51 protein-coding genes (1 of these 51 running past the window's edge) are annotated in these 57,671 nt (G+C 58.2%); 38 read left to right on the top strand and 13 right to left on the bottom strand.

The genetic code is table 11. The features are described from left to right. The 3 genes in view from yfcF to yfcD are tightly spaced (at most 57 nt apart) and all read left to right on the top strand, a layout consistent with a single transcriptional unit that may run on beyond the window. Positions 1-132: the end of a glutathione transferase gene (yfcF, locus tag CWM53_RS16150; protein WP_061153784.1), read on the top strand. It extends 513 nt beyond the left edge of the window; only the last 132 of its 645 coding nucleotides appear in the window; the start codon falls outside the window, past its left edge; its stop codon occupies positions 130-132. A 56-nt stretch (positions 133-188) separates the two neighbouring features. After that, positions 189-740 (top strand): phosphodiesterase, encoded by a 552-nt coding sequence (gene yfcE, locus CWM53_RS16145; RefSeq protein ID WP_074387939.1) that lies wholly within the window; start codon positions 189-191, stop codon positions 738-740. A 57-nt stretch (positions 741-797) separates the two neighbouring features. Continuing rightward, on the top strand, positions 798-1,343 hold the full coding sequence (gene yfcD / locus CWM53_RS16140; protein ID WP_012540981.1) for an NUDIX hydrolase YfcD: 546 nt from the start codon (positions 798-800) through the stop codon (positions 1,341-1,343). Positions 1,344-1,433: 90 nt separating this feature from the next. Here the strand turns inward: yfcD and pta are convergent, their stop codons facing one another. Together pta and ackA are read right to left on the bottom strand one after the other, a co-directional pair. Then, positions 1,434-3,581, bottom strand: coding sequence for a phosphate acetyltransferase (gene pta, locus CWM53_RS16135; protein WP_074387940.1), 2,148 nt, complete (start codon positions 3,579-3,581; stop codon positions 1,434-1,436). A 200-nt stretch (positions 3,582-3,781) separates the two neighbouring features. Further along, complete coding sequence (gene ackA / locus CWM53_RS16130; RefSeq protein ID WP_061153787.1) at positions 3,782-4,984, bottom strand: acetate kinase; 1,203 nt, start codon at positions 4,982-4,984, stop codon at positions 3,782-3,784. Between the two features lie 338 nt (positions 4,985-5,322). Between ackA and yfbV the strand changes: the two genes are divergently transcribed. The 4 genes from yfbV (at position 5,323) to CWM53_RS16110 (ending at position 8,940) form a co-directional block, all read left to right on the top strand. Beyond that, positions 5,323-5,778 carry a terminus macrodomain insulation protein YfbV gene (gene yfbV / locus CWM53_RS16125; protein ID WP_002913194.1) on the top strand — a complete coding sequence of 152 codons (456 nt, stop codon included), beginning with the start codon at positions 5,323-5,325 and terminating at the stop codon, positions 5,776-5,778. 87 nt (positions 5,779-5,865) lie between these two features. Beyond that, positions 5,866-6,360, top strand: a complete 495-nt coding sequence (locus CWM53_RS16120) for a YfbU family protein (RefSeq protein ID WP_012540982.1) — start codon at positions 5,866-5,868, stop codon at positions 6,358-6,360. 11 nt (positions 6,361-6,371) lie between these two features. Next, the gene (locus CWM53_RS16115) at positions 6,372-7,031 is read left to right on the top strand and encodes a sugar phosphatase (protein WP_064160840.1); all 660 of its coding nucleotides are present in this window, start codon (positions 6,372-6,374) and stop codon (positions 7,029-7,031) included. Positions 7,032-7,107: 76 nt separating this feature from the next. Then, positions 7,108-8,940 carry an SLC13 family permease gene (locus tag CWM53_RS16110; protein ID WP_008803943.1) on the top strand — a complete coding sequence of 611 codons (1,833 nt, stop codon included), beginning with the start codon at positions 7,108-7,110 and terminating at the stop codon, positions 8,938-8,940. 45 nt (positions 8,941-8,985) lie between these two features. Here CWM53_RS16110 and yfbR read toward each other — a convergent pair whose 3' ends face one another. Both yfbR and alaA read right to left on the bottom strand, forming a co-directional pair. After that, complete coding sequence (gene yfbR, locus CWM53_RS16105) at positions 8,986-9,585, bottom strand: 5'-deoxynucleotidase (RefSeq protein ID WP_002913188.1); 600 nt, start codon at positions 9,583-9,585, stop codon at positions 8,986-8,988. Positions 9,586-9,666: 81 nt separating this feature from the next. Beyond that, a complete protein-coding gene (gene alaA, locus CWM53_RS16100; RefSeq protein WP_008803944.1) occupies positions 9,667-10,884 on the bottom strand; it encodes an alanine transaminase AlaA in 1,218 nt (405 codons plus the stop codon). A gap of 875 nt (positions 10,885-11,759) precedes the next feature. Here alaA and CWM53_RS16095 point away from each other — a divergent pair. The 14 genes from CWM53_RS16095 (at position 11,760) to nuoN (ending at position 28,360) form a co-directional block, all read left to right on the top strand. Continuing rightward, complete coding sequence (locus CWM53_RS16095; RefSeq protein WP_074387941.1) at positions 11,760-12,686, top strand: LysR family transcriptional regulator; 927 nt, start codon at positions 11,760-11,762, stop codon at positions 12,684-12,686. A gap of 649 nt (positions 12,687-13,335) precedes the next feature. Next, the gene (gene nuoA / locus CWM53_RS16080; protein WP_002913181.1) at positions 13,336-13,782 is read left to right on the top strand and encodes an NADH-quinone oxidoreductase subunit NuoA; all 447 of its coding nucleotides are present in this window, start codon (positions 13,336-13,338) and stop codon (positions 13,780-13,782) included. Positions 13,783-13,797: 15 nt separating this feature from the next. After that, positions 13,798-14,472: an NADH-quinone oxidoreductase subunit NuoB gene (nuoB, locus tag CWM53_RS16075; RefSeq protein WP_002913178.1), complete on the top strand. Its 675-nt coding sequence runs from the start codon at positions 13,798-13,800 to the stop codon at positions 14,470-14,472. Positions 14,473-14,559: 87 nt separating this feature from the next. After that, complete coding sequence (nuoC, locus tag CWM53_RS16070; protein ID WP_074387942.1) at positions 14,560-16,368, top strand: NADH-quinone oxidoreductase subunit C/D; 1,809 nt, start codon at positions 14,560-14,562, stop codon at positions 16,366-16,368. A 2-nt stretch (positions 16,369-16,370) separates the two neighbouring features. Beyond that, the gene (gene nuoE / locus CWM53_RS16065; protein WP_002913160.1) at positions 16,371-16,871 is read left to right on the top strand and encodes an NADH-quinone oxidoreductase subunit NuoE; all 501 of its coding nucleotides are present in this window, start codon (positions 16,371-16,373) and stop codon (positions 16,869-16,871) included. After that, positions 16,868-18,205 (top strand): NADH-quinone oxidoreductase subunit NuoF, encoded by a 1,338-nt coding sequence (nuoF, locus tag CWM53_RS16060; protein WP_061153791.1) that lies wholly within the window; start codon positions 16,868-16,870, stop codon positions 18,203-18,205. The genes nuoE and nuoF overlap by 4 nt, the downstream gene beginning before the upstream one ends. Positions 18,206-18,237: 32 nt before the next feature. Continuing rightward, positions 18,238-20,964, top strand: a complete 2,727-nt coding sequence (nuoG, locus tag CWM53_RS16055) for an NADH-quinone oxidoreductase subunit NuoG (protein ID WP_100631075.1) — start codon at positions 18,238-18,240, stop codon at positions 20,962-20,964. Next, positions 20,961-21,938, top strand: a complete 978-nt coding sequence (nuoH, locus tag CWM53_RS16050) for an NADH-quinone oxidoreductase subunit NuoH (protein WP_002913156.1) — start codon at positions 20,961-20,963, stop codon at positions 21,936-21,938. Before nuoG ends, nuoH begins: the two co-directional genes overlap by 4 nt. Before the next feature lie 14 nt (positions 21,939-21,952). Next, positions 21,953-22,495, top strand: coding sequence for an NADH-quinone oxidoreductase subunit NuoI (nuoI, locus tag CWM53_RS16045; protein ID WP_008803948.1), 543 nt, complete (start codon positions 21,953-21,955; stop codon positions 22,493-22,495). Positions 22,496-22,505: 10 nt separating this feature from the next. Then, positions 22,506-23,060: an NADH-quinone oxidoreductase subunit J gene (gene nuoJ / locus CWM53_RS16040; protein ID WP_004201743.1), complete on the top strand. Its 555-nt coding sequence runs from the start codon at positions 22,506-22,508 to the stop codon at positions 23,058-23,060. After that, positions 23,057-23,359: an NADH-quinone oxidoreductase subunit NuoK gene (gene nuoK / locus CWM53_RS16035; protein WP_002913148.1), complete on the top strand. Its 303-nt coding sequence runs from the start codon at positions 23,057-23,059 to the stop codon at positions 23,357-23,359. The genes nuoJ and nuoK overlap by 4 nt, the downstream gene beginning before the upstream one ends. Continuing rightward, complete coding sequence (gene nuoL, locus CWM53_RS16030; protein WP_074387944.1) at positions 23,356-25,197, top strand: NADH-quinone oxidoreductase subunit L; 1,842 nt, start codon at positions 23,356-23,358, stop codon at positions 25,195-25,197. Before nuoK ends, nuoL begins: the two co-directional genes overlap by 4 nt. 169 nt (positions 25,198-25,366) lie before the next feature. After that, on the top strand, positions 25,367-26,896 hold the full coding sequence (gene nuoM, locus CWM53_RS16025) for an NADH-quinone oxidoreductase subunit M (RefSeq protein ID WP_061153795.1): 1,530 nt from the start codon (positions 25,367-25,369) through the stop codon (positions 26,894-26,896). Positions 26,897-26,902: 6 nt separating this feature from the next. Further along, positions 26,903-28,360, top strand: a complete 1,458-nt coding sequence (gene nuoN, locus CWM53_RS16020) for an NADH-quinone oxidoreductase subunit NuoN (RefSeq protein ID WP_100730104.1) — start codon at positions 26,903-26,905, stop codon at positions 28,358-28,360. A gap of 54 nt (positions 28,361-28,414) precedes the next feature. Here nuoN and rnz read toward each other — a convergent pair whose 3' ends face one another. Then, positions 28,415-29,335: a ribonuclease Z gene (gene rnz, locus CWM53_RS16015; RefSeq protein WP_100730105.1), complete on the bottom strand. Its 921-nt coding sequence runs from the start codon at positions 29,333-29,335 to the stop codon at positions 28,415-28,417. Between the two features lie 57 nt (positions 29,336-29,392). Between rnz and CWM53_RS16010 the strand changes: the two genes are divergently transcribed. The 7 genes from CWM53_RS16010 (at position 29,393) to menE (ending at position 36,997) form a co-directional block, all read left to right on the top strand. Next, on the top strand, positions 29,393-29,854 hold the full coding sequence (locus CWM53_RS16010) for a GNAT family N-acetyltransferase (RefSeq protein WP_074387946.1): 462 nt from the start codon (positions 29,393-29,395) through the stop codon (positions 29,852-29,854). 135 nt (positions 29,855-29,989) lie between these two features. Next, complete coding sequence (gene menF, locus CWM53_RS16005; RefSeq protein ID WP_100730106.1) at positions 29,990-31,279, top strand: isochorismate synthase MenF; 1,290 nt, start codon at positions 29,990-29,992, stop codon at positions 31,277-31,279. An 82-nt stretch (positions 31,280-31,361) separates the two neighbouring features. Next, the gene (menD, locus tag CWM53_RS16000) at positions 31,362-33,032 is read left to right on the top strand and encodes a 2-succinyl-5-enolpyruvyl-6-hydroxy-3-cyclohexene-1-carboxylic-acid synthase (protein WP_100730107.1); all 1,671 of its coding nucleotides are present in this window, start codon (positions 31,362-31,364) and stop codon (positions 33,030-33,032) included. Next, positions 33,029-33,787 carry a 2-succinyl-6-hydroxy-2,4-cyclohexadiene-1-carboxylate synthase gene (gene menH, locus CWM53_RS15995; protein ID WP_074387949.1) on the top strand — a complete coding sequence of 253 codons (759 nt, stop codon included), beginning with the start codon at positions 33,029-33,031 and terminating at the stop codon, positions 33,785-33,787. Before menD ends, menH begins: the two co-directional genes overlap by 4 nt. Before the next feature lie 14 nt (positions 33,788-33,801). Next, positions 33,802-34,659 carry a 1,4-dihydroxy-2-naphthoyl-CoA synthase gene (gene menB, locus CWM53_RS15990; protein WP_022066040.1) on the top strand — a complete coding sequence of 286 codons (858 nt, stop codon included), beginning with the start codon at positions 33,802-33,804 and terminating at the stop codon, positions 34,657-34,659. Further along, the gene (menC, locus tag CWM53_RS15985) at positions 34,659-35,624 is read left to right on the top strand and encodes an o-succinylbenzoate synthase (RefSeq protein WP_100730108.1); all 966 of its coding nucleotides are present in this window, start codon (positions 34,659-34,661) and stop codon (positions 35,622-35,624) included. Before menB ends, menC begins: the two co-directional genes overlap by 1 nt. After that, positions 35,621-36,997 (top strand): o-succinylbenzoate--CoA ligase, encoded by a 1,377-nt coding sequence (gene menE / locus CWM53_RS15980; protein WP_074387951.1) that lies wholly within the window; start codon positions 35,621-35,623, stop codon positions 36,995-36,997. Before menC ends, menE begins: the two co-directional genes overlap by 4 nt. Positions 36,998-37,056: 59 nt before the next feature. On the opposite strand, the gene nudI is transcribed toward menE, so the two are convergent. Continuing rightward, on the bottom strand, positions 37,057-37,482 hold the full coding sequence (gene nudI / locus CWM53_RS15975) for a nucleoside triphosphatase NudI (RefSeq protein ID WP_074387952.1): 426 nt from the start codon (positions 37,480-37,482) through the stop codon (positions 37,057-37,059). A gap of 137 nt (positions 37,483-37,619) precedes the next feature. On the opposite strand from nudI, the gene CWM53_RS15970 reads away from it, so the two are divergent. The 7 genes from CWM53_RS15970 (at position 37,620) to yfaU (ending at position 45,037) form a co-directional block, all read left to right on the top strand. Further along, positions 37,620-38,561 (top strand): Rpn family recombination-promoting nuclease/putative transposase, encoded by a 942-nt coding sequence (locus CWM53_RS15970; RefSeq protein WP_074387953.1) that lies wholly within the window; start codon positions 37,620-37,622, stop codon positions 38,559-38,561. Positions 38,562-38,838: 277 nt separating this feature from the next. Beyond that, positions 38,839-39,381 carry a YfaZ family outer membrane protein gene (locus CWM53_RS15965; RefSeq protein ID WP_061153806.1) on the top strand — a complete coding sequence of 181 codons (543 nt, stop codon included), beginning with the start codon at positions 38,839-38,841 and terminating at the stop codon, positions 39,379-39,381. Between the two features lie 102 nt (positions 39,382-39,483). Beyond that, positions 39,484-40,680, top strand: a complete 1,197-nt coding sequence (locus CWM53_RS15960; RefSeq protein ID WP_100730109.1) for a nicotinamide mononucleotide deamidase-related protein YfaY — start codon at positions 39,484-39,486, stop codon at positions 40,678-40,680. A 205-nt stretch (positions 40,681-40,885) separates the two neighbouring features. Further along, positions 40,886-41,671, top strand: coding sequence for an IclR family transcriptional regulator (locus tag CWM53_RS15955; RefSeq protein WP_008803963.1), 786 nt, complete (start codon positions 40,886-40,888; stop codon positions 41,669-41,671). 10 nt (positions 41,672-41,681) lie between these two features. Continuing rightward, on the top strand, positions 41,682-42,887 hold the full coding sequence (gene rhmD / locus CWM53_RS15950; protein WP_074387957.1) for an L-rhamnonate dehydratase: 1,206 nt from the start codon (positions 41,682-41,684) through the stop codon (positions 42,885-42,887). 42 nt (positions 42,888-42,929) lie between these two features. Next, the gene (locus tag CWM53_RS15945) at positions 42,930-44,219 is read left to right on the top strand and encodes an MFS transporter (protein ID WP_100730110.1); all 1,290 of its coding nucleotides are present in this window, start codon (positions 42,930-42,932) and stop codon (positions 44,217-44,219) included. Between the two features lie 14 nt (positions 44,220-44,233). Further along, positions 44,234-45,037 carry a 2-keto-3-deoxy-L-rhamnonate aldolase gene (yfaU, locus tag CWM53_RS15940; protein WP_074387959.1) on the top strand — a complete coding sequence of 268 codons (804 nt, stop codon included), beginning with the start codon at positions 44,234-44,236 and terminating at the stop codon, positions 45,035-45,037. 28 nt (positions 45,038-45,065) lie between these two features. On the opposite strand, the gene glpC is transcribed toward yfaU, so the two are convergent. Genes glpC through glpA form a run of 3 tightly spaced genes read right to left on the bottom strand, consistent with a single transcriptional unit; the run spans position 45,066 to position 49,112 of the window. Then, positions 45,066-46,244: an anaerobic glycerol-3-phosphate dehydrogenase subunit GlpC gene (glpC, locus tag CWM53_RS15935; protein WP_100750812.1), complete on the bottom strand. Its 1,179-nt coding sequence runs from the start codon at positions 46,242-46,244 to the stop codon at positions 45,066-45,068. After that, positions 46,241-47,500: a glycerol-3-phosphate dehydrogenase subunit GlpB gene (gene glpB, locus CWM53_RS15930; RefSeq protein WP_100730111.1), complete on the bottom strand. Its 1,260-nt coding sequence runs from the start codon at positions 47,498-47,500 to the stop codon at positions 46,241-46,243. Before glpB ends, glpC begins: the two co-directional genes overlap by 4 nt. Continuing rightward, positions 47,490-49,112 carry an anaerobic glycerol-3-phosphate dehydrogenase subunit A gene (gene glpA / locus CWM53_RS15925; protein WP_100730112.1) on the bottom strand — a complete coding sequence of 541 codons (1,623 nt, stop codon included), beginning with the start codon at positions 49,110-49,112 and terminating at the stop codon, positions 47,490-47,492. The genes glpB and glpA overlap by 11 nt, the downstream gene beginning before the upstream one ends. Positions 49,113-49,383: 271 nt before the next feature. Between glpA and glpT the strand changes: the two genes are divergently transcribed. Both glpT and glpQ read left to right on the top strand, forming a co-directional pair. Next, positions 49,384-50,730 (top strand): glycerol-3-phosphate transporter, encoded by a 1,347-nt coding sequence (glpT, locus tag CWM53_RS15920; RefSeq protein ID WP_100631088.1) that lies wholly within the window; start codon positions 49,384-49,386, stop codon positions 50,728-50,730. A 9-nt stretch (positions 50,731-50,739) separates the two neighbouring features. Further along, on the top strand, positions 50,740-51,807 hold the full coding sequence (glpQ, locus tag CWM53_RS15915; protein ID WP_100730113.1) for a glycerophosphodiester phosphodiesterase: 1,068 nt from the start codon (positions 50,740-50,742) through the stop codon (positions 51,805-51,807). Between the two features lie 95 nt (positions 51,808-51,902). Here glpQ and yfaE read toward each other — a convergent pair whose 3' ends face one another. From yfaE to ubiG, 4 genes are all read right to left on the bottom strand, one after another. Continuing rightward, entirely contained in the window at positions 51,903-52,157 is a 255-nt protein-coding gene (gene yfaE / locus CWM53_RS15910) for a class I ribonucleotide reductase maintenance protein YfaE (RefSeq protein WP_002913017.1), read from the bottom strand. Then, the gene (nrdB, locus tag CWM53_RS15905; RefSeq protein ID WP_061153817.1) at positions 52,157-53,287 is read right to left on the bottom strand and encodes a class Ia ribonucleoside-diphosphate reductase subunit beta; all 1,131 of its coding nucleotides are present in this window, start codon (positions 53,285-53,287) and stop codon (positions 52,157-52,159) included. The genes yfaE and nrdB overlap by 1 nt, the downstream gene beginning before the upstream one ends. A 101-nt stretch (positions 53,288-53,388) precedes the next feature. Continuing rightward, complete coding sequence (nrdA, locus tag CWM53_RS15900; RefSeq protein ID WP_061153818.1) at positions 53,389-55,674, bottom strand: class 1a ribonucleoside-diphosphate reductase subunit alpha; 2,286 nt, start codon at positions 55,672-55,674, stop codon at positions 53,389-53,391. A 345-nt stretch (positions 55,675-56,019) separates the two neighbouring features. Continuing rightward, positions 56,020-56,748, bottom strand: coding sequence for a bifunctional 2-polyprenyl-6-hydroxyphenol methylase/3-demethylubiquinol 3-O-methyltransferase UbiG (gene ubiG / locus CWM53_RS15890; protein ID WP_008803973.1), 729 nt, complete (start codon positions 56,746-56,748; stop codon positions 56,020-56,022). Positions 56,749-56,894: 146 nt separating this feature from the next. Here ubiG and CWM53_RS15885 point away from each other — a divergent pair. Beyond that, on the top strand, positions 56,895-57,671 hold a 777-nt coding region (locus CWM53_RS15885; RefSeq protein ID WP_319829941.1), incomplete at its 3' end, for a DNA gyrase subunit A.

The raw sequence follows: 57,671 nt of genomic DNA, 5'->3' as shown, positions 1-57,671 counted from the left end.
GCGCTGATGCTCAATCGTCTGGTTCTCAATGGCGATGAGGTGCCGGAGGCGCTGGCCGATTATGCGACTTTCCAGTGGCAGCGGGCTTCAATCCAGCGTTACGTGGCGCTTTCCGCCAAACGCGCAGGCTGATCGCCCGCCGCGCTTCCGCTATCATAGTGGCATCGTAACCAGTGGAGATGGAATCTATGAAACTGATGTTTGCCTCCGATATTCATGGTTCGCTGCCCGCTACGGAACGCGTGCTTGAACGGTTCGCGCAAAGCGGCGCCAGGTGGCTTATTATTCTCGGCGATGTGCTCAATCACGGGCCACGCAATGCGCTGCCGGAAGGGTATGCGCCGGCGGAGGTGGCCGAGCGGCTTAACAGCGTGGCGGAGCGCATTATTGCCGTTCGCGGCAATTGCGACAGCGAAGTGGATCAGATGCTGCTTCGTTTTCCTATGACCGCGCCCTGGCAACAGGTGCTCAGCGAACGCTACCGCCTGTTTCTGACCCATGGCCATCTGTATAGCCCGGAAAATTTGCCGCCGCTGGACGCTGGTGATGTTCTGGCTTATGGCCATACTCATATTCCGGTCGCGGAAAAACGCGGTGCGATCTACCTGTTTAATCCAGGCTCAGTGAGTATCCCGAAAGGGGGATATTCCGCCAGCTATGGGCTGCTGGATGAGGGGCGTCTGCAGGTTTTAGCACTCAATGATAATCAGGTTATTGCAGAGGTCGCAATTTACCCGTAATTTAGCCCTCAATCATAAAGACGCGCCGTGAGAGCGCTTTCAAAGTAAGGTTTCCTGATGGCGGAACAGAATCATTTGGCAAGCACAGAATGGGTCGATATTGTTAATGAAAACAATGAGGTGATAGCACAATCCAGCCGCGAGCAGATGCGCGCGCAGTGCCTGCGTCACCGGGCGACCTATATCGTCGTTCACGACGGAATGGGAAAAATTCTGGTGCAGCGACGCACCGAGACAAAAGACTTTCATCCGGGCATGCTGGATGCGACCGCCGGCGGCGTCGTTCAGGCCGATGAGCAACTGCTGGAGTCTGCCCGTCGCGAAGCCGAAGAAGAGTTGGGCATCGCGGGAGTACCGTTTGCCGATCACGGTCAGTTTTATTACGAAGATAAGTTCTGTCGCGTCTGGGGAAGCCTGTTCAGCTGCGTCTCGCATGGGCCATTTGCGCTGCAGGAAGAAGAGGTAAGCGAGGTGTGTTGGTTAACGCCGGAAGAGATCACTGCCCGCTGTGATGAGTTCACGCCGGACTCACTGAAAGCGCTGGCGCTGTGGATGACCCGTAACGCGGGTAATGAGTATGATGACGCGGAAGAGGGCGAGTAATATCGCCATCGCGCAGCAGCAACAGCTGCTCGCCTCCTGATGAAAAAAGGCAGCCATCTGGCTGCCTTTTGCTTTTATCTCAGCGGGGAATTAATTCTGCTGCTGAGCTGACTGGATCGCGGTCAGAGCGATGGTATAGACGATATCGTCAACCAGCGCGCCACGAGACAGGTCGTTGACCGGCTTGCGCATACCCTGCAGCATCGGCCCGATGGAGATCAGGTCGGCAGAGCGCTGTACCGCTTTGTACGTGGTGTTACCGGTGTTCAGATCCGGGAAGATGAACACGGTCGCGCGGCCAGCAACCGGCGAATTCGGCGCTTTGGATTTCGCCACGTCAGCCATGACGGCGGCGTCGTACTGCAGCGGGCCATCGATCATCAGGTCAGGACGTTTTTCCTGCGCCAGACGGGTCGCTTCGCGGACTTTCTCAACATCACTACCCGCGCCGGAGGTACCGGTGGAGTAGGAGAGCATCGCTACGCGCGGTTCGATACCGAAGGCAATCGCGGAGTCAGCGGACTGAATGGCGATTTCCGCCAGCTGTTCTGCCGTCGGATCCGGGTTGATCGCGCAGTCGCCGTAGACATAAACCTGTTCCGGCAGCAGCATGAAGAATACGGAAGAGACCAGCGAGCTGCCCGGTGCGGTTTTGATCAGCTGCAGCGGCGGACGAATGGTGTTGGCGGTGGTGTGAACCGCGCCGGACACCAGGCCGTCGACTTCGTCTTGTTCCAGCATCAGGGTGCCGAGAACCACGTTGTCTTCCAGCTGCTCGCGAGCGACTGCTTCGGTCATGCCCTTGCTCTTACGCAGTTCGACCAGGCGAGCCACGTAGCTTTCGCGAACCACTTCCGGGTCGACGATTTCGATACCCGCGCCCAGCTCAACGCCCTGCGCTGCGGCAACGCGGTTGATCTCATCCGGGTTACCCAGCAGCACACAGGTGGCGATGCCGCGTTCCGCACAGATAGCGGCGGCTTTCACCGTACGCGGTTCGTCGCCTTCCGGCAGGACAACGCGTTTGCCGGCTTTGCGCGCCAGCTCGGTCAGCTGGTAGCGGAAGGCTGGCGGGGAGAGACGACGGCTGCGTTCGGAGGTCGCGGTCAGCGATTCGATCCAGTCGGCGTTGATGTAGTTGGCCACGTATTCCTGAACTTTCTCGATGCGCTCGTGATCGTCAACCGGTACTTCGAGGTTGAAGCTCTGCAGGCTCAGGGAGGTCTGCCAGGTATTGGTATTGACCATAAACACCGGCAGGCCGGTGGCGAAGGCACGTTCGCACAGCTTGCTGATGCGCGAGTCCATTTCATAGCCGCCGGTCAGCAGAATGGCGCCGATTTCCACGCCGTTCATCGCGGCCAGGCAGGCCGCGACCAGCACGTCAGGACGGTCTGCCGAGGTGACCAGCAGCGAGCCTGCGCGGAAGTGCTCCAGCATGTGCGGGATGCTGCGCGCACAGAAGGTCACGGATTTCACGCGACGGGTGTTGATGTCGCCTTCGTTGATGATGGTGGCATTCAGGTGATGCGCCATGTCGATCGCGCGGGTGGCGATCAGATCGAAGCTCCACGGCACCGCGCCCAGCACCGGCAGGGAGCTGCCTTTCTGCAGCTGAGCCGGATCGATCTTCACGACTTTCGCTTTCGACGAGTCGTCGAAGATTTCGGACAGGTCAGGACGGGTACGGCCCTGCTCGTCGACCGGTGCATTCAGTTTGTTGACGATAACGCCGGTAATGCTGGTGTTTTTCGCGCCGCCAAAGCTGTTGCGGGTCAGTTCAATACGCTCATTCAGCTGTTCTGGCGTATCGGTGCCCTGCGACATCACGAAGACGATCTCCGCGTTCAGCGTTTTGGCGATTTCAAAGTTCAGCGCCTGGGCGAACTGATGCTTACGGGTCGGCACCAGACCTTCCACCAGTACCACTTCCGCGTCCTGGGTGTTCGCGTGATAGTTGGCGATGATCTCTTCCATCAGCACATCTTTCTGATTGCTGGAGAGCAGAGATTCAACGTGGCTCATCTTCAGCGGTTCAGCGGCGGTGGTGGTGGAGGAGCTGGCACGAACGATGGTGGTGGTCTGGTCTGGCGCATCGCCACCGGAACGCGGCTGAGCGATAGGTTTAAAGACGCTCAGACGAACGCCTTTGCGTTCCATAGCACGGATCACACCGAGGCTGACGCTGGTCAGGCCTACGCTGGTACCGGTAGGAATTAACATGATAGTACGGGACACGGTATATCCTCTTTCGTTACCGCCAGTATCAGGCGGGATACAAAACAGCACCACCAGCTACCCGTCATACTTCAAGTTGCATGCGCGTTGGCTCTACTTGCTCACCCCGGTCGCGTACGCTGTGTACGTGACCGGGGATTTGCTGCGTCGCCGCCTTCCTGCAGCTCGAATTATTGAAGGTTATGGCTGGCGGTGTGGAATTAAGCGGTCAGACGGCTGGCGTCTTGCGCGATGACCAGTTCTTCGTTGGTCGGGATAACTACGGCAGGACGGGTGCCTTCTTTGTTGATGAAACCAGACTTGCCGAAACGGGCAGCCAGGTTACGTTCGTGGTCAACTTCGAAGCCCAGTACGCCCAGTTTGCCCAGCGACAGTTCACGCACCATCGCGGCGTTTTCACCGATACCACCGGTGAAGATAACGGCGTCGAGACGGCCGTCCATCAGCGCGGTGTAGGAGCCGATGTATTTCGCCAGACGGTGGCAGTAAACGTCCATTGCACGCTTAGCATCCGCTTTTTCCTGGTAGTTGTCTTCCACGTAGCGGCAGTCGCTGGTGACTTCGGTCAGGCCCAGCAGGCCGGACTCTTTGGTCAGCATTTTGTTGATCGCGTCAACGCTCATGCCCAGGGTGTCGTGCAGATGGAAGATGATAGCCGGGTCGATGTCGCCTGAGCGAGTACCCATCACCAGACCTTCCAGCGGCGTCAGACCCATGGAGGTATCAACGCATTTACCGTTACGGATAGCGGAAACAGAACCACCGTTGCCGAGGTGGCAGGTGATGATGTTCAGTTCTTCCACTGGCTTGTTCAGGATCTTAGCGGCTTCCTGAGTGACATAGAAATGGCTGGTGCCGTGCGCGCCGTAACGACGAACGCCGTGATCTTTATACAGGCTGTACGGCAGGGCGTAGAGGTAGGATTCTTCCGGCATGGTCTGGTGGAATGCCGTATCGAATACTGCCACGTTTTTGTCTTTCAGGTGCGGGAAGGATTTCAGCGCTTCAGCGATGCCGATCAGGTGTGCCGGGTTATGCAGCGGTGCGAAGGACGCAGCGTCTTTAATACCCTGAATCACAGACTCGTCGATCACCACGGAGCTGGTGTATTTTTCACCGCCGTGTACGATACGGTGGCCGATTGCGGTCAGCTGAGCAGACAGTTCTGGTTTTTGTGCCAGAATAGTGTTAACGATAAAGTTCAGTGCTTCACTGTGCGCGGCACCGGCGCCTAATTCAGCTTCTTGCTTGCCGCCGTCAATTTTCCATTTGATACGGGCTTCCGGCAGGTGGAAGCATTCCGCTAAACCGGACAGATATTCGTCGCCGTTAACGGCATCAAGGATAGCAAATTTCAGAGAGGAGCTACCGCAGTTCAGAACCAGTACTAACTTACTCGACATGGAAGTACCTTTTTATGATACGTGGCTAAAAAAACGTCAGTGTGTCATTAGCGTAGCGCAGGATGACCTCGACATTTATGATTAACATCATGCCTTGTTCTGTTTTCGGGCACGATGAGAGAAGTACATTTGATTTTATGCCATTTTGCATAATTTTCAGCCAATGGCAGAATATGCGATAATTTGACTAGCCTGGCAAAAGAGTCTATCCGCCCTTTCAGGCGGGCACAGGATACCTGATTGCGGCATCCTTTGCCAAAATCTTTTGAACGATGTCATGCATAGTTGGTGTTTTGCACGAATTTTTTAAGTTTTATATGTAAAGTTGAGGTAAAGCCATGTCGACCCCTGAGAAACGCCCCGTTAGCTTCTTTAGCTTGTTCAACCGCGGGCAGCATTACGCAAAGACCTGGCCTCTCGACAAGCGCCTCGCGCCGGTGTTTATCGAAAACCGCATTATTCGTGCCACCCGCTATGCTATCCGTATCATGCCGCCGATCGCCATTTTTACGCTGTGCTGGCAGATAGCCCTGGGCGGCCAGCTGGGTCCCGCTGTCGCCACCGCGCTGTTTGCCCTGAGCCTGCCGATGCAGGGATTATGGTGGTTGGGTAAGCGTTCGGTGACGCCGCTGCCGCCCTCCATTCTTAACTGGTTTTACGAAGTGCGCGGCAAACTGCAGGAGGCGGGGCAGGCGCTGGCGCCGGTCGAAGGCAAGCCCGATTATCAGGCGCTGGCTGACACGCTTAAGCGCGCCTTCAAACAACTGGATAAAACTTTCCTTGATGATTTGTAATTCACTACGGAAAACGCATATAAAAGAAGGCGCATGATTTATGCGCCTTCTTTATTTCACGCCCTACCGTGCTACAGGAGTCACAACATGGAAATGACCAATGCGCAGCGTCTGATTTTATCCAATCAGTACAAAATGATGACGATGCTCGACCCGGACAATGCGGAACGCTACCGTCGTCTGCAGACCATCATTGAGCGTGGGTATGGGCTGCAGATGCGCGAACTGGACCGCGAGTTTGGCCAGCTGACGGAAGAAACCTGCCGTACCGTTATCGATATCATGGAGATGTACCACGCGCTACATGTCTCCTGGACCAACCTGAAAGACGCGGCGGGTATCGACGAGCGTCGGGTTACCTTCCTCGGATTTGATGCCGCCACCGAAGCGCGTTTTCTCGGCTATGTACGCTTTATGGTCAATATTGAAGGCCGCTACAGCCATTTTGACGCCGGCACTCATGGCTTTAACTCGCAGACCCCGATGTGGGAGAAATATCAGCGGATGCTGAGCGTCTGGCACGCCTGTCCGCGCCAGTATCACCTGAGCAGTAATGAAATTAACCAAATTATCAATGCCTGAGGGAGGTGCCCGTGCAGTGTAAAGGTTTCCTGTTCGATTTAGACGGGACGCTGGTGGATTCCTTGCCGGTGGTGGAGCGTTCATGGTGTAAGTGGGGCGATCGTTTCGCCATTGACCATGATGAAATTCTCAGTTTTATTCACGGCAAGCAGGCCATTACCTCTATTCGCCATTTTATGCCGGGTCGTAGCGAGGAGGATATCCAGGCCGAATTCCGCTTCCTCGAGCAGATTGAAGCCACTGATATCGAGGGCATTGTCGCGCTGCCGGGGGCGTTAACCCTGCTGAGTACCCTCAATGAGGCTGGGATCCCATGGGCGATTGTCACTTCCGGGTCGGTGCCGGTTGCCCACGCGCGTCATCGCGCGGCAGGCCTGCCAATGCCGGAGGTCTTCATCACCGCTGAGCAGGTAAAACACGGAAAACCGGCGCCGGACGCCTATCTGCTGGGCGCCGAGCGGCTGGGACTACCGGCCGATCAGTGCGCGGTGGTAGAAGATGCGCCGGCGGGGCTGCTCTCCGGCCTGGCGGCGGGGTGTCGCACCATCGCGGTCAACGTGCCTGTCGATGCCCCTCGACTGGATGAAGCCGACCTCGTGCTGAGCAGCCTGGACGATCTGGTGGTCGAACGTCAGACGGACGGCTATGTTAATGTGCGTCTTAAAGCGTAAACGTATGATTTCGCCCCGCGTTGCCGGGGCTTTTTTATGCCACTATGTCGACTCCCACTTGTGACAAGGAAACGTTGTGAACGGTGAATTGATTTGGGTTTTATCCCTTCTGGCTATCGCGGTTGTGCTGTTTGCTACCGGCAAGGTGCGCATGGATGCTATCGCCCTGATGGTCATTGTTGCCTTCGTCCTCAGCGGCACGCTGACGCTGAATGAAGCCTTTTCCGGGTTCAGCGATCCTAACGTGATCCTGATTGCCGCCCTGTTTATTATCGGTGATGGCCTGGTGCGTACCGGGGTGGCCACCAAGATGGGGGCGTGGCTGGTGAGTGTGGCGGGCAACAGCGAAACCAAGATGCTGGTTTACCTGATGCTCACCGTCGCCGGGCTGGGTGCGTTTATGAGTTCAACCGGGGTGGTCGCCATTTTCATTCCGGTAGTGCTCAGCGTGTCGGCGCGGATGAATACCTCTCCCTCGCGGCTGATGATGCCGCTGAGCTTTGCCGGACTTATCAGCGGGATGATGACCCTGGTCGCAACGCCCCCCAACCTGGTCGTCAACAGTGAACTACTGCGCGAAGGGCTGCACGGCTTCAGTTTTTTCAGCGTCACGCCGATTGGCCTGGTGGTGCTGATCCTTGGCATCGTCTATATGCTGGCGGTGCGCTTTATGCTGAAGACAGAGAATGGCGAATCCGCGCGCGATGGCCGTAAAAGAAGCACCTTCCGCGATCTGATCCGCGAATATCACCTCACTGGCCGCGCCCGCCGGCTGGCGATCCGTCCCGGTTCGCCGATGATCGGCCAGCGTCTTGATGATTTAAAACTGCGTGAGCGGTACTGTGCCAACGTCATCGGCGTCGAACGCTGGCGGCGATTCCGTAGGGTGATTGTTAACGTCAACGGGGTATCGGAATTCCGCGCCCGCGACGTCCTGCTGATCGATATGTCCGCCTCCGATGTCGACTTACGCCAGTTCTGTGGTGAGCAGATGCTCGAGCCGATGGTGCTGCGCGGCGAGTATTTTGCCGATCAGGCGCTGGATGTGGGCATGGCGGAGGTGTCGCTGATCCCGGATTCGGAGATGATTGGGAAAACGGTGCGTGAGATAGCGTTCCGCACCCGGTTTGGTCTCAATATCGTCGGCATGAAGCGCGATGGCGAGGCGATGGATGGTTCCGTGGTCGATGAGCCGCTGCAGCTCGGCGATATCCTGCTGGTGGTCGGCAACTGGCGGCAAATTGCCCTGCTGGCGAAGCGTGGGCGGGATTTCGTGGTGCTCAATATGCCGGTTGAAGTGGATGACGCTTCGCCGGCGCACAGCCAGGCTCCGCACGCGATTTTCTGTCTGGTGCTGATGGTAGCCCTGATGCTCACCGATGAAATTCCCAATCCGATTGCCGCGATCATCGCCTGCCTGCTGATGGGCAAATTCCGCTGCATCAACGCCGAAAGCGCCTATAAGGCGATCCACTGGCCGAGCATTATTTTGATTGTCGGGATGATGCCGTTTGCCCTGGCGCTGCAGAAAACCGGTGGGGTAGATCTGGTAGTCAAGGGACTGATGGACGTCGCCGGAAGCGAGGGGCCTTATCTGATGCTCGGCTGCCTGTTTGTAATGTGCGCGGCGATAGGTCTGTTCATCTCTAATACCGCGACCGCGGTCCTGATGGCGCCCATAGCCCTGGCAGCGGCGAAGTCGATGGGGGTGTCGCCCTATCCTTTTGCCATGGTGGTGGCGATGGCGGCTTCGGCAGCGTTTATGACTCCGGTTTCCTCGCCGGTCAACACCCTGGTGCTTGGCCCGGGTAAGTATTCCTTCAGCGACTTTGTGAAGATTGGCGTGCCCTTCACCGTACTGGTGATGGTGGTCTGCGTACTGCTGATCCCGGTATTGTTTCCGTTTTAAGGGTGTCAGGCCGGGTAGGGCGCAACCGCTGCCCGGCCTGAAAAATTACAGTGGCGAATCCTGACTTATTTCATCCAGCGACAGCTGGAAGCTCGGGACAAACACCTGCATAAAGTAATCCATCTCTGCGCTTCGCCGCGACGCCAGCGTCTTTTCCAGACGGCCTTTGGCCAGCAGAAATTCGTTGTTACCCGCAGACAGCTCTTCGAGGCACTTCAGGTAAGCACAGAGGGCGTCAGCCTGTTTAACGATCGACTGCTCTTCCTCACTGTAGTGATGCTCATCAATCAGCGGCTCGAAAATATCGCGCAGCTCGTCAGGGACCATATCCACCAGCTTTTGCTGAGCAATTTTCTCAATCGCCTTATATTCCTGGGCAATCTGGGAATTGAAATATTTCACCGGGGTAGGGAGGTCGCCAGTTAATACTTCGGAGGCGTCATGGTACATCGCCAGCAGGGCGATACGTTCGGCGTTGACCTGGCCGCCAAATTTGCGGTTTTTAATTGCCGCCAGCGCATGGGCGACCATCGCCACCTGCAGACTGTGTTCGGAGACATTTTCGGTGCGCACGTTGCGCATCAGTGGCCAGCGGTTGATCAGTTTCAGGCGGGAGAGGTGGGCAAAGAAATGACTCTGACTCATAGGAACCCTTAATCAGTGACAACATCGGGTTCCATTGTGCGCAGGGATCGCCGCCGGATGCAAATGCCGGCGGCGGAGCGATTAAAGCTGGTGGTAGCCGGAGAGGAAGCGGCCAAAGCGGGAGATCGCCATCTCCAGGTCGTCTTCGCGAGGCAGCGTCACAATGCGCACATGATCCGGCCACGGCCAGTTGAACGCGGTGCCCTGTACCAGCAGTACTTTCTCCTGTAGCAGGAAGTCGAGCACCATTTTCTGGTCGTCGTGAATATTGAAGCGTTTGGCGTCAATTTTCGGGAACATGTACAGCGCGCCTTTTGGCTTCATGCAGGAGACGCCCGGAATATCGTTGATCAGCTCCCAGGCGCGGTTGCGTTGTTCATACAGGCGCCCGCCGGGGATGATGAATTCGCTGATACTCTGGTAGCCGCCCAGCGCCGTCTGGATAGCATGTTGTGCCGGCACGTTGGCGCATAGACGCATCGACGCCAGCATCTCCAGGCCTTCGATATAGCCCTTCGCGTGTTTTTTCGGGCCATTCAGCACCATCCACCCCTGGCGGAAGCCGGCAACACGGTAGGTTTTCGACAGTCCGTTAAAGGTCACGGTCAGCAGATCCGGCGCCAGAGCAGCAATCGAGTGATGCTGGGCTTCGTCGTAGAGGATCTTATCGTAGATCTCATCGGCGAAAATAATCAGGTTATGCTGCCGGGCGATCTCGACGATCTCCTGCAGCAGTTCTTTGGAATAGACCGCGCCGGTGGGGTTGTTGGGGTTAATGATCACGATCCCGCGGGTGCGCGGCGTGATTTTTGCGCGGATATCGTCAAGATCCGGGAACCAGTCAGCGGATTCGTCGCACAGATAGTGGACCGCTTTGCCACTGGAAAGCGACACCGCCGCCGTCCACAGCGGGTAGTCCGGCGCGGGAACCAGCATCTCATCGCCGCTGTTTAACAGCGCCTGCATCGCCTGCACAATCAGTTCGGACACGCCGTTGCCGATGTAAATATCTTCTACCGTGACATCACGCATTCCCCGGGCCTGGTAATGCTGCATAATGGCTTTGCGCGCCGAGTACAACCCTTTCGAATCGCAGTAACCCTGGGCAGTAGGAAGATTGCGGATGACGTCGACGAGGATCTCGTCAGGGGCCTCGAAGCCGAATGGCGCCGGGTTGCCGATGTTCAGTTTCAGAACTTTATTGCCTTCTTCCTCAAGACGTTTCGCTTCTTTCAGAACCGGGCCACGGATGTCGTAACAGACGTTCTCTAACTTGCTGGATTTTTCGATGGGGGACATGAATCTTGACCTTTTAGCTGTTATCGCCACTCCCTGCCGTGGAAGTCAGCACGGAACAATGTACTCCGCATCCCCGCTGTTTTGAAGGCTTTGCAGGAGAAGATTTTGCTAACACAGGATTTTAAGCGTAATTGATTTATCTGCCGCTTGCGGTTTTAGATTGTATCTTATACCTGTTTATGGTGGTTTTTTGGTCGTATATGTAGGCGATATGTCGTTTTTGCCATCATTTATCTGGTTTGTTTGTGAGGGGGAGGGGCGAACGAAGAATGTTGGTGGGCTAAAAAACGCTATCCTTAATGCAATATCGGCTCATTTGTAATTTTGATGTTAAATAATATCAATAAAAAACAGCGTGCGAGTGCATTATTATTATTTTTGACAGGTAATAATCTGAAGTTTGTTAATTTATATAAAATGTTGAAAAAAATTTAAAATTATCTGAGTTAATCCTTATTTAGGCTTATAAAAAGGACGGGAATCGGTTAGAATATCGCCGTTAATATCAGTGATAGCCGGTAAGCACTCCGGTTGGATTGATACTTAATATATTGTTATTGCAGAATTTTATTGTTCATCCTTCCCTGCGTAAACGTGCGGTGGAAGAGAGGCTTTCTCACCGCCACTGGCCGCTTTTCCGGCGCGACGTATGACGCCTGACTGACCGTGGTAATAAATAACAATGAGAAATACGAACAATATATTACTCCGTGGTTCTGCGCATTTGCCCAGACGAGTACTTTAGCATGTAATAACGTTCGTCCAGTTGTTTATCCGCCATCTGACGGTGAGCACGAGGCTCAGGGAATAGCCGGAAACCTGGCGTAAAGCATCAACAAGGCAGGTCAGCGTTAGCCACCTGTAAGTGAAGAAATATGATTAATACAACACGTCCGATACTCAACCTTGATCTCGATCTGCTGCGCACCTTTGTGGCAGTCGCTGATTTGAACACCTTCGCCGCTGCCGCTGCCGCAGTGTGTCGTACCCAGTCCGCGGTCAGCCAGCAAATGCAACGCCTCGAGCAACTGGTTGGCAAAGAGCTTTTCGCCCGTCACGGGCGTAATAAACTGCTCACTGAGCAGGGGATCCAACTGCTGGGGTATGCTCGCAAAATCCTGCGCTTTAACGATGAAGCCTGCATGTCGTTAATGTATGGCAGCCTGCAGGGGGGACTGACCATCGGTGCCTCGGAAGAAACGGCTGATACCATCCTGCCGTTTTTGTTAAACCGCATCGGCTGCTTCTATCCCAGAATGACGCTGGAGATCAAAGTCCATCCTCATGCCGCAATTATGACGATGCTGGCCGAGGGGCTGATTGATCTGGCGTTGACCACCCATCAGCCTCCCGGCTTTACCTCTTTCACCCTGAGAACGTCACCGACCCTCTGGTACTGTGCGGCGGAATATGTGCTGGCGAAGGGGGAGTCTATTCCCCTGATCCTGCTCGAAGAGCCAGGCCCATTCCGCCAGGATATTATTGCCGCGCTGGAGGCTGCCCGCGTCTCGTGGCATCTGGCCCATGGCGCTTCGTCTCTCTCCGGGGTGAAAGCGGCGGTTAAAGCCGGGCTGGGCGTCACCGCGCGACCCGTCGAAATGATGAGCCCCGATTTGCGCGTGGCTGGCACCAGCGATGGATTGCCGGGCCTGCCGGATACCCGGTATGTGGTCAGTTGCAATCCACAGACAGCGAGCGAGCTGCCGCAGGTGATTTTTCAGTCGCTGAGTCAGGAGAGCGACCCCTGGCGAACGGGGCCGGCACTTACCCCGGAAGAGGGAGATAACACCTTCATTTTGTAAGGGCAATTTTGCTAACAAAGATCACAAAAACTGGTAACAGAATGTAAGTGGGCAAAAAGAGCCTCAGGGGAGGGTTTCCCGCCTGGTGGCTCTTTTTTTTGCACTATTATTGATGTTTTGAATGTTTTTTTTATTTCTTTCCTGAAAAATCAGCGTATTGGCGTGACCGAGCGCTCACCTTGTCGACTTTTCCCTGCACTTTCAACACTTCCTGCTAATGTTAAAAAACCGGACGGATTGTTGCCGATTTCCTGGGGTAATTAACAAAACCGTGTCACAGATCAAGAAAATACCCCTCTTTGGGGGGAGGAATCGAGGCTAAATCCTGTCAAAATAGAAGGGATTTTTGATTTACGACGGAAACGGACACGATTCAACAACACTAAAACCGAACAGTATGCAAGGTTATTTCGCATAAAAGGGCATTTAATGTTAATGAAAAGATTCCAATGTAAATTAATGTTATGAAAACTTTTGTTAAAGTTGACAAAAGGTTAAAGAAAGGGGTAAAAAGCCACGGCATCTGGGCTTCTCACATCAACCAGGGACGCTTTTTTGCACGGTTTTTTTACTCCTCCCGTGAAACGCTGTGGCGTTCATCTGCCAGTAAGAGCAGAGGGTTTTGGCGCTACACTTTTTTGGTTAAGCAATGCGTATGTCAACATCCACTGAAGTCATCGCTCATCATTGGGCATTCGCTATATTTCTCATCATCGCTATCGGCCTGTGCTGCCTCATGCTCGTCGGCGGCTGGTACCTTGGCGGTCGCGCGCGCGCGCGTAGCAAAAACACGCCGTTTGAATCGGGGATCGACTCCGTTGGTTCGGCCCGCTTACGTCTTTCTGCGAAGTTTTATCTGGTTGCCATGTTCTTCGTTATCTTCGACGTGGAAGCCCTGTATCTCTACGCATGGTCGACTTCTATCCGCGAGAGCGGCTGGGTCGGCTTTGTGGAAGCCGCAATTTTCATTTTAGTGCTACTGGCTGGTCTGGTTTATCTCGTTCGCATCGGCGCACTGGACTGGACGCCTGCGCGTTCCCGTCGCACGCTGGTTAATCCGGAAACAGACAGTCCCACTAACCGTCATATGCAGTAAAAGCGAGGCAATAAGATGGATTATACGCTCACCCGCATAGATCCTAACGGTGAGAACGACCGTTACCCCCTGCAGAAACAGGAGATCGTCACCGACCCCCTGGAGCAGGAAGTCAATAAAAGCGTGTATATGGGGAAACTCGAGCACGCGCTGCATGACATGGTGAACTGGGGCCGTAAGAACTCAATTTGGCCGTATAACTTCGGCCTTTCTTGCTGTTATGTGGAAATGGTGACGTCATTCACTGCGGTGCATGACGTTGCGCGTTTTGGGGCAGAAGTTCTGCGCGCCTCTCCGCGTCAGGCGGACCTGATGGTGGTCGCTGGAACCTGCTTTACCAAAATGGCGCCGGTTATTCAGCGTCTGTACGATCAGATGCTGGAGCCGAAGTGGGTGATCTCCATGGGCGCCTGCGCTAACTCCGGCGGCATGTACGACATCTATTCTGTCGTCCAGGGCGTGGATAAATTCATTCCGGTCGACGTGTACATCCCGGGCTGCCCGCCGCGTCCGGAGGCCTATATGCAGGCGCTGATGCTGCTGCAGGAGTCCATTGGTAAAGAACGTCGTCCGCTCTCATGGGTGGTTGGCGATCAGGGCGTTTATCGCGCCAATATGCAGTCGGAACGCGAGCGTAAACGCGGCGAACGTATTGCAGTGACCAATCTGCGGACGCCGGACGAGATTTAATTTGCGCCTGCGGGCGGGAATACCACTTCGCAAATCAATCTACAACAACGCGAAGTCTCGCCCGGCAGTCACCACGGACCTTTTGCAATGGTGAACAATATGACCGATTTAACCGCGCATGACGCCGCACCAGCCTGGCAAACCCGCGATCACCTCGATGACCCGGTGATCGGCGAACTGCGCAACCGCTTTGGGCCGGATGCCTTTACCGTTCAGCCAACCCGCACCGGCGTACCAGTGGTGTGGGTGAAGCGTGAGCAACTGCTTGAGGTGGGTGATTTCCTGAAGAAATTGCCGAAGCCTTACGTGATGCTGTTTGACCTGCACGGCATGGACGAACGTCTGCGCACGCACCGCGATGGCCTGCCCGCCGCGGATTTTTCCGTTTTCTATCATCTGATTTCTATCGACCGCAACCGCGACATCATGCTCAAGGTGGCGCTGTCTGAAAACGATCTGCATCTGCCGACTTTCACCAAACTGTTCCCCAACGCCAACTGGTATGAGCGTGAAACCTGGGAAATGTTTGGCATGACCTTCGATGGCCACCCGAATCTGCGCCGCATCATGATGCCGCCGACCTGGGAAGGCCACCCGCTGCGTAAAGACTATCCGGCGCGCGCTACCGAATTCGATCCGTTTGAGCTGACCAAAGCCAAGCAGGATCTGGAGATGGAAGCGTTGACCTTCAAACCGGAAGAGTGGGGCATGAAGCGCAGCACCGACAACGAGGACTTCATGTTCCTCAACCTCGGTCCGAACCACCCGTCTGCCCACGGTGCATTCCGTATTATTCTGCAGCTGGATGGCGAAGAGATCGTCGACTGCGTGCCGGACATCGGTTACCACCATCGTGGCGCCGAGAAGATGGGCGAACGCCAGTCCTGGCACAGCTACATCCCGTATACCGACCGTATCGAATATCTCGGCGGTTGCGTCAACGAGATGCCGTACGTGCTGGCGGTGGAAAAACTGGCCGGGATCACCGTGCCGGATCGCGTCAACGTGATCCGCGTGATGTTGTCCGAACTGTTCCGCATCAACAGCCACCTGCTGTATATCTCGACCTTTATTCAGGACGTCGGCGCGATGACGCCGGTCTTCTTCGCCTTTACCGACCGGCAGAAAATCTACGATCTGGTGGAAGCGATCACCGGTTTCCGTATGCACCCGGCGTGGTTCCGCATCGGCGGCGTTGCCCACGATCTTCCGCGCGGCTGGGATCGCCTGCTGCGGGAATTCCTCGAGTGGATGCCGAAGCGTCTGGATTCTTACGAGAAAGCCGCGCTGCGCAATACCATTCTGATTGGCCGTTCCAAAGGCGTAGCCGCTTACACCGCCAAAGAGGCGCTGGAGTGGGGCACCACCGGCGCAGGCCTGCGCGCCACCGGTATCGGCTTCGACGTGCGTAAATGGCGTCCTTATTCTGGTTACGAAAACTTCGACTTCGAAGTCCCGACCGGCGGTGGCGTTTCTGACTGCTACACCCGTGTGATGCTGAAAGTCGAAGAGCTGCGCCAGAGCCTGCGCATTCTTCAGCAGTGCCTCGATAACATGCCGGAAGGCCCGTTCAAAGCGGATCATCCGCTGACCACGCCGCCGCCGAAAGAGCGCACGCTGCAGCATATCGAAACCCTGATCACCCACTTCCTGCAGGTATCGTGGGGCCCGGTGATGCCGGCCAACGAATCCTTCCAGATGATTGAGGCGACCAAAGGGATTAACAGTTACTACCTGACCAGCGACGGCAGCACCATGAGCTACCGTACCCGCGTGCGTACGCCGAGCTTTGCGCATCTGCAGCAGATCCCGTCGGCGATCCGCGGCAGCCTGGTATCCGACCTGATCGTTTATCTGGGTAGTATCGATTTTGTTATGTCAGACGTGGACCGCTAATTATGCACGAGAATCAACAACCACAAACCGAGGCTTTTGAGCTGAGTGCGGCTGAGCGTGAGGCTATTGAGCACGAGAAGCACCACTACGAAGACCCGCGTGCGGCGTCCATCGAAGCGCTGAAAATTGTCCAAAAACAGCGCGGCTGGGTGCCGGATGGCGCGATCTATGCGATCGCCGATGTGCTGGGGATCCCGGCCAGCGACGTCGAAGGCGTGGCAACATTTTACAGTCAGATTTTCCGCCAGCCGGTTGGCCGTCACGTGATCCGCTACTGCGACAGCGTGGTGTGCCACATTACCGGCTATCAGGGTATTCAGGCCGCCATTGAGAAGAAGCTCAATATCAAGCCTGGGCAGACCACCTTCGATGGCCGCTTCACGCTGCTGCCGACCTGCTGCCTGGGCAACTGCGACAAGGGACCGACCATGATGATTGATGAGGACACTCACAGTCATCTGACGCCGGAGGCAATTCCTGACCTGCTGGAGCAGTACAAATGAAAACTGTAATTCGTACTGCGGAAACGCATCCGCTCACCTGGCGTCTGCGCGACGACAAACAGCCGGTATGGCTGGACGAGTATCGCAGCAAAAACGGTTACGAAGGGGCACGTAAAGCCCTGACCGGGATGGCGCCGGATGAAATCGTTAATGCGGTAAAAGACGCTGGCCTGAAAGGGCGCGGCGGCGCGGGCTTCTCCACGGGTCTGAAGTGGAGCCTGATGCCGAAAGACGAATCCATGAACATCCGTTACCTGCTGTGTAACGCCGATGAAATGGAGCCGGGCACCTATAAAGACCGTCTGCTGATGGAGCAACTGCCGCACCTGCTGGTGGAAGGCATGCTGATCTCCGCGTTTGCACTGAAAGCGTACCGCGGCTACATCTTCCTGCGCGGCGAATATATCGAAGCGGCACAGCATCTGCGTCGCGCGATTGCCGAAGCCACCGAAGCGGGCCTGTTGGGGAAAAACATCCTTGGCACCGGGTTTGACTTCGAACTGTTCGTGCACACCGGGGCAGGGCGCTATATCTGCGGTGAAGAGACGGCGCTGATCAACTCCCTGGAAGGTCGCCGTGCTAACCCGCGCTCCAAGCCGCCGTTCCCGGCGAGCTCCGGCGTGTGGGGCAAGCCGACCTGCGTCAACAACGTGGAAACCCTGTGCAACGTGCCGGCGATCCTCGCCAACGGCGTCGAGTGGTACCAGAACATTTCCACCAGCAAAGATGCTGGCACCAAGCTGATGGGCTTCTCCGGCCGGGTGAAGAATCCGGGCGTCTGGGAGCTGCCGTTCGGCACTACCGCGCGTGAGATCCTCGAAGATTACGCCGGCGGCATGCGCGATGGCCTGAAGTTTAAAGCCTGGCAGCCGGGTGGGGCAGGGACCGACTTCCTGACCGAAGCGCACCTCGATCTGCCGATGGAGTTCGAAAGCATTGGTAAAGCGGGCAGCCGTCTGGGCACCTCGCTGGCGATGGCCGTTGACCACGAGATCAACATGGTCTCGCTGGTGCGCAACCTTGAAGAGTTCTTTGCCCGCGAGTCCTGCGGCTGGTGTACGCCGTGCCGTGATGGACTGCCGTGGAGCGTGAAGATCCTGCGCGCCCTGGAGCGCGGCGAAGGCCAGCCTGGCGATATCGAAACGCTTGAGCAACTCTGTCGATTCCTGGGCCCGGGTAAAACCTTCTGCGCACACGCGCCGGGTGCGGTCGAACCGCTGCAGAGCGCGATTAAATATTTCCGCGAAGAATTCGAGGCTGGCATTAAGCAGCAGTTTAGCAATACCCATGCAATTAACGGTATTCAGCCGAACCTGCTTAAGACGCGCTGGTAATCTAAAGGTTTTTTATTTTTGGAAGCACGCAAATGGCTACGATTCATGTAGACGGCAAAGAATACGAGGTCAACGGGGCGGACAACCTGCTAGAGGCTTGTCTCTCTCTTGGTCTTGATATTCCCTACTTTTGCTGGCACCCGGCGCTAGGGAGCGTCGGTGCTTGCCGCCAGTGTGCGGTGAAGCAATATCAGAACGCGGAAGACACGCGTGGTCGCCTGGTGATGTCCTGTATGACTCCGGCATCCGACGGCACCTTTATTTCTATTGACGACGGCGAAGCGAAGCAGTTCCGCGAAAGCGTGGTGGAGTGGTTGATGACTAACCACCCGCACGACTGCCCGGTCTGTGAAGAAGGGGGCAACTGCCACCTGCAGGATATGACGGTGATGACCGGCCATAGCTTCCGCCGCTATCGTTTCACCAAGCGTACCCACCGCAACCAGGATCTGGGGCCGTTTATTTCGCACGAAATGAACCGCTGCATCGCCTGTTACCGCTGCGTGCGCTACTACAAAGATTATGCCGACGGCACCGATCTGGGCGTCTATGGCGCGCATGACAACGTCTACTTCGGCCGCCCGGAAGATGGCACCCTGGAAAGCGAGTTCTCCGGCAACCTGGTGGAAGTCTGCCCGACCGGCGTCTTCACCGACAAAACGCACTCCGAGCGCTATAACCGTAAGTGGGACATGCAGTTTGCGCCGAGCATCTGCCAGCAGTGTTCCATCGGCTGCAACATTAGCCCGGGCGAACGCTATGGTGAACTGCGTCGTATTGAAAACCGCTATAACGGTACCGTGAACCGCTACTTCCTCTGCGACCGCGGTCGTTTCGGCTATGGCTACGTGAACCTGAAAGACCGTCCGCGTCAGCCGGTTCAGCGCCGCGGCGACGATCTGATCGCCCTCAACGCCGAGCAGGCGATGCAGGGGGCGGCGGATATTCTGCGTCAGTCGAAGAAAGTGATCGGTATCGGCTCCCCGCGCGCCAGCATCGAAAGCAACTTCGCGCTGCGCGAGCTGGTGGGCGCCGACAACTTCTATACCGGCATCGCCAAAGGCGAACAAGCGCGCCTGCAGATGATGCTGAAAGTGCTGCGTGAAGGCGGGATCCATACCCCAAGCCTGCGCGATATCGAATCCTACGATGCGGTACTGGTGCTGGGCGAAGACATTACCCAGACCGGCGCGCGCGTGGCCCTGGCAGTCCGCCAGGCGGTGAAAGGGAAAGCACGCGAAATGGCAGCGGCGCAGAAAGTAGCCGACTGGCAGATCGCCGCGATCCTCAACATCGGGCAGCGCGCCAAGCACCCATTATTCGTCACCAACATCGATGACACCCGCCTGGATGACATTGCCGCGTGGACCTACCGCGCGCCGGTGGAAGATCAGGCGCGTCTGGGCTTCGCTATCGCCCATGCGCTGGACGACAGCGCGCCGGCAGTTGATGGCCTGAGCCAGGACCTGAAGGGTAAGGTTGACGTGATTGTCCAGGCGCTGGCCGGGGCGAAAAAACCACTGATTATCTCCGGAACCAACGCCGGCAGCATGGAGATCATCCAGGCCGCCGCTAACGTCGCAAAAGCCCTGAAAGGCCGCGGCGCCGACGTCGGCGTGACCATGGTCGCCCGCGCGGTGAACAGCGTCGGTCTGGGCATGATCGGCGGCGGCTCGCTTGAAGAGGCGCTGGACGAACTGGAAAGCGGCGCCGCCGACGCGGTTATCGTGCTGGAAAACGACCTTCACCGTCATGCTTCCGCCGCGCGCGTTGATGCTGCGCTGGCGAAAGCCCCGCTGGTGATGGTGGTTGACCATCAGCGCACCGCGATTATGGACAAAGCGCACCTGGTGCTCTCTGCTGCAAGCTTTGCGGAAAGCGACGGGACCGTGGTGAACAACGAAGGCCGCGCTCAGCGTTTCTTCCAGGTCTATGACCCGGCTTACTACGACGCGAAAACCGTGATGCTGGAGAGCTGGCGCTGGCTGCATTCGCTGCACAGCACCGTCAACAACCGTCAGGTTGACTGGACGCAGCTGGACCATGTCATCGATGCGGCGATTACCGCACTGCCGCAGCTGGCAGGCATTAAAGATGCCGCGCCGGATGCGACCTTCCGCATTCGCGGCCAGAAGCTGGCGCGTGAACCGCACCGCTACAGCGGCCGTACGGCGATGCGCGCCAACATCAGCGTGCATGAGCCGCGTCAGCCGCAGGATAAAGACACGATGTTCGCCTTCTCAATGGAAGGGAACAACCAGCCGTCCGCACCGCGTTCGCAGATCCCGTTCGCCTGGGCGCCGGGCTGGAACTCCCCGCAGGCATGGAACAAGTTCCAGGATGAAGTGGGCGGGAAACTGCGCCACGGCGATCCGGGCGTTCGACTGTTTGAAGCGTCCGCCAACGGGCTGGAGTACTTCACCGCGGTGCCGGCCAGCTTCCAGGCGGAAGAGGGCAAATGGCGTATCGCGCCGTACTACCATCTGTTTGGCAGCGATGAGCTGTCTCAGCGCGCGCCGGTGTTCGAGAGCCGAATGCCTGAGCCGTACATTAAGCTGAACCCGGTGGATGCCGCGAAGCTGGGCGTTAACGCGGGGGCAACGCTCTCCTTTAGCGTGGAAGGCCAGACCCTGCGTCTGCCGCTGGTTATCTCTGAAGGGCTGACCGCAGGACAGGTTGGCTTACCGATGGGGATGCCTGGCATTGCGCCGGTGCTGACCGGATCGCGTATTGATTCACTGCAGGAGGCGAAAGCATGAGCTGGTTAACGCCGGATCTTATCGACATTCTGTTAAGCATCCTGAAGGCCGTGGTCATTCTGCTGGTGGTCGTCACCTGTGGCGCGTTCATGAGCTTCGGCGAGCGTCGTCTGCTCGGTCTGTTCCAGAACCGCTACGGACCTAACCGCGTCGGCTGGGGCGGTTCGCTGCAGCTGGTCGCCGACATGATCAAGATGTTCTTCAAAGAGGACTGGATCCCGCGCTTCTCCGATCGCGTGATCTTTACTCTGGCGCCGGTTATAGCCTTTACCTCGCTGCTGCTGGCCTTTGCTATCGTGCCGGTCAGCCCGACGTGGGTGGTGGCTGACCTGAACATCGGCATCCTGTTCTTCCTGATGATGGCAGGCCTGGCGGTCTATGCGGTGCTGTTCGCCGGCTGGTCGAGCAACAACAAATACTCGCTGCTGGGGGCAATGCGTGCTTCCGCGCAGACCCTGAGCTACGAAGTGTTTCTCGGTCTGTCCCTGATGGGCGTGGTGGCGCAGGCGGGGTCATTCAATATGACCGATATCGTCAACAACCAGGCGCATCTGTGGAACGTCATCCCGCAGTTCTTCGGCTTCGTGACTTTCGCCATCGCTGGCGTGGCGGTGTGTCACCGTCACCCGTTCGATCAGCCGGAAGCGGAGCAGGAACTGGCTGATGGTTACCACATTGAATATTCCGGCATGAAATTCGGTCTGTTCTTCGTGGGTGAATACATCGGTATCGTCACCGTTTCAGCGCTGATCGTCACGCTGTTCTTCGGCGGCTGGAATGGCCCGTGGTTACCTCCTTTCATCTGGTTCGCGCTGAAAACCGCGTTCTTCATGATGATGTTCATTTTGATCCGCGCATCATTACCGCGTCCGCGCTATGACCAGGTAATGTCCTTTGGCTGGAAGGTATGCCTGCCGTTAACGCTGGTCAACTTGTTGGTAACGGCGGCTGTCATTCTCTGGCAGGCGCAATAAGGGGTGAATTGAACATGACCTTAAAAGAATTATTGGTGGGGTTCGGCACCCAGGTCCGTAGTATCTGGATGATTGGCCTGCATGCCTTCGCCAAACGTGAAACCCGGATGTATCCGGAAGAGCCGGTCTATCTGCCGCCGCGCTATCGCGGACGCATCGTGCTCACCCGCGATCCGGACGGTGCAGAGCGCTGCGTTGCCTGTAACCTGTGTGCGGTAGCCTGCCCGGTGGGCTGTATCTCGCTGCAGAAAGCAGAGACCAAAGACGGCCGCTGGTACCCTGAGTTCTTCCGCATCAACTTCTCACGCTGCATTTTCTGCGGCCTGTGCGAAGAAGCGTGCCCGACCACGGCGATCCAGTTGACCCCGGACTTCGAGCTGGGTGAATACAAGCGTCAGGATCTGGTGTACGAAAAAGAGGATCTGCTGATTTCCGGTCCGGGCAAATACCCGGAATATAACTTCTACCGGATGGCGGGTATGGCAATCGACGGCAAAGATAAAGGTGAAGCGGAAAACGAAGCTAAGCCAATCGACGTCAAGAGCCTGTTACCGTAAGGAGAGGGCAATGGAATTCGCTTTTTATATCTGTGGCCTGATAGCCATCCTCGCAACCTTGCGGGTCGTCACCCACACCAATCCGGTGCATGCGCTGCTGTACCTGATTATTTCGCTGCTGGCGATTGCCGGGGTGTTCTTTTCGCTGGGCGCTTACTTTGCTGGTGCGCTGGAAATCATCGTCTACGCCGGGGCCATTATGGTGCTGTTCGTCTTTGTGGTGATGATGCTCAACCTGGGCGGCAGCGAGATCGAACAGGAACGCAAATGGCTGCAGCCGGGGATCTGGATTGGCCCGGCCATCCTTTCCGCAGTGCTGCTGGTGGTTATCGTTTACGCCATCCTGGGTATTAACGACCAGGGTATCGACGGCGCGGCGATCAACGCCAAAGAAGTGGGTATTGCGCTGTTTGGGCCGTACGTCCTGGCGGTGGAGCTGGCCTCCATGCTGCTGCTGGCGGGCCTGGTGGTCGCCTTCCACATCGGCCGCGAAGAGCGTGCCGGCGAGGTGCTGAGCAACCGCGTGAACGACAGCGACAAAAGAAAAACGGAGGAACACGCATGATCCCCTTAACACATGGACTGATCCTCGCGGCCATCCTGTTTGTGCTTGGTCTGACGGGGCTGGTGATCCGCCGCAATCTGCTGTTTATGTTGATTAGCCTGGAAATCATGATTAACGCCGCCGCGCTGGCTTTTGTGGTAGCGGGTAGCTACTGGGGCCAGGCAGATGGTCAGATAATGTATATCCTCGCCATCAGCCTCGCGGCTGCGGAAGCGAGTATCGGCCTGGCGCTGCTGCTGCAGCTCCATCGTCGCCGCCAGAACCTGAACATCGATTCAGTAAGTGAGTTGCGTGGATGAACATGCTTGCCTTAACCATTCTTTTGCCATTGATTGGCTTTGTGCTGCTGGCCTTCTCCCGCGGACGCTGGTCGGAAAACCTTTCCGCCACCGTTGGCATGGGGTCGGTAGGCCTGGCGGCGCTGGTCACCGCGTACGTCGGCGTCGACTTTTTCGCTAACGGCAAACAAGCGGTCAGCGTACCGCTGTGGAACTGGATGTCGGTCGGTGATTTTAACATCGGCTTCAACCTGGTGCTGGATGGCCTGTCCTTGACCATGCTTTCCGTGGTTACCGGCGTCGGCTTCCTGATCCACATGTTCGCCTCCTGGTACATGCGCGGCGAAGAGGGCTACTCTCGCTTTTTCGCCTACACCAACCTGTTTATCGCCAGCATGGTCGTTCTGGTACTGGCCGATAACCTGCTGTTGATGTACCTCGGCTGGGAAGGTGTGGGCCTCTGTTCTTACCTGCTGATCGGTTTCTACTACACCGATCCGAAGAACAATGCCGCAGCGATGAAAGCGTTCGTGGTCACCCGCGTCGGCGATGTGTTCCTCGCCTTCGCGCTGTTCATTCTTTATAACGAACTGGGCACCCTGAACTTCCGTGAAATGGTAGAGCTGGCGCCGCAGCACTTCGCTAACGGCAGCACCACGCTGCAGTGGGCGACGCTGATGCTGCTCGGTGGCGCGGTCGGTAAATCCGCTCAGCTGCCGCTGCAAACGTGGCTTGCCGATGCGATGGCTGGCCCGACGCCGGTCTCCGCGCTGATCCACGCCGCCACCATGGTGACCGCGGGCGTGTACCTGATTGCCCGTACCCACGGCCTGTTCCTGATGACGCCGGAAGTGCTGCATCTGGTGGGTATCGTTGGTGCGGTAACGCTGGTGCTGGCGGGCTTCGCCGCGCTGGTGCAGACCGACATCAAACGTGTGCTGGCTTACTCGACCATGAGTCAGATTGGCTACATGTTCCTCGCGCTGGGCGTACAGGCATGGGATGCGGCGATTTTCCACCTGATGACCCACGCGTTCTTTAAAGCGCTGCTGTTCCTGTCGTCTGGCTCGGTCATTCTGGCCTGCCATCACGAACAGAACATCTTCAAGATGGGCGGCCTGCGCAAATCTATTCCGCTGGTGTATGTCTGCTTCCTGGTGGGGGGCGCGGCGCTGTCCGCTCTGCCGCTTATCACCGCAGGCTTCTTCAGTAAGGATGAGATTCTGGCAGGCGCGATGGCCAACGGCCATATCAATCTGATGGTGGCGGGCCTGGTCGGCGCCTTTATGACCTCGCTGTACACCTTCCGTATGATTTTCATCGTGTTCCACGGTAAAGAGCAAATTCACGCGCACGCAGGGAAGGGGATTACCCATCATCTGCCGCTGATCGTGCTGCTGGTGCTGTCCACCTTTGTTGGCGCGCTGATTGTGCCGCCGCTGGAGGGCGTATTGCCGCAGACCACTGAGCTTGCGCACGGTAGTGTCATGACGCTGGAACTTGCCTCCGGGATTATCGCGATTGCCGGCATCCTGATCGCCGCATGGCTGTGGCTGGGCAAACGTACGCTGGTGACCTCCATCGCCAACAGCGCGCCTGGCCGCTTCTTCGGTACCTGGTGGTTCCATGCCTGGGGTTTCGACTGGTTATACGACAAGGTGTTCGTGAAACCTTTCTTAGGGATTGCCTGGCTGCTGAAGAGCGATCCGCTGAACTCGTTGATGAATATCCCAGCGATTCTGTCCCGTTTCGCAGGCAAAGGTCTGCTGGTGAGCGAGAACGGCTATCTGCGCTGGTATGTGGCTTCAATGAGCATTGGCGCGGTGGTGGTGCTGGCTCTGCTGATGGTACTGCGTTGATTTGAGCGCGCGGTTTTGCCCGGTGGCGCTTCGCTTACCGGGCCTACGAAACCGTAGGTCGGGTAAGCGAAGCGCCACCCGACACAACAAACCGCACTCAAACGTGAATGTAGTCGAATTCGTTGAAAATCGGTCCTGAACGGGACTTTAACAAGGAATAAAAATCGCCATGTTATTACCCTGGCTAATATTAATCCCCTTTATCGGCGGCTTCCTGTGCTGGCAGACTGAACGCTTTGGCGTGAAAATGCCGCGCTGGATTGCGCTGATTACCATGGGACTGACGCTGGTGCTTGGCCTGCAGCTGTGGATGCAGGGCGGCTATTCTCTGACGCAATCCGCGGGTATTCCGCAATGGCAGTCGGAATTCGTGCTGCCGTGGATCCCACGCTTCGGCATTAGTATCCATCTGGCGATTGACGGTCTGTCGCTGCTGATGGTGGTGCTGACCGGCCTGCTCGGCGTGTTGGCGGTGCTCTGTTCCTGGCGCGAAATCGAAAAGTACCAGGGCTTCTTCCACCTCAACCTGATGTGGATCCTGGGCGGCGTCATCGGCGTATTCCTCGCCATCGATATGTTCCTGTTCTTCTTCTTCTGGGAAATGATGTTGGTGCCGATGTACTTCCTGATCGCGCTGTGGGGCCACAAAGCCTCTGACGGTAAAACGCGTATCACGGCGGCCACCAAATTCTTCATCTATACCCAGGCGAGCGGCCTGGTGATGCTGATCGCCATTCTGGCGCTGGCCTTCGTCCACTTCAACGCCACCGGCGTGTGGACCTTCAACTATGAAGATCTGCTGAAAACGCCGATGTCCCACGGCGTGGAATACCTGCTGATGCTGGGCTTCTTCATCGCCTTCGCGGTGAAAATGCCGGTGGTACCGCTGCACGGCTGGCTGCCGGACGCCCACTCCCAGGCGCCGACCGCCGGTTCCGTCGACCTCGCGGGCATCTTGCTGAAAACTGCGGCCTACGGTCTGCTGCGCTTTGCGCTGCCGCTGTTCCCGAACGCCTCCGCCGAGTTTGCGCCCATCGCCATGTGGCTGGGCGTGATCGGTATCTTCTACGGCGCGTGGATGGCCTTCGCCCAGACCGATATCAAACGTCTGATCGCTTATACCTCCGTTTCCCACATGGGCTTCGTGCTGATTGCTATCTACACCGGTAGCCAGCTGGCTTATCAGGGGGCGGTGATCCAGATGATCGCCCACGGTCTGTCCGCGGCGGGTCTGTTTATTCTGTGCGGCCAGCTGTACGAACGTCTGCACACCCGCGATATGCGTCAGATGGGCGGTTTGTGGAGCAAAATTAAATGGCTGCCGGCAATGTCAATGTTCTTCGCCGTCGCCACCCTGGGGATGCCGGGCACCGGTAACTTTGTCGGCGAATTTATGATCCTGTTCGGCAGCTATAAAGTGGTGCCGGTGATCACGGTTATCTCGACCTTTGGTCTGGTATTCGCTTCCGTTTACTCGCTGTCGATGCTGCATCGCGCTTACTTCGGTAAAGCGAAAAGCGAAATCGCGGCGAAAGAACTGCCGGGGATGTCCCTGCGTGAATTGTCTATCATCCTGCTGCTGGTGGTGCTGCTGGTGCTGTTGGGCTTCTTCCCGCAGCCGATCCTCGACACCTCGCATGCTGCGATGAGCAACATTCAGCAGTGGTTTGTTAATTCTGTTTCTACTACAAGGCCGTAATTCGCCATGACAATAACTCCACAACAACTGATCGCACTGCTACCGCTGCTGATCGTCGGCTTGACGGTGGTGGTTGTGATGCTCTCCATTGCGTGGCGACGCAATCATTTTCTCAATGCCACGCTGTCGGTTCTCGGGCTTAACGCTGCGCTGGTCTCGCTCTGGTTCGTCGGCCAGAATGGGGCGATGGACGTCACGCCGATGATCCGCGTTGACGGCTACGCCATGCTCTACACCGGGCTGGTGCTGCTGGCGAGCCTCGCGACCTGTACTTTCGCCTACCCGTGGCTTGAGGGTTACAAGGACAACAAAGAAGAGTTCTACCTGCTGGTGCTGATCGCCGCGCTGGGCGGCATTCTGCTGGCCGGTGCGAATCATCTGGCGGCGCTGTTCCTCGGTATCGAATTGATTTCGCTGCCGTTGTTCGGCCTGGTCGGCTACGCCTTCCGCCAGAAACGTTCGCTGGAAGCGAGCATCAAATACACCATCCTCTCCGCGGCAGCCTCGTCTTTCCTGCTGTTCGGTATGGCGCTGGTGTACGCGAATTCCGGCAACCTGTCCTTCCTCGCACTGGGTAAAAGCCTGGCGGACAATACGCTGCACGAGCCGCTGCTGCTGGCGGGCCTCGGTCTGATGATTGTCGGTCTTGGCTTTAAACTGTCGCTGGTGCCGTTCCACCTGTGGACGCCGGACGTTTACCAGGGCGCGCCTGCGCCGGTCTCCACCTTCCTGGCGACCGCCAGCAAGATTGCTATCTTCGGCGTGGTGATGCGTCTGTTCCTGTACATGCCGGTGGGCAACAGCGAAGCGATACGCGTGGTGCTGGGGCTTATCGCCTTCGCCTCTATCATCTTCGGTAACCTGATGGCGCTGAGCCAGACTAACATTAAGCGTCTGCTTGGTTACTCTTCCATCTCCCACCTCGGTTATCTGCTGGTGGCGCTGATCGCCCTGCAGAGCGGCGAAATGTCGATGGAAGCCGTGGGCGTTTACCTGGCCGGTTACCTGTTCAGCAGCCTCGGCGCGTTCGGCGTGGTCAGCCTGATGTCCAGCCCGTACCGCGGCCCGGATGCGGATTCGCTGTTCTCCTACCGCGGTCTGTTCTGGCACCGTCCGATTCTGTCCGCGGTAATGACGGTGATGATGCTTTCCCTCGCCGGTATCCCGATGACCCTCGGCTTTATCGGTAAGTTCTACGTGCTGGCTGTCGGTGTGCATGCGCACCTGTGGTGGCTGGTTGCCGCGGTGGTTGTCGGCTCGGCGATTGGTCTCTACTACTACCTGCGCGTGGCGGTGAGTCTGTACCTGAGCGCACCGGAGCAACTGAACCGCGATGCGCCGTCGAACTGGCAGTACAGCGCTGGCGGTATTGTGGTGCTGATCTCTGCCCTGCTGGTGCTGGTGCTCGGTATCTGGCCGCAGCCGCTGATTAGCATCGTGCAGCTGGCGACGCCGCTGATGTAAGTTGGGTGACAAACCAAAAAACCGCCGAGATGGCGGTTTTTTTATGCCCGAGTTTTATTCCACCTTGTAGACCATAAAGTCTTCCGCCAGTAGCGTATTAGCGAAAATCTCCCGGCATTCCGCCAGCATACGCAGGCAGCCTTCGGCATCATAGCGCGAGCTAAAGTGGGTGGCGATTAGCGTGCCGACCCCCGCTTCTTTGGCAAGTGCCGCGGTCTGCTGGCTTGAGGAGTGGCCGCGGCTATTGGCTTTCTCCGCCATCGCCTGCTCAAGGGTGGTTTCGTGGACCATCACATCCGCCCCGCGAGCCATCTCCAGCGCCTCAGGGCAGGGGGCGGTATCGCCAAAAATCGCCAGTGTTTTACCCGGCGTCGACGGCCCCAGATAGCGGCTGCCATCAATGACCCGACCATCCTCCAGCTCAACGCGCTGACCAAGCTTGAGTTGATGGAACAGCGGCCCCGGGCGCACGCCATCGGCAATCAGCTGGGCGGCGTCGAGCGTGCCAGGCTTGTCATGCTGCTCAATGCGATAGCCGTAGCACTCCACCGGATGGCTGAGCGGGAATGCGGTCACCCGATAGCCCTCTTCGTCGAACACCAGTCCGGGGCCGACTTCGATGATGGTGAGCGGATAATCGGTCCACGAACCGCTCAGACGCAGCGCGGTCTCAACAAACTCTTTGAGCCCTTTTGGCCCGTAGAGGGTGAGGGGCAGAGAGTTCCCCTGCATCGAGCGGCTGCACAACAGGCCGGGCAGGCCGAACAGGTGGTCGCCGTGCAGATGAGTGATGAAAATTTTATTCAGTTTTCCGGGGTGATAGGGCGTGCGAAGAAACTGATGCTGGGTCCCTTCACCGCAGTCAAACAACCACATTTCAGCGCTGGTGGGTTGTTGCAAATTCAGTATTATCGACGTCATATTACGCGTACGGGTCGGCACCCCGGCGGATGTTCCTAAAAAAGTTAATTCCATCGTCCAGTGTCCTCAGGGCGAGTCGCAAAGTATCAGTATATCAATAAGGAGCTACAGATGATGACCTGGCAGGATCTCCACCATAGTGAACTCTCCATTCCCCAGCTGTATGCGCTGCTGAAATTGCGCAGTGAAGTCTTTGTCGTGGAGCAGCAGTGCGCCTATCAGGATGTCGACGGCGATGATTTGGTCGGTGAAAATCGCCATCTGCTCGGCTGGCGCGATGGCGAACTGCTGGCCTACGCGCGGATCCTCAAAAGCGAAGAGGAGTTTGCGCCGGTGGTGATTGGCCGGGTCATCGTCAGCCCGGCCGCCCGCGGTGAGAAGCTCGGCTATCAGCTGATGGAGCAGGCGCTGGCCAGCTGTCAGCAGCACTGGCCACAAAAGGCAATTTACCTCGGGGCACAGGCACACCTGCAATCTTTTTACGCGTACTTCGGTTTTACGCCAGTGACCGAGGTCTATGATGAGGATGGCATCCCCCACATCGGAATGGCGCGAGAAAACCGCGCTGTCTGACCCCTTAATTCCTGCGTCCGAATACGATTCTGGCCTGGCGGGCGGGTAATATAAAATCCGCTCCCTCGTCATGGGTACTGCTATTCCGCCGTCGAACCCCTTATAATGTGGGGTTTTACTACCGTGGAGGTTTGCGTGCTGTCTGTTTCCACTGCGCTGGCCCGTTTGCAAGACGGCCTGGGTGAGTCTTTGCCAGACTCGCCCGGCACGCGAATTATCGATATTACCTTTCCGCTGAATGATGCCTTCGATCCGCTGCTGTGGTGTGGCCAGCAGACGCAGTGGCCGCAGTTTTACTGGCAGCAGCGCAATGGCGATGAAGAGCTGGCGACGCTGGGGGCGGTAAAAACCTTTCCCTCGCTCGACGCGGCCAACCGCTTTTTACGCCAGACCGGGCAGCAGGATCTGCGCATCTGCGGCCTGAATGCGTTTGAACCGCAGCAGGGTAGCCTGGTGCTGCCGCGTCTGGAGTGGCGTCGGTGCGGCGGTAGGGCCATGCTGCGGTTGGTACTGCACAGTGATATCTCTCTGCGCGACGATGCCGCGACGGCGTGCGATTTTCTCGCCAGCCTGACCACCGCCCAGGCGACACCCGGCGCCATACCGCCGCTGCTGAGCGAGCGCCACTCATCCGACTATCCTCAGTGGCAGGCAATGATCACGCGAGCGACCCGAGCGATTAGTGCCGGTGAGATGGATAAAGTGGTGCTGGCGCGGGCAACCGACCTGCAGTTTGCCGCCCCGCTGGACGTCGTGAGCATCATGGCGGCCAGCCGCCGCAGCAATCTTAACTGTTTTCATTTCCTGATGGCGTTCAATGCCCGGCAAGCATTTTTCGGTTCCACGCCGGAACGGCTGTGGCGCCGGCGCGGCGCGCTGCTGCGCACCGAAGCGCTGGCGGGGACCGTCGCGAACCATCAGGAAGACGCGAAGGCGCAGCAGCTGGCCGACTGGTTGATGAAAGACGACAAAAACCAGCGGGAAAACATGCTGGTGGTGGAGGATATCTGCCAGCGCCTGCAGAGTGAGGCCTCGACGCTGGACGTCCTGCCGCCGCAGGTGGTGAGGCTGCGTAAGGTACAGCATCTCAGACGCTGTATCTGGACCGAGCTGGCGGAGCCTGACGATAGCCGCTGTCTGCTGCAGCTACAGCCCACCGCCGCGGTGGCCGGCCTGCCGCGTCGGGCGGCGCTGGCGTTCATTCAGCGCCATGAACCCTTTGCCCGCGAATGGTACGCCGGGTCCGCCGGCTATCTGTCGCTGGCGCAAAGCGAGTTTTGCGTGGCGCTACGTTCGGCAAAAGTGGACCACGACACCCTGCGGTTGTATGCCGGAGCGGGGATTGTCAGCGGCTCCGATGCGCAGCAGGAGTGGCAGGAGATTGACAACAAAGCGGCCGGGCTGCGCTCGCTGCTGTGTCCATAAGGCGGGAATGACGATGCATATCAAAACGTCGTCACTTTGCCTTATCTATACTTAGCATCAATATTTGATACCGGACAATTTCATGTCAGTAAGCGCATTTAACCGACGCTGGGCGGCGGTGATCCTGGAAGCTATAACGCGTCACGGCGTGCAGCATATCTGCATCGCGCCGGGCTCGCGCTCGACACCCTTAACCCTGGCGGCGGCGGAAAACCGCGCTTTTATTCATCACACCCATTTCGATGAACGTGGTCTCGGCCATCTGGCGCTCGGCCTGGCGAAGGCCAGCCGGCAGCCGGTGGCGGTGATAGTCACCTCCGGGACCGCCACCGCGAACCTCTATCCGGCGCTGATTGAGGCGGGGCTGACCGGTGAAAAGCTGATCCTGTTGACCGCCGATCGCCCGCCGGAGCTGATCGACTGCGGCGCCAATCAGGCGATCCGCCAGCCGGGGATGTTTGCTTCTCACCCTTCGCAAACGATCTCCTTGCCACGTCCCTCGCAGGATATTCCTGCCCGCTGGCTGGTCTCGACCATCGACCAGGCGCTGGGCGAGCTGCACGCCGGCGGGGTGCATATCAACTGCCCGTTCGCCGAACCGCTGTATGGCGATATGGATGAGACCGGCGTGGAGTGGCAGCAGCAGCTCGGCAACTGGTGGCAGAGCGATAAACCCTGGCTGCGTCAGGCGCTACAGATGGAGAGTGAGAAACAGCGCGACTGGTTCTTCTGGCGGCAAAAACGCGGCGTCGTCGTGGCGGGCAGAATGAGCGCGGCTGAAGGTAAAAAAGTGGCCGAGTGGGCGCAAACCCTGGGCTGGCCGCTGATCGGCGATGTCCTGTCGCAAACCGGGCAGCCGCTGCCGTGCGCCGACCTGTGGCTGGGCAACGGTAAAGCGGTCAGCGAACTGGCGCAGGCGCAGATCGTGGTGCAGCTCGGCAGCAGCCTGACCGGCAAACGTGTCCTCCAGTGGCAGGCCACCTGCGAGCCGGATGAATACTGGCTGGTGGATAATCTGCCAGGCCGCCTTGACCCGGCGCAGCACCGCGGCCGCCGTCTGCTCGCCAGCGTTGAGCGCTGGCTTGAGCTGCATCCGGCGGAAAAACGTCAGCCGTGGGCGACGGTGATCCCTGAGCTGTCCCGCCAGGCGTGGGAGGCGGCGGTTGCCAGCAATGAGCCTTTTGGCGAAGCGCAGCTGGCGCAGCGTATTCGGCGCTATCTGCCGGAGCAGGGGCAACTGTTTGTCGGTAACAGCCTGGTGGTGCGCCTGATCGACGCCCTGGCGCAGCTACCGGCCGGGTATCCGGTTTACAGCAACCGCGGCGCCAGCGGGATTGATGGTTTAATCGCCACCGCCGCCGGCGTGCAGCGCGCCAGTGCGCGGCCGACGCTGGCGATCGTCGGCGATCTGTCGGCCTTATACGATCTCAACTCGCTGGCCCTGCTGCGCCAGGTGTCGGCGCCGCTGGTGCTGATCGTGGTGAATAACAACGGCGGACAGATTTTCTCCATGCTACCGACGCCGGAGGACGAGCGTCGCCAGTTCTACTTAATGCCGCAGGATGTTGATTTCAGCCACGCGGCGGCGATGTTCGGCCTGGCCTATCATTGCCCTGATGACTGGCAGTCGCTGGATGAAGCGCTAGCCGGTGCCTGGCGCAGGGCGGGGGCGACGGTGATTGAGCTGGTGGTTAACGAGACCGACGGCACGCAGACTCTCCAGCAGCTGCTGGCGCAGGTAAGCCGCCTGTGACGCTAAACGCAGTGGTTGAGGGCGGGCAGCCGGGCTATCCCTGGCTGGTGTTCCTGCACGGGTTTTCCGGCGACCGCGACGAGTGGCGTGAAGTGGGCGACGCTTTTCCCGCCTGGCCGCGTCTGTATCTCGATCTGCCGGGCCACGGCGGCTCCGCGGATATCGCGGTACAGGACTTTGCCGAGGTCAGCGAATTATTGCAGGCTACGCTAAATAGTTACAACATCCTTTATTACTGGCTGATTGGCTACTCCCTGGGCGGCCGGGTGGCGATGAACTTCGCCTGCCAGCCGCGTGCGGGACTGCGCGGGCTGATTGTCGAGGGCGGACACCCGGGCCTGCAGGATGAAGAGGCGCGGCTGGCGCGACGCAGCAATGACAGCGCCTGGGCAGAACGTTTTCGCCGCGAACCGTTAGCGCAGGTCTTCGCCGACTGGTATCAGCAGCCGGTTTTCGCTTCGCTGAATGCGGCGCAGCGCGCGTCACTGGTCGCCCTACGTCGCCGCAATAACGGCGCTACGCTGGCGGCGATGCTGCAGGCAACCTCCCTTGCCGGGCAGGCCGATCTGCGCGCGCCTCTGCAGGCTCGCGATTTTCCTTTTCACTACCTCTGCGGCGAATGCGACGCGAAGTTTCGCGCCATCGCGCAAGCGCTCGCTGCCGATACCCATATCATTCACCATGCCGGACACAACGCGCACCGGGACAACCCCGCCGCGGTGATTGCCTGTCTGGCGCAGATTCTGGCAAGTTAACTGAAGGACATTCTATGATCTCTCTTGATGAAGCAATGCTTTACGCCCCCGTTGAATGGCACGATTGCTCAGAAGGCTATACCGATATTCGTTATCAAAAATCGACTGACGGGATTGCCAAAATCACTATCAACCGCCCACAGGTGCGCAATGCCTTCCGCCCGCTGACCGTCAAAGAGATGATTCAGGCGCTGGCGGATGCCCGCTATGACGACAATATCGGGGTCATCGTGCTGACCGGTGAAGGCGAGAAAGCCTTCTGCGCCGGCGGCGACCAGAAAGTCCGCGGCGACTACGGTGGCTATCAGGACGACTCCGGCGTTCACCATCTCAACGTGCTCGATTTCCAGCGCCAGATCCGCACCTGCCCGAAACCGGTGGTGGCAATGGTCGCCGGCTACTCTATCGGCGGCGGCCACGTGCTGCACATGATGTGCGATCTGACCATCGCGGCGGACAATGCCATCTTCGGCCAGACCGGGCCAAAAGTCGGCTCTTTTGATGGCGGCTGGGGCGCTTCTTATATGGCGCGTATCGTCGGGCAGAAAAAAGCGCGCGAAATCTGGTTCCTGTGCCGTCAGTATGACGCCCAGCAGGCGCTGGACATGGGGCTGGTGAACACCGTGGTACCGCTGGCGGATCTGGAAAAAGAGACCGTGCGCTGGTGTCGTGAAATGCTGCAAAACAGCCCAATGGCGCTGCGCTGCCTGAAAGCGGCGCTGAACGCCGACTGCGACGGCCAGGCCGGTCTGCAGGAGCTGGCGGGCAACGCCACCATGCTGTTCTACATGACGGAAGAAGGGCAGGAAGGGCGCAACGCCTTCAACCAGAAACGTCAGCCGGACTTCAGCAAATTTAAACGGAATCCATAATGCGCGTTTCGCAGGTTTACCGCTGGCAGATACCAATGGACGCGGGCGTGGTACTGCGCGAGCGGCGGTTAAAAACCCGCGACGGGCTGTTCATCCGCCTGCAGGAGGATGAACGCGAAGGCTGGGGGGAAATTTCTCCCCTGCCGGGATTCAGTGACGAGACGCTGGAAGAGGCGCAAACGGCGCTGCTGGCGTGGGCGCAGGCCTGGCGCGACGGCGCGGAACCGCCGCTTCCCACACTGCCTTCTGTCGCGTTTGGTCTTAGCTGCGCGCAGGCGGAGCTTTACGGCGAACTACCGCAGGCAGCGGATTATCGCGCGGCGCCACTCTGTTCCGGCGATCCGGATGAGCTGTTCGCCAAACTGGCGGCGATGCCCGGCGAGAAAGTCGCTAAGGTGAAAGTGGGGCTGTGGGAGGCGGTACGCGACGGTATGGTGGTTAATCTGCTACTGGAAGCCATCCCCGATCTCCAGCTGCGGCTGGATGCCAACCGGGCGTGGACGCCGCTTAAAGCGCAGCAGTTCGCCAAATACGTCAATCCCGCGTATCGCCAACGCATTGCGTTTCTTGAAGAACCCTGCAAAACGCGGGAGGACTCGCGGGCCTTTAGCCGAGAGACGGGGATCGCTATCGCCTGGGATGAAAGCCTGCGCGAGGCGGATTTCCGCTTTGTCGCCGAGCCTGGCGTGCGCGCGGTGGTCATCAAACCGACGCTGACCGGCAGCTTACAAAAGGTCCAGCAACAGGTCGCCGCGGCACACGCCCTGGGGCTGAGCGCGGTGATTAGCTCGTCGATCGAGTCCAGCCTCGGGTTAACCCAGCTGGCGCGGATCGCCGCCTGGCTGACCCCGCAGACCATCCCCGGACTCGACACGCTGGCGCTGATGGGCGCGCAGCTGGTGCGGGCGTGGCCGGAGAGTACGCTGCCAATATTCAATGCTGATGAGCTGGAGCAACTGCTGTGATGTTTTCCGACTGGCCGTGGCGCCACTGGCGTCAGTTACGCGGCGAGTCGCAGGCGCTACGCCTGAATGACCAGGCGTTGACCTGGCGTGAGCTATGCGCGCGGATTGACGCGCTGGCGGCCGGCTTTGCCGCACAGGGCGTTATGGAAGGTCAGGGCGTGGCGCTTCGGGCCTACAACCAGCCAGAGACGCTACTCGCCTGGCTGGCATTGCTGCAGTGCGGGGCGCGGGTGCTGCCGCTGAATCCGCAGCTGCCAGAGGTGTTGCTGCAGGAACTGCTGCCTGCGTTAACCGTCCAGCATCAACTGGTGCTTAACGGTGAAACGCTGCCGGGGAATTTACCGGCGTTAACTCTGCAGGCGGCAGAAGGCGCCTGTGCCGTTTGCTGGCATGGCGATCGGCTGGTGTCGATGACGTTGACCTCCGGTTCAACCGGCCTGCCGAAAGCGGCGGTACATAGCGCCAACGCCCATCTGGCCAGCGCCGCTGGCGTGCTGGCGCTGATGCCGTTTGCCGCAGAAGACGACTGGCTGCTGTCGCTGCCGTTGTTTCATGTCTCCGGGCAGGGGATCATCTGGCGCTGGCTGCTGGCCGGCGCGCGAATGACGGTGCGCGACAAGCAACCGCTGGCGCAGATGCTGCAGGGCTGTACCCATGCTTCGCTGGTGCCGACTCAACTGTGGCGCTTGCTGAATGATAATGCTGCGGTCTCCCTCAAGGCGGTGCTGCTCGGCGGCGCAGCGATCCCGGTCGAATTGACTGAGCGTGCCCTCGCGCAGGGAATACGCAGTTTCTGCGGCTACGGTCTCACCGAGTTCGCTTCCACGGTCTGTGCCAAAGTGGCCGACGGCGCGGCGGATGTGGGCGAACCGCTGCCGGGGAGGGAGGTGAAAATTGTCGCCGGCGAGATCTGGCTGCGGGCGTCGAGTATGGCGGCGGGTTACTGGCGCGACGGTCAGTTATTGCCATTAACCAATGATGAAGGCTGGTTTGCGACACGCGATCGCGGGGAATTACACAATGGTCGGCTGACGGTTGTTGGGCGACTGGATAATCTTTTTTTTAGCGGCGGCGAAGGTATTCAACCGGAAGAGGTCGAGCGCGTGATACTCGCATATCCAGCGGTACAACAGGTGTTTATTGTACCGCTGGATGATGTCGAATATGGTCAACGCCCGGTCGCGGTGGTGGAATGCGATGACGGCTGCGAGTTGAGCGCGCTGGCGACATGGAGCGCTGAGCGGTTAGCGCGCTTCCAGCAGCCAGTGCGTTGGCTACGGCTGCCGGACACGTTAAAGAACGGTGGGATTAAGATTCCCCGCCAGGCGCTGCGCGAGTGGGCCAGACAGCAGACGTATACAACGGTATCGTAGCCACCCGCACTTATTCCGCGGCAAAACGCTGGGTGGGTTGAATGCGGTATGTCGTGGACTTAAAGTAGCCCTTTCTGGCTGAGAGTAACGCGGGTGGCGGCATTAAGATCGTAGTTTTTGAGATCTTCGGCTTTGACCCAGGCGTATTCGTCAAACTCCTCGTTGATCGTCACGTCGCGATTGGCGCTGACGCAGTCGAAGATCAGGTAGATCATATATATCGTTTCCTGCCGACCATCCGGGTAAGTTTTGACGCGGGTATCATCGCGGAAGCTCCACGGCGCGATATGGGTAAGGATGAGTTTTTCGCCGAGCTCTTCGCGAATTTCCCGCCGCAGCGCCTCTTCAATACGTTCTCCTGGCTCCACGCCGCCGCCGGATAAGGCCCATTGCCCGGGAAAAACCCCGCGGTCGGCGGCCATTTTGCAGAGCAGATAATGGCCTTCATTCTGGATAAGCGGGCAAACAATCGTCCTTTGGCGCATGGTTTTTCTCCTTCAGAGGGATGGGGCGGTATGCCGATGAAATAGTTTGCGAGCCGCCTCGGTAAACCGCAAGCGAAATGCGGCCCTGGCCCTGTTGGGTGTTAAGTTAGGTGAAAATAATCGCATGGAGTTTCGCCATGGAAAGGGCGCCCCATTCCCCGCATGACGCCGTATTTAAACACCTGTTGTCGCACCGGGCGACGGCAAAGGACTTCCTTGACATACATCTCCCCGCACCGCTGCGCGCGTTATGCAACCTGAATACGCTGCAACTGGAGTCAGGGAGCTTTATTGACGATGAGCTACGGGCGAGTCATTCCGATATCCTCTATTCGCTACACACCCAGGTGGGTGAGGGCTATATCTATCTGCTGATTGAGCATCAAAGTTCAGCGGACCGCCACATGGCGTTTCGCCTGATGCGCTATGCTATCGCCGCGATGCAGCGCCATCTGGATAAGGGGCATACGCAGCTGCCGTTGGTTATCCCTCTGCTGTTTTATCATGGCAGCGTTTCGCCCTGGCCTTACCCGATGTGCTGGCTGGCAGGCTTTGCCGATCCGGACGTTGCGCGACAGATTTATAGCAAGGATTTTCACGTAATTGACATCACGACCACTCCGGACAATGAAATCATGCGCCACCGGCGAGTCGCGATGCTGGAGCTACTGCAAAAGCATATTCGCCAGCGTGACATGATGGACCTGCACGAGCAACTGGTCAGCTTGTTAGCACTGGGATACACTAGCCGCAGGCAGCTAAAGACGCTGCTGCACTATCTGTTACAGGCAGGAAATGCCGCCGATCCGGTCGCTTTTTTGCGCCATCTTGCGCAAAGCGTACCCCGGCGGCCGCATAAGGAGACGCTCATGAATATTGCCCAGTTTCTGGAAGATCGCGGCCATCAGCAAGGGTTAAAGCAAGGTCTCGAACAAGGCCTACAGCAGGGTATCGAGCAAGGTGAGCAGCAGACCGCGGAGCGTATCGCCCGGGCGATGCTCGCTAACGGGCTTGACCTGCCCCTGGTGGCGAAACTGACCGGTCTGGCACCTGAGCGCCTGGCTCTGCTGCAGCATTAATTATTTCCTTTTCAACCGCCCCGCGCCGCGCCGATCGTGCGGCGTCAGTTCCCTGTTTTCGTCAATGTATCAGCGTTAATCATAATAAACATGAATATTCATGGCGCTGAATGGGCGGTTCGTCATTCTGGCAACGCCCGATGCCGTAAAAAACGCAACTGGTTACACTCTTGTGAAAAATCATTTCGCCAGGTCATTGATTCCTGACGGGTGCGCAGTAGAATTTTCAGGTTTTTTCGGGACTTCTTTGATTTTAATTTTCTGGATAGAGTAAATAATGAAAAAAAGCATTTTTATGGCGCTGGCTGGCGTCATGCTGGTTTCTTCCGCGGCCCATGCGATTAGCGTTACCGGTGAAGCAGGCGAGCATTACACCAATCTTGGCGTCGGGTTTGGCACGGAGTCTACCGGCCTTGCCATCTCCGGTAACTGGCTGCACAGCGATAACGACGGCGACGCCGCGGGTTTAGGCCTGGGACTCAATATTCCGCTGGGGCCGTTCCTCGCGACCGTGGGCGGCAAAGGCGTTTACACCAATCCGAAACAGGGCGATGAAGGCTATGCGGCAGCGGTCGGCGGAGGCCTGCAGTGGAAAATCGGCGACAGCTTCCGCCTGTACGGCGACTACTACTACTCTCCGGATTCCCTCTCCAGCGGCATTGACAGCTATCAGGAAGCTAACGTCGGCGCCAGCTGGACCATCATGCGTCCGCTCAGCATCCAGGCAGGCTATCGCTATCTGAACCTGGCGGGCAAAGATGGCAACCGCGATAACACCATCGCCGACGGCCCGTACATCGGCGCCAGCGCCAGCTTCTAATCTCCTCCGGCGCGGTATCCTCTTGCCGCGCCAGATTTTCCTCCTCGTCAGCATCCCGCTTTGCGTTATAGTATTTGCCATCTGGCAGGCAAGGAGTGAGCAATGTTGAATGTGGAAATGCTGTCCACTGGCGATGAAGTGTTGCATGGTCAAATCGTTGATACCAATGCAGCATGGCTGGCGGATTTCTTTTTTAATCAGGGGTTACCGTTAACGCGCCGCAATACCGTCGGCGACGATCTCGATGCGCTGGTGGCGATTCTGCGCGAACGCAGCGAACAAGCCGATGTGCTGATCGTCAACGGCGGCCTCGGGCCGACCAGCGACGACCTGAGCGCGCTGGCCGCGGCTAAAGCGAAAGGCGAAGGGCTTATTTTGCATCCGGAGTGGCTGGAGACGATAACCCGCTTCTTTGCCGAACGCGGGCGGCCGATGGCGGAAAGTAACCGCAAGCAGGCGGAAATCCCCGCCAGCGCCGAGATGATCAATAACCCGGTCGGCACGGCCTGTGGCTTTGCCGTTGAGCTCAACCGCTGCCTGATGTTTTTCACCCCCGGTGTACCTTCTGAATTTAAGGTGATGGTCGAGCAGGAGATTTTACCGCGTCTGCGTCAGCGCTTTACGCTACCCGATCCACCGGTATGCCTGCGTTTGACCACCTTTGGCCGCTCGGAGAGCGAGCTGGCGCAAAGCCTCAATCCGCTGACGTTACCGCCTGGCGTGGTGATGGGTTACCGTTCGTCGATGCCGATTATTGAACTCAAGCTAACCGGACCGGCCAACCAGCGCGACGCCATGCTGGCCCTGTGGCCGGAAGTCCGCAAGGTGGCTGGCGACAGTCTGATTTACGAAGGCACGGAAGGGTTACCGGCGCAGATTGCGCGCTGCCTGCAGGAGCGACAGCTGAGCCTGACGCTCAGCGAGCAGTTTACCGGCGGCCTGCTGGCGCTGCAGCTGTCCCGCGCCGGCGCGCCGCTGCTGGCCAGCGAAGTGGTCCCGGCGCAGGAGGAGACGCTGGCGCAGGCGGCTCGTTGGGCGGCCGAGCGGCGCATAAACCATTTTGCCGGTCTGGCCCTGGCGGTGAGCGGCCAGGAGAACGATCATCTCAATGTGGCCCTGGCCACCCCTGACGGTACCTTCGCGCTGCGGGTAAAGTTCAGCGTCACCCGCCACAGCCTGGCGGTACGCCAGGAAGTCTGCGCCATGATGGCATTAAACATGCTGCGTCGCTGGCTGAATGGTCAACCGCTGGCCAGCGAACATGGCTGGATTAACGTGGTGGATTCCCTCTCGCTGTAAGTCGTTTCCCCCGGCGCGCGGGCTTCTCCCGGGCGCCGGTTGTCCAGCCTGTTGTACTCTCCTGAAAAAAATCTGTGCGTTAGGTCGCAATATTCTGCACTACATCGTCCAGCATACGGGAAAACGATTGCCCCGCGATGCCGCTCACACTTTACCGCCCGCACAATCGCAACACTGATTCCAGTATTCAGGATTGGAGTCCAGTATGTTGGAATCAACGAAAGTCCCGGCGCTAACCCGCGCGATTGAGATCCTCAATTTAATCAGCCGCATTGGCCCCTGCAGCGCAGCCACCATCATTGCCGAACTGGGGATCCCGAAAAGCACGGTTTATCTGCTGCTGGGCGAGCTGAAAAAACAGCGCTTCATCAGTATGGATAATCAGGATAACTACTGCCTGTGGACCAAGCTGGTGGAGCTGGCCGGGCAGGCGCTGAGCAAAATGGACCTGCGCGAGCTGGCGCGTCCGCGCCTCACCCGGCTGATGGACGAGTGCGGCCTGCTTTGCCATCTGGGCATCATCGATCAGGGTAATGCCTACTACATTCTGAAAATTGAGTCCCCCGCCACCATTAGCGTGCGTTCGCACGAAGGTAAGAGCCTGTCGCTTTACCGCTCCGGGATCGGCAAATGTTTGCTGGCCTGGCAGCCCGCCAGCGTTCAGGCGTCGATTATCGACGACCTGCAGTGGGAGCGGGCCACGCCAACGACCATCACCGATGCTCAACAGCTGCGGGAGGAGCTGGGGCGCATTCGCGCCCGAGGCTGGAGCTTTGATAATGGCGAGGACTATCCGGATGTGCGCTGCGTGGCTGCCCCGGTGTTTAACGCCAATAACGACCTGACCGCCGCCATCTCGGTGGTGGGCACCCGTCTGCAAATCAATGAAGACAATCGCGATTATCTGGCCGGTAAGGCGATTGCCTGCGCGAAAGATATTTCCCGTCTGCTGGGGTGGAAAAGCCCCTTCGAACAACTCGCCTCATCATAAGGAGAACATCATGACCCTACCGAAAATTAAACACGTCCGTGCCTGGTTCATCGGCGGCGCGACGGCAGAGCTGGGCGCCGGTGGTGGCGATTACCACGACCAGGGAGCTAACCACTGGATTGACGATCATATCGCCACCCCGATGAGCAAATATAAACAGTATGAGCAGTCCCGCCAGTCGTTTGGCATCAACGTGCTGGGCACGCTGATTGTGGAAGTGGAAGCCGAGAACGGGCAGACCGGCTTTGCGGTGTCGACGGCCGGGGAGATGGGCTGCTTTATCGTGGAAAAACATCTCAACCGCTTTATCGAAGGCAAATGCGTCAGCGATATCAAGCTGATCCATGACCAGATGCTTAACGCCACCCTTTACTACGCGGGATCCGGCGGCCTGGTGATGAACACCATCTCCTGTGTCGACCTGGCGCTGTGGGATCTGTTCGGGAAAGTGGTCGGCTTGCCGGTCTACAAACTGCTGGGCGGGGCAGTGCGCGACGAAATCCAGTTCTATGCCACCGGCGCGCGTCCGGACCTGGCGCAGGAGATGGGCTTTATCGGCGGTAAAATGCCTACCCACTGGGGGCCGCACGATGGCGACGCCGGGATCCGCAAAGACGTCGCCATGGTGGCGGATATGCGCGAAAAATGCGGCCCGGATTTCTGGTTAATGCTGGACTGCTGGATGAGCCAGGACGTTAACTATGCCACCAAACTTGCCCATGCCTGCGCCCCTTACAACCTCAAGTGGATCGAGGAGTGCCTGCCGCCGCAGCAGTATGAAGGCTATCGCGAGCTGAAGCGCCAGGCGCCCGCCGGGATGATGGTGACCAGCGGCGAGCACCACGGCACGCTGCAGTCCTTCCGCACTCTGTCGGAAACCGGCATCGATATTATGCAGCCCGACGTCGGCTGGTGCGGTGGCTTAACCACCCTGGTGGAGATCGCGGCCATCGCCAAAGCGCGCGGGCAGCTGGTGGTGCCCCACGGCTCGTCGGTTTACTCCCATCATGCGGTGATCACCTTCACCAACACGCCGTTCAGCGAGTTTCTGATGACCAGCCCGGACTGCGCCACGCTGCGTCCGCAGTTCGATCCGATCCTGCTCGGCGAGCCGGTGCCGGAGAGAGGGCGCATTCATAAATCGGTCCTGGATAAACCCGGCTTTGGCGTCGAGCTCAATCGCGACTGCAACCTGAAGCGTCCTTATCAACACTGATTGCGTCGGGCCGCCGGGCGGCCCGCGCCTGAGGATATTATGATGAGTAACACTCTGCTGGAGAGCGTGGTGAAGAAAAACCGCGCCCGCTTAATCCCCTTTATGCTGGCGCTGTACGTGCTGGCGTTTCTTGACCGTTCCAATATTGGTTTTGCCAAGGAGACGTACCAGCTCGATACCGGACTCAGTAACGAAGCCTACGCGCTGGGGGCAGGGATTTTCTTTGTGGTTTATGCCTTTCTCGGGGTGCCTGCCAATTTGCTGATGCGCAAATTTGGCGCCAGAAGATGGATCGGCTGCACCACGCTGCTGTGGGGCGTGCTGTCGGCGGCGATGGCCTGGGCGGACACTGAAGCGAAGTTTCTTCTGGTGCGTACCCTGCTTGGCGCGGCGGAGGCGGGCTTCTTTCCCGGGATGATCTACCTCACTTCGCAGTGGTTTCCCCAGCAAAACCGCGCCAGCATTATGGGGCTGTTTTATATGGGGGCGCCGCTGGCCCTGACGCTGGGATCGCCTTTATCCGGTGCGCTGCTGGAGATGCATGGGTTTATGGGCCATCCCGGCTGGTTCTGGATGTTTGTGATTGAAGGCCTGCTCGCCGTCGCCGCGGGAGCGTTCACCTTCTTCTGGCTGGACGATTCGCCGCAGCATGCCCGCTTCCTGAGCATGGAGGAGAAACAGGCGCTGATCGGCGAGCTGGCGCGTGAGGAGGAGAAAAAGATTGCCTCGCGCCTGTCCGATGCATTACGTAACTGGCGGGTCTGGCAGCTGGCGCTGATTTATCTGACCATTCAGGTGGCGGTCTATGGCCTGATTTTCTTCCTGCCCACCCAGGTCGCCGCGCTGCTGGGCACCAAAGTCGGCTTCGTTGCCTCGGTGGTGACGGCTATCCCGTGGGTGGCGGCGCTGTTTGGCACCTGGCTTATTCCTCGCTACTCCGATCGCACCGGCGAGCGGCGCAATATTGCCGCGCTGACGCTGTTGGCGGCGGCGGTCGGGATTGCGGTTTCCGGACTGGTGGCGCCGGTGCTGGCTATCATCGCGCTGTGCGTGGCGGCGGTTGGGGTGATTGCCGTGCAGCCGGTCTTCTGGACGATGCCGACGCAACTGCTGTCCGGCACGGCGCTGGCCGCCGGGATTGGCTTCGTTAACCTCTTTGGCGCTATCGGCGGCTTTCTGGCGCCGATCGTGCGCGTGCAGGCCGAAACCCTGTTCGCCAGCAGCGCCGCCGGACTGTTAACCCTGGCCGGCGTCGCCATCGTCGGGGTGATCATCATCTTCTCATTAAGCCTCACCCGCGCGGTCCCCCAGCGCGGCAGCGTACAGCATTAATTTAAGGAATCGCGATGAACGCACTGTTATCTAACCCCTTTAAACGGGGACTCTTGCGCGGCGAGACGCAAATCGGCCTGTGGCTGAGCTCGACCTCCTCCTACATGGCCGAGATCGCCGCGACCTCGGGATACGACTGGTTGCTGATCGACGGCGAGCATGCGCCGAACACTATTCAGGACCTTTATCATCAGCTCCAGGCTATCGCCCCCTACGCCAGCCAGCCGGTCATTCGTCCGGTCGAGGGCAACCGCAGCCTGATAAAACAGGTGCTGGATATTGGCGCCAGAACGTTGCTGGTGCCGATGGTCGATACCGCCGAGCAGGCGCGGGAAGTGGTCTCGGCGACCCGTTATCCGCCCACCGGTAGCCGCGGTGTTGGCGCCGGCGTGGCGAGAGCGGCGCGCTGGGGAAGGGTGGAGAATTATATGGCGGAGGCGAATGACGAACTCTGTCTGCTGATTCAGGTTGAGAGCCGAACCGCGCTGGAGAATCTGGACGCGATTCTCGAGGTAGACGGCATTGACGGGGTGTTTATTGGTCCGGCGGATCTCTCCGCCTCGCTGGGTCACCCGGACGATGCCAGCCATCCTGACGTGCAGCGGGTGATCGAGCAGAGCATCCGGCGCATTCGCGCGGCGGGGAAAGCGGCCGGATTTCTGGCGGTCGACCCGGCGATGGCGGAAAAATGTCTTGTCTGGGGGGCCAACTTCGTCGCCGTCGGGGTGGATACCATGCTGTATACCCAGGCGTTGGACCGCCGGCTGGCGATGTTTAAAGCTGTCAGCGCCCAGCCGCAGGAGAAAGCGAGCTATTAGCTATTGATGGCGGAGGCTGGCGCTGGGCTCAGGCGAGCGCCTGCGCCAGTACCGTCAGCGGATGCTCGCAGCGTTTGCTGGTGGACATCTCAATCTGCCATTTGCAGGTCTCGCAGTCGGTCACGACGATGTCGGCCCCGCTCTCCTCAATCTGTTTGAACAGTGGGGCGCCGATAGCCTGGGATACCGCATAATTCTCAGTTTTAAACCCGTAGGTGCCCGCGATGCCGCAGCACTGTGAATCCAGCACCTCCAGCTGCAGGCCGGGGATCAGCCGCAGCAGCTCAAGGGTATACAGCGACCAGCCCATTTTCTCCATATGACACGGGGTGTGATAGACCACCTTCAGCGGCAGCCGGCGCAGCGGTAGCGTCTTGCCGGCATCCAGCTGTTTCCAGATCCAGCGGGTGGCCAGCTCCACCCGATCGCGGAGATCGCTGTTGTCGACATCGAGGAGATGGGGGTATTCATCACGTAGCGTAAAGGTGCAGGTCGAGGAGGTGGCGATGATCGGCAGCGTGTTTTCCCGCATCGCGGCGACGTTGCTCTGCGCCTGTTTACGCGCCTTGTCAAAAAAGCCGTTGGCGATCAGCGGCACGCCGCAGCATTTTTCCTTCGATAACAACTGCACGCCGGTACCCAGCGCGTTGACGACGCGGATCAGATCCTTACCCAGCTGCGGGTGGTTATAGTTGACGTAGCAGCCATGAAAGAAGGCCACCTGCTCGCGGTACTGCGCCTGTCTGGCCGCGAGCTGGCGGTAAGCGCGGCGGAAGGTGCCGAAGCCATATTTCGGCAGTGTGCGCCGGTGGTCGATTTTAAGCGCCGCGTCGAGCAGGCGGCGCACCGGTTTTAAACCGGTCGTGGCGTTGACCAGGGGGGCAAAGGGAGTGGAAAGGGTGCCCATCAGGTCGGTATGGCTGAGGATGGCGTCGCGCAGGGTCGGCTTTTGCTGGCCGTACTGTGCCCGGGCGCGCTGAATGATATCGCCAATTTTCACATCCGACGGGCAGGCAACCTCGCAGCGCTTGCAGTTAATGCAGTACTTCAGCGCCTCGTCGTACAGCGCACCATCCTTCAGACGCAGGCGTTCGCCGTCCGGCCCCGCCTGTTTCGGGCCTGGATAGCGTGGATTGACCCGACTTACCGGGCAGGTGGTGGTACAGACCGTGCACTTAATGCAGCTTTCAAAACGGGTATCGTTCATGGCCGGCCTCCGGCAAGGGCGTGGATCTGTCTGGCGGCGTGCAGCGCGGTGACGGCGCAAACACCGCCGCCACAGCCGAGCTGAATGGCATCGAACCCGCCGAGCAATGAGCCGATGGCAAACAGATTATGGAACGGCTGCCCGCCCAGCAGGGGGCGCAGCAGGGCATCGGTTTTCACGCCGAAGCGCTGCCACGGTTGTGAGGCGAAGAAATCGCGCTGGTACCAGCTTTCCCGTGGCAGGGTCTGCTCCAGATCGAGGCCGAGGATCGGCTCGCGCACGCTATCGCGAGTGGCGACAAGACCGTTGCTGAAAAAGCTGCCGCTGGCCAGCACGGTGAAACGCGGACGCAGCGCAATATCGCCGTGATTTCGCGTCCAGACGGCCTCGACCGCGCCCTGTCGATGGCTGATTTTCACCACTTCGTCGCCAGCAAGCCAGGTGCCGCCGCTGCGAATGAACTGGCGTTGCAGCTGAGAATGCAAACGCATTCCGGGAACCGAAGGCGGCAGGGTCGGCAGCAGACGCAGCGGGCAGGGCAGACGCGTCTGCTGCCAGCGGTACAGGCGATCGTCGGCGAGGCCAAAACAGGCGGGCATGATCAGCAGGTCATGCTGCTGCGCCAGCGGCAGCAGCGCCGCATGCAGGGCCGGCCATAGATTCTCATCATCCAGCACGCGGGCGATGTTAGCGGCGCGAAACTCGGTGGGGTTGTCACGCAGCACATCCAGCAGCGGTAGTTCGATTTCCGCCGCCACGGCGGTAACTCCGTGTTGACCGAGCGCGGCGGCGGCGAGATGCGGCTGAAAATCGGCAAAGCCGCTGATCCCCACCAGGCAGACGCCTTGCTGCGGCAGTGGCGCCAGCGGAACCTCTTGTGGTGACAGCCATGCCGGACGCAGCGTTCCCAGCGGCGTCACTCGTTGATGCGGCTGGCGCGCATTGCCCTGCATCACCGCGCCACAGGCGGCCAGCAGCGCTTCGGTCTGTGTCGCGTATTCGAGTACCGCCTCGGCGCCGAGCCGGGAATAAGGGTGTTCAGGAAGCTGTTCAGCGAGTTGCTGCAGACCTTGTGCGACGTCAGTAACGTTATCGCCGTTGGGCAGCACCGAGAGCAGGTCTAACGACGCGGAGGAAAAATGCAGCGCGCTCTGCCCGCGGCTGATGATGACGCTGCGCAGGCCGTACTGATTCAGCGCCAGCCCGCACAGCAGGCCGGAGAGCCCGCCGCCGACAATTGCGCAATCAAACTTCATCCTGGTGCTCCTGTGGCAGTCCGCACAGGCCGAGATAGACCCAGCGGGTGAATTCGCTTTCGCGCAGCGCGTCGCCCCAGGCGATGGGCTGAACGCCCTTCCAGCGTTCATTGAGAAATGCCGAGAGCTGGGTTAATGACTGCGCGGGAGTCGTGACGTTAAAGCGCTGCAGCAGTCCCGCAGCGCGGCAGGCGCAGAGTTCCCCCTGGCAGGTCCCCATGCCAATCCGGGTGCGGCGGCGCAGGTCGAGCAGGGTGTTGACCGCCAGGTTTTCCACCGCGTATTTCACTTCGCCAGCGGTAACGGCTTCGCATTCGCAGACCAGGCTACGGTGCTGGCGGCTGTCGCCAAGCCAGGCCGGAGTGCGATCGCCGTGACGGTAGACGGCCGAGCCGCGCAGCGGGGTGGGGAGGGAGATAATTTTTTGCAGGGTACTTTCCGTTGGCTCCTGTGAACCGGGCAGCGGGGTCTCGGCCGTGGTACAGGGGGTGGTGTTTCCCAGCTTACGACAGACGGCGTCGCTGGCCCACTCGGCCATCAGGCGATAGGTCATCAGCTTGCCGCCGGTGATGGTAATGAAGCCTTCCATACCGTCACGCTGGGCATGGTCCAGCAGGACGATGCCGCGGCTGACGCTGCGCCCGCTGGGATCGTTATCGCTGGCCACCAGCGGGCGGACGCCGGAGTAGGCGCGGAGGATCCGGGTGCGGCCCATGACCGGCGCCAGCTTTTCGCCTTCGCGCAGCAGGGTATCGACTTCCACCGTCGTTACCCGGTTGTCGTCAATGTCGTCATAAGGAACAGGCATTGAGGTGGTACCGATCAGCGAGATGGTATCCCCGGGCACCAGAATATCGGCGTCGGCCGGCTTACGGCAGCGGTTGATCACCAGGTTGTTAATCCGGTGGTCGAGGATCAACAGCGATCCCTTCGCCGGGAACATGGTGATGCGCAGGTCGGCATATTCCGCAATGCGCTGTCCCCAGATCCCGGCGGCATTGACCACCACCCCGGCGTGTAGGGTACGCGCCTGGTGAAGTTGACGGTCATATACCTGGACGCCGCAGACGCGATCTCCCTGGCGCAGCAGGCCGGTCACTTCGCAGCCGGTGAGGATCTGTGCGCCGTGTTCGCGGGCGTCGAGCATATTGGCCGCCGTGAGGCGAAACGGGTCGATGGTGCCGTCCGGAACCTGCACCGCGCCCAGCAGCGTCGGGTTGACGGCGGGCTCCCGGCGCAGCGCTTCCTGCGGGGAGAGCGGGGTAGCTTCAATGCCGGCCTGCTGGCAGGAGCTGATAAAAGTCTGCTGATACGCGAGGTCATCTTCAGGCAGGGTAATAAACAGACCGCCGGACGGTTCGATACAGTGGCGGGCGATGCGGCGCAGGATACGGTTCTCGCTGATGCATTCGCGGGCAGATTCGTTGTCGGTCACCGCATAGCGAGCGCCGCTGTGCAGCAGCCCATGATTACGGCCAGTGGCCCCGGTGGCGATATCATGGCGCTCAATTAATAGCGTCCGTAATCCGCGTCGGGCGCAGTCGCGGGCAATGCCGGCGCCGGTTGCCCCGCCGCCGATGATAATGACCTCGCTATCAAGGCGTCCCGTCATCTTCAGCTCCTCTGCTTTCGTTTAACGCCATTTAGCCACAATCGGTAATGTTATTGTTTGATTTCGAGCATATTCGCGCGTTATTTGAGCGTGTTATGTGATTTTGTGCTCACAATGGAACGTTTTGTCATATTTCTGTAACAAATTGTGCGATATTTCACAGTATCAACTCTACGTATTGCCTACCATCGCGACCATATTTGAAGTGGGTGATTAATCTGGGATTTTGTCGTGACGTCAGTAGAAAACAGCAAGGGCCACGGAGGCTGATATGTTAAGTATTTTTAAACCCGCCGCGCATAAAGCGCGTTTGCCAGCAGCGGAGATCGACCCGCTGTATCGTCGATTACGCTGGCAGATTTTCATTGGCATCTTTTTTGGTTATGCCGCTTACTATCTGGTTCGTAAGAACTTTGCCCTGGCGATGCCTTATCTGATTGAGCAGGGCTTCTCCCGTGGCGACCTTGGTTTCGCCCTTTCCGGCATCTCCATCGCCTACGGATTTTCGAAATTCATCATGGGCTCGGTCTCTGACCGTTCGAATCCGCGCATTTTCCTGCCAGCCGGCTTGATCCTCGCCGCGCTGGTGATGCTGGTGATGGGCTTTGTCCCGTGGGCCACCTCCAGCATCATGATCATGTTCGTGCTGCTGTTCCTGTGCGGCTGGTTCCAGGGGATGGGTTGGCCGCCGTGTGGTCGTACCATGGTGCACTGGTGGTCGCAGAAAGAGCGCGGCGGAATTGTCTCGGTGTGGAACTGCGCGCATAACGTCGGCGGCGGTATTCCGCCGCTGCTGTTCCTGCTGGGGATGGCGTGGTTTAACGACTGGCACGCGGCGCTGTATATGCCGGCGTTCGGCGCGATCCTGCTGGCGATTTTTGCCTTTGCGATGATGCGCGATACCCCGCAGTCCTGCGGTCTGCCGCCGATTGAAGAGTATAAAAACGACTATCCGGATGACTATAGCGAAAAGCACGAAGAAGAGCTGACGGCGAAGCAGATCTTTATGCAGTACATTCTGCCGAACAAGCTGCTGTGGTACATCGCGGTGGCTAACGTCTTCGTTTATCTGCTGCGCTACGGCATTCTGGACTGGTCGCCAACCTACCTGAAAGAGGTGAAGCACTTCGCGCTGGATAAATCCTCCTGGGCCTACTTTCTCTATGAATACGCTGGGATCCCGGGCACGCTGCTGTGCGGCTGGATGTCGGACAAAGTGTTTAAAGGCAACCGCGGCGCCACCGGCGTGTTCTTTATGACCCTGGTGACCATCGCCACCGTTGTTTACTGGCTCAACCCGCCGGGGAATCCGGGCGTCGATATGGCCTGTATGATCGTCATTGGCTTCCTGATTTACGGCCCGGTGATGCTGATCGGTCTGCATGCGCTGGAACTGGCGCCGAAAAAAGCTGCCGGCACCGCTGCGGGCTTCACCGGTCTGTTCGGTTATCTCGGCGGTTCCGTGGCGGCGAGCGCTATCGTCGGCTATACCGTCGACTTCTTTGGCTGGGACGGCGGCTTTATGGTGATGATCGGCGGCAGCGTGCTGGCGGTTATCCTGCTGGTTATCGTGATGCTCGGTGAACGTCGCCATCACCAACAGCTGAAACAAGCTTAAGGAGCGATGATGAACATGAAATTAACCGCGCTAATGAGCGGCATGATCCTCGCCGGTTCGGCGCTGTGCTCCAGTGTCGTCGCAGCAGAGAAAATGGTCATTGCGCACCGCGGGGCCAGCGGCTATCTGCCGGAACATACCCTGCCGGCGAAGGCGATGGCCTACGCCCAGGGAGCGGATTACCTTGAGCAAGACCTGGTGATGACCAAAGACGACCGGCTGGTGGTGTTGCATGACCACTATCTCGATCGGGTGACTGACGTCGCTCAGCGCTTCCCGCAGCGGGCGCGTAAAGATGGTCGTTTTTACGCTATTGACTTTACCCTGGCCGAGATTAAGTCGCTGAAGTTTACCGAAGGTTTTGAGCCGAAAGAGGGTAAAAACGTGCAAACCTATCCTGGCCGTTTCCCGATGGGCAAATCTGATTTCCGCATTCATACCTTTGAAGAAGAGATTGAGTTTGTCCAGGGGCTGAACCATTCGACGGGTAAAAATATCGGTATCTACCCGGAAATCAAAGCGCCGTGGTTCCACCATCAGGAAGGGAAAGATATTGCCGCCAGCACGCTGAAAGTGCTGAAGGAATATGGCTACACCAGCAAGCAGGATAAGGTTTATCTGCAGTGCTTTGACGCTAATGAGCTCAAACGCATCAAAAATGAGCTGGAACCGAAGATGGGCATGGATCTCAATCTGGTGCAGCTCATCGCCTATACCGACTGGAATGAAACGCAGCAGAAACAGGCCGATGGTAAATGGGTGAACTACAGCTATGACTGGATGTTCAAGCCGGGGGCGATGGCGCAGATCGCGCAGTACGCCGACGGTATTGGCCCGGATTACCATATGCTGGTAGCGGAAGGCTCGAAGCCGGGCGCGGTGAAGCTGACGGCGATGGTAAAAGAGGCGCACGCCAGCCATCTGCAGGTGCATCCCTATACCGTGCGTGCGGATCAGTTGCCGGAGTACGCCACTAACGTTAATCAGCTCTATGACGTGCTGTATCACCAGGCGGGCGTCGACGGCTTGTTTACCGATTTCCCGGATAAAGCGGTGCAGTTCCTGGACGCGAAATAAAACAAAAGGGCCGTAAGGCCCTTTTTTATGTTTTCCCCCTCTCCCTGTGGGAGAGGGCCGGGGTGAGGGCATCAGGCCGCACACATCGACAACACTTACATCTCGATCTCAATATCGCCTTTTGCCCGGCAGCAGCAGGGCAAAATCTCTCCCGGCTGGATAAACGCCAGCGGCTCGGTCAGCCAGTCAACCTGACCTGACACCAGACGCGTGCGGCAGGAACCGCAATAGCCTTCACGGCACTGATACTCCACGTCGATATTATGCGACTCCAGCGCCGCCAGCAGGGAAGGGTGTTCATCCTGACACTCAAGGCGAGTGTCAGAGATTTTCAGGAAAATCCGCTTCATTACAGCTGGAAGTTGCTCAGGTCGTCGGCGTCGACTTCAGCGTCGATCTGGCCCACGAGATACGAGCTGACCTCTACTTCCTGCGGTGCCACCTGGACGTTATCGGAGACCAGCCAGGTATTGATCCACGGGATCGGGTTGGAGCGGGTCTGGAACGGCAGATCGAGGCCCACCGCCTGCATGCGGATATTGGTGATGTACTCGACGTACTGGCAGAGAATATCTTTGTTCAGGCCGATCATCGAGCCGTCGCGGAACAGATAGTCCGCCCACTCTTTTTCCTGCTGCGCCGCCAGCACGAACAGGTCATAGCACTCCTGTTTGCACTCTTCGGCGATTTCCGCCATTTCCGGATCGTCGCTGCCGGAGCGCAGCAGGTTCAGCATATGCTGGGTGCCGGTCAGGTGCAGCGCTTCATCGCGAGCGATCAGGCGGATAATTTTGGCGTTGCCTTCCATCAGCTTGCGCTCGGCAAAGGCGAAGGAGCAGGCGAAGCTGACGTAGAAGCGGATCGCTTCCAGCGCGTTGACGCTCATCAGGCACAGATACAGTTTCTTTTTCAGCTCGCGCAGATTCACGGTCACGGTTTTACCGTTGACGGTGTGGGTGCCTTCACCCAGCAGGTGCCAGTAGCTGGTCATTTCGATCAGCGAATCGTAATAGTGAGAGATACCTTCCGCACGCTTCTGGATCTGCTCATTGGTCACGATATCGTCGAACACGGTCGCCGGATCGTTGACGATGTTGCGGATGATATGAGTGTAGGAGCGCGAGTGGATGGTCTCGGAAAAGGCCCAGGTTTCCACCCAGGTTTCCAGCTCCGGGATGGAGATCAGCGGCAGCAGCGCGACGTTCGGGCTGCGGCCCTGGATGGAGTCGAGCAGCGTCTGGTACTTCAGGTTGCTGATGAAAATATGTTTTTCATGTTCCGGCAGCGCCTGGTAGTCGATGCGATCGCGGGAAACATCGACTTCTTCCGGGCGCCAGAAGAAGGAGAGCTGCTTTTCAATCAGCTTTTCAAAGATGTCATATTTTTGCTGATCGTAGCGGGCCACGTTAACCGGCTGGCCAAAAAACATCGGCTCAAGCAGCTGATTGTTTTTCGTCTGTGAAAAAGTGGTGTATGCCATTGAAGTGAGTCCTGTTGAAATGTATTGCCCGGCGGCACTGCGTTGGCCGGGCCTACAAAATCGTAGGCCGGGTAAGCATCGCGCCACCCGGCAAAAATAACTTAGATCTTACAAGCGCCGCTTTCGCAGCCATCGTCCTGGATAGACGGTGCCAGGTCATCCTGAGCATCTTCTGCGCCATCACGGGTGTTGTGATAGTACAGCGTTTTGACGCCGAATTTATAGGCGTTGAGCAGGTCTTTGAGCAACTGCTGCATCGGCACTTTTCCGGAAGGGAAGCGCGTCGGATCGTAGTTGGTGTTGGCAGAGATCGACTGGTCGATAAACTTCTGCATGATACCGACCAGCTGCAGATAACCGTCGTTGTTCGGCATTTCCCACAGCAGCTCGTAGGCGTTCTGCAGGTTTTCGTAATCCGGCACCACCTGGCGCAGGATACCGTCCTTGGACGCTTTGATACTGACGTGGCCGCGCGGCGGCTCAATGCCGTTGGTGGCGTTGGAGATCTGCGACGAGGTCTCGGACGGCATCAGCGCGGAGAGCGTGGAGTTACGCAGACCGTGGGTTTTAATGGATTCGCGCAGTTGCTCCCAGTCGAAATGCAGGGATTCGCTGACGATCGCATCCAGGTCTTTCTTATAGGTATCGATCGGCAGGATGCCCTGCGCGTAGGTGGTTTCATTGAACCACGGGCAGGCGCCTTGCTCGATAGCCAGTTCGTTGGAGGCCTTCAGCAGGTAGTACTGAATCGCTTCGAACGTTTTGTGGGTCAGGTTGTTGGCGCTGCCGTCGGAGTAGCGTTTGCCATGCTTCGCCAGATAGTAAGCGAAGTTGATCACGCCGATGCCCAGCGTACGGCGGCCCATCGCGCCGCGTTTGGCGGCCGGGATCGGGTAATCCTGATAGTCGAGCAGCGCATCCAGGGCACGCACCGCCAGTACCGCCAGCTCTTCCAGCTCGTCGAGGCTGTCGATAGCGCCGAGGTTGAAGGCCGACAGGGTGCACAGCGCAATTTCGCCGTTTTCGTCGTTGACGTCTTCCAGCGGTTTGGTCGGCAGGGCAATTTCCAGGCACAGGTTAGACTGACGCACCGGGGCGACCACCGGATCGAACGGGCTGTGGGTGTTACAGTGGTCGACGTTCTGGATGTAGATACGACCGGTAGAGGCGCGCTCCTGCATCATCAGCGAGAACAGCTCAACGGCTTTAATACGTTGCTTGCGAATGCTGTCGTCCTGCTCGTACTGGGTGTACAGGCGCTCGAACTCGTCCTGATCGGCGAAGAAGGCGTCATACAGGCCCGGGACATCGGAAGGGCTGAACAGGGTAATGTCGCCGCCCTTCAGCAGACGGGTGTACATCAGCTTGTTGATCTGCACCCCGTAGTCCATGTGACGAACGCGGTTGGCATCGGTACCGCGGTTGTTTTTCAGCACCAGCAGGCTTTCCACTTCCAGATGCCACATTGGGTAGAAGAGGGTCGCCGCGCCGCCGCGAACGCCGCCCTGCGAGCAGGATTTCACCGCGGTCTGGAAGTGTTTGTAGAACGGGATACAGCCGGTGTGGAAGGCTTCGCCGCCGCGGATCGGGCTGCCCAGCGCGCGAATGCGGCCAGCGTTGATACCGATACCGGCGCGCTGGGAAACGTATTTCACAATCGCGCTGGAGGTGGCGTTGATCGAATCCAGGCTGTCGCCGCACTCGATCAGCACGCAGGAACTGAACTGACGGGTCGGGGTACGCACGCCGGACATGATCGGCGTTGGCAGCGAGATTTTAAAGGTGGACACCGCGTCGTAGAAACGCTTGATGTAGTCCAGACGCGTTTCGCGCGGGTAGTTAGAGAACAGGCAAGCGGCGACCAGAATGTAGAGGAACTGCGCGCTCTCGTAAATTTCGCCGGTAACGCGGTTTTGTACCAGGTACTTGCCTTCCAGCTGCTTAACGGCCGCGTAAGAGAAGTTCATATCGCGCCAGTGATCGAGGAAACCGTCCATCTGCTGGAACTCTTCTTCCGTGTAGTCTTCCAGCAGATGATGATCGTATTTACCCTTCTCGACCATCTTCACCACGTGATCGTAGAGCGCCGGCGGCTCAAACTGGCCGAAGGCTTTTTTACGCAAATGGAAAATCGCCAGACGCGCGGCGAGGTACTGGTAATCCGGCGCGTCGCGGGAGATCAGGTCCGCGGCGGCTTTAATAATGGTTTCGTGGATGTCCGCGGTTTTGATGCCGTCATAGAACTGGATATGGGAGCGCAATTCTACCTGGGAGATCGAAACGTTATTCAGTCCTTCTGCCGCCCAATCCAGTACGCGATGGATTTTGTCGAGATTGATGCGCTCGGTGGTCCCGTCGCGCTTTGTCACCAGCAGACTCTGATTCATGTGGATTTTACCTGTCCGTGAAAGAAAATATCCCCCGTTTATCCACAGAAGGCCGTTGTGACTAACTCTGTGGATAAATACTATATGTAGGGGGTTGTCGATAAAAAGAACGCTATATGGTGAGTTATTTTAGTAAGGAATCTTTTGAGTACAAGGGTTGATTTTGACGTTAAATTGAGGTTGCGGAAGGGTAATAATCCTCAAGTCCACGTCGCATAAGGCCTGGAGAAGAAGTCAATAAAACAGAAAAAAAAATGAAAATTTGATCGAGTGCTGATTTCTTCATCGGAAGAAATAATCACGCGGCTTGATGCCGCGCAATCATCATAAGCGCAGGTGCTGACCTCAGTCCTGTTTGGCGGTGGTGTGCAACATATAGTTAACATCAACCCCCGGCGCTAACTTGAAGGTGTTGGTCAGCGGATTGTAATGCAGACCGATGATATGCTGCTCTTTCAGAGTAGTCTGATCTACCCAGCTCAGCAGTTCGGCCGGTTTGATAAACTTCTTCACATCATGAGTGCCCTTGGGCACCATCTTCATGACGTATTCCGCGCCCACCACCGCCATCAGCCAGGCCTTGCCATTGCGGTTGATGGTGGAGAAGAAGACCTGGCCGCCGGGCTTCACCAACCGCGCGCAGGCGTGCACCACCGACTGTGGATCGGGGACGTGCTCCAGCATCTCCATGCAGGTCACGACGTCATACTGCTGCGGATGCTTCGCGGCATGTTCCTCAACCGTTTCCTGAACATAGTCCACCTGAATACCGCTCTCCAGGGCGTGCAGTTTCGCGACCTGCAGCGGTTCGGCACCCATGTCCAGTCCGGTGACCGTCGCACCTTCGCGCGCCATGCTCTCAGCGAGAATGCCGCCGCCGCAGCCGACATCGAGGACTTTTTTACCGAACAGGCCGCCGGAGCGTTCGGCGATATAGCCCAGCCGCAGCGGGTTGATGCGGTGGAGCGGTTTGAACTCGCCCTCCAGATCCCACCAGCGCGAGGCGACGGCTTCGAATTTGGCGATTTCAGCATGATCGACGTTAGGGGCTACCGACGTTTTTTCGGCATTCATGGGCGCTTTTACTCCTTTTCTGTTCAGACCTGTGAGTATATCAGCAGCGCGCCATGAATAAACCGTATTGCTTTACCTCTATTAGCGCGGCTGTGTTATAATTTGCGACCTTTGAATCCGGGAAACAGTAGAGGGATAGCGGTTAGATGAGCGACCTTGCGAGAGAAATTACACCGGTCAACATTGAGGAAGAGCTTAAGAACTCTTATCTGGATTACGCGATGTCGGTCATTGTTGGCCGTGCGCTGCCGGATGTCCGAGATGGCCTGAAGCCGGTACACCGTCGCGTACTTTACGCCATGAACGTATTGGGCAATGACTGGAACAAAGCCTATAAAAAATCAGCCCGTGTCGTTGGTGACGTAATCGGTAAATACCACCCGCACGGCGACTCCGCGGTATATGACACCATCGTCCGTATGGCACAGCCGTTCTCGCTGCGCTACATGCTGGTGGACGGCCAGGGTAACTTTGGTTCCATCGACGGCGACTCCGCCGCGGCGATGCGTTATACCGAAATTCGTCTGGCGAAAATCGCTCATGAGCTGATGGCCGATCTTGAAAAAGAGACGGTCGATTTCGTCGACAACTATGACGGTACGGAGCGTATTCCGGACGTCATGCCGACCAAAATTCCTAACCTGCTGGTGAACGGTGCCTCCGGGATCGCGGTAGGGATGGCCACCAACATACCGCCGCATAACCTGACGGAAGTGATTAACGGCTGTCTGGCGTATGTTGACGATGAAGACATCAGTATTGAAGGGCTGATGGCGCATATTCCAGGCCCTGATTTCCCGACCGCCGCCATTATTAATGGCCGTCGTGGCATTGAAGAGGCCTACCGCACCGGTCGCGGTAAAGTCTACATCCGCGCGCGCGCGGAAGTGGAGGTGGACGCGAAATCCGGCCGCGAAACCATC

The sequence above is a fragment of the Klebsiella sp. A-Nf5 genome (assembly GCF_002810545.1).
GTDB lineage: Bacteria > Pseudomonadota > Gammaproteobacteria > Enterobacterales > Enterobacteriaceae > Klebsiella > Klebsiella variicola.
This window is presented reverse-complemented; position numbering and strand designations above follow the sequence as displayed.

Bases quoted from the DNA above. Each gene is read 5' to 3' on its own strand.
- glpQ (WP_100730113.1), top strand. From the start codon at position 50,740: ATGAACATGAAATTAACCGCGCTAATGAGCGGCATGATCCTCGCCGGT.
- CWM53_RS16095 (WP_074387941.1), top strand. From the start codon at position 11,760: ATGATTAATACAACACGTCCGATACTCAACCTTGATCTCGATCTGCTG.
- nuoC (WP_074387942.1), top strand. From the start codon at position 14,560: ATGGTGAACAATATGACCGATTTAACCGCGCATGACGCCGCACCAGCC.
- nuoB (WP_002913178.1), top strand. From the start codon at position 13,798: ATGGATTATACGCTCACCCGCATAGATCCTAACGGTGAGAACGACCGT.
- CWM53_RS15970 (WP_074387953.1), top strand. From the start codon at position 37,620: ATGGAAAGGGCGCCCCATTCCCCGCATGACGCCGTATTTAAACACCTG.
- nuoG (WP_100631075.1), top strand. From the start codon at position 18,238: ATGGCTACGATTCATGTAGACGGCAAAGAATACGAGGTCAACGGGGCG.
- nuoE (WP_002913160.1), top strand. From the start codon at position 16,371: ATGCACGAGAATCAACAACCACAAACCGAGGCTTTTGAGCTGAGTGCG.
- menB (WP_022066040.1), top strand. From the start codon at position 33,802: ATGATCTCTCTTGATGAAGCAATGCTTTACGCCCCCGTTGAATGGCAC.
- CWM53_RS16120 (WP_012540982.1), top strand. From the start codon at position 5,866: ATGGAAATGACCAATGCGCAGCGTCTGATTTTATCCAATCAGTACAAA.
- glpC (WP_100750812.1), bottom strand. From the start codon at position 46,244: ATGAACGATACCCGTTTTGAAAGCTGCATTAAGTGCACGGTCTGTACC.
- CWM53_RS16010 (WP_074387946.1), top strand. From the start codon at position 29,393: ATGATGACCTGGCAGGATCTCCACCATAGTGAACTCTCCATTCCCCAG.
- yfaU (WP_074387959.1), top strand. From the start codon at position 44,234: ATGAACGCACTGTTATCTAACCCCTTTAAACGGGGACTCTTGCGCGGC.
- nuoI (WP_008803948.1), top strand. From the start codon at position 21,953: ATGACCTTAAAAGAATTATTGGTGGGGTTCGGCACCCAGGTCCGTAGT.
- nudI (WP_074387952.1), bottom strand. From the start codon at position 37,482: ATGCGCCAAAGGACGATTGTTTGCCCGCTTATCCAGAATGAAGGCCAT.
- menC (WP_100730108.1), top strand. From the start codon at position 34,659: ATGCGCGTTTCGCAGGTTTACCGCTGGCAGATACCAATGGACGCGGGC.
- glpT (WP_100631088.1), top strand. From the start codon at position 49,384: ATGTTAAGTATTTTTAAACCCGCCGCGCATAAAGCGCGTTTGCCAGCA.
- nuoL (WP_074387944.1), top strand. From the start codon at position 23,356: ATGAACATGCTTGCCTTAACCATTCTTTTGCCATTGATTGGCTTTGTG.
- menD (WP_100730107.1), top strand. From the start codon at position 31,362: ATGTCAGTAAGCGCATTTAACCGACGCTGGGCGGCGGTGATCCTGGAA.
- glpB (WP_100730111.1), bottom strand. From the start codon at position 47,500: ATGAAGTTTGATTGCGCAATTGTCGGCGGCGGGCTCTCCGGCCTGCTG.
- glpA (WP_100730112.1), bottom strand. From the start codon at position 49,112: ATGACGGGACGCCTTGATAGCGAGGTCATTATCATCGGCGGCGGGGCA.
- ubiG (WP_008803973.1), bottom strand. From the start codon at position 56,748: ATGAATGCCGAAAAAACGTCGGTAGCCCCTAACGTCGATCATGCTGAA.
- nuoH (WP_002913156.1), top strand. From the start codon at position 20,961: ATGAGCTGGTTAACGCCGGATCTTATCGACATTCTGTTAAGCATCCTG.
- nuoK (WP_002913148.1), top strand. From the start codon at position 23,057: ATGATCCCCTTAACACATGGACTGATCCTCGCGGCCATCCTGTTTGTG.
- alaA (WP_008803944.1), bottom strand. From the start codon at position 10,884: ATGTCCCCCATCGAAAAATCCAGCAAGTTAGAGAACGTCTGTTACGAC.
- nuoA (WP_002913181.1), top strand. From the start codon at position 13,336: ATGCGTATGTCAACATCCACTGAAGTCATCGCTCATCATTGGGCATTC.
- nuoF (WP_061153791.1), top strand. From the start codon at position 16,868: ATGAAAACTGTAATTCGTACTGCGGAAACGCATCCGCTCACCTGGCGT.
- rnz (WP_100730105.1), bottom strand. From the start codon at position 29,335: ATGGAATTAACTTTTTTAGGAACATCCGCCGGGGTGCCGACCCGTACG.
- CWM53_RS15955 (WP_008803963.1), top strand. From the start codon at position 40,886: ATGTTGGAATCAACGAAAGTCCCGGCGCTAACCCGCGCGATTGAGATC.
- yfaE (WP_002913017.1), bottom strand. From the start codon at position 52,157: ATGAAGCGGATTTTCCTGAAAATCTCTGACACTCGCCTTGAGTGTCAG.
- nuoJ (WP_004201743.1), top strand. From the start codon at position 22,506: ATGGAATTCGCTTTTTATATCTGTGGCCTGATAGCCATCCTCGCAACC.
- rhmD (WP_074387957.1), top strand. From the start codon at position 41,682: ATGACCCTACCGAAAATTAAACACGTCCGTGCCTGGTTCATCGGCGGC.
- CWM53_RS15960 (WP_100730109.1), top strand. From the start codon at position 39,484: ATGTTGAATGTGGAAATGCTGTCCACTGGCGATGAAGTGTTGCATGGT.
- CWM53_RS15945 (WP_100730110.1), top strand. From the start codon at position 42,930: ATGAGTAACACTCTGCTGGAGAGCGTGGTGAAGAAAAACCGCGCCCGC.
- CWM53_RS15965 (WP_061153806.1), top strand. From the start codon at position 38,839: ATGAAAAAAAGCATTTTTATGGCGCTGGCTGGCGTCATGCTGGTTTCT.
- nrdB (WP_061153817.1), bottom strand. From the start codon at position 53,287: ATGGCATACACCACTTTTTCACAGACGAAAAACAATCAGCTGCTTGAG.
- yfcD (WP_012540981.1), top strand. From the start codon at position 798: ATGGCGGAACAGAATCATTTGGCAAGCACAGAATGGGTCGATATTGTT.
- nuoM (WP_061153795.1), top strand. From the start codon at position 25,367: ATGTTATTACCCTGGCTAATATTAATCCCCTTTATCGGCGGCTTCCTG.
- nrdA (WP_061153818.1), bottom strand. From the start codon at position 55,674: ATGAATCAGAGTCTGCTGGTGACAAAGCGCGACGGGACCACCGAGCGC.
- yfbV (WP_002913194.1), top strand. From the start codon at position 5,323: ATGTCGACCCCTGAGAAACGCCCCGTTAGCTTCTTTAGCTTGTTCAAC.
- nuoN (WP_100730104.1), top strand. From the start codon at position 26,903: ATGACAATAACTCCACAACAACTGATCGCACTGCTACCGCTGCTGATC.
- yfbR (WP_002913188.1), bottom strand. From the start codon at position 9,585: ATGAGTCAGAGTCATTTCTTTGCCCACCTCTCCCGCCTGAAACTGATC.
- ackA (WP_061153787.1), bottom strand. From the start codon at position 4,984: ATGTCGAGTAAGTTAGTACTGGTTCTGAACTGCGGTAGCTCCTCTCTG.
- yfcE (WP_074387939.1), top strand. From the start codon at position 189: ATGAAACTGATGTTTGCCTCCGATATTCATGGTTCGCTGCCCGCTACG.